Raw genomic sequence first — 57,671 nt, 5'->3', positions numbered from 1 at the left:
ATCCTATGCAGTAGCTAATAGGTTTAATACAGTCTATCCTATGGATATGGAAAATTTAAAAAATAATTTTTCTAGGATTAATACTATTTCTTTAGAACAGATAGGTCTTGTAATATCAAGGGTTAGCGAAGATATTATAGATAGCACAATAGAAAAATCTAAGGGAATGGATCGTGCTAGGCTGCTGACAGAAAGGGTCGCTGCCGACTATAATAGAGATATAGAAAATATAAATGAAGATAGAGGAGGTCAAGATGATTTATATAGACGAGATGATAGGTCAAGAAGTAGAGATGGACGAGTTTTCACAGATGGAAGCGACAGAGGAAATAGCGATGAAGATCGAAGAGAAAACCTTGGACATGATGGAGAAGGATCTGGAATTTATGGAGAGATTTCCGAATCCAACATACGCAGTTCTAAGACTGTCTTACCTGGTAGGGAGCGAGGACATGGAGAACTGGAAGAAACTTCAGGAAATGTACGAGGAGAAAACACTTTTGAACCATCTGAAGGAAATCCAGAATCAGGCAGTGGACTTTATCAAGATAGAGAAAGTCAAAATGATGAAAGCACAAGGATTGACAGAGAAGATGATGAGAGAGAATCCAGAGGAATACCAAGGACAGATGAACAACTTGATGGCAACAGTGAAGAGAATGGCAATCAAGGAATACGTGGAAGCCTAGAAAATGAAATAAGCCAAGAAAAGGAAGCTGATGAAGCTTCTTTTTTTGATGACAAAAACACTGAAAATAGAAAAGATTACTGGATTGTAGAATTTAATGAAAACCACGAATTAGTTCCCGATTATAGTGGGCAGATAGTAACTAAAGATTTAATTAATGTCCTAAGACAAAAGGATATTGATGTTAAAGACCATAATCAAACTCTTGGAGAAAATGAATTTGGAGAAATGACTGATGATTATATCGGATATTTCAAATTCTATTTTGACCACTATGTAGATGGCGAAGTTGTCGAGCATTATAGGATTGACCTTGGTGATGGTGAAGAAGTAAATGAGCGTGAATTTTCATATTTAGAAGAGCAAGTTGCACTAAGTGAGGAAAAATTTTCACAAGAAGAAGTTAAGGAAAAGATAGAGCCTAAATTTAAGATAGGCGATCAGGTTAGATATAAGGATAAGGACTTTACCATTACAGATTTTGATGAACTAAGTGGAGGACTTAAAACTGTAACCATTAGAGATAATATGGAATATATGGGAGGTATGATTAGGGGTTCGGAAGTAATTCCATATAGAAATGATTCATACCTTGAAGAAATCTTTGAAAATCTAAGTCAAACACCAGAAAAACTAGCAGTAAAAGTTGGAAAAGAATTTATTCTAGAAGATGAGAATATCTTTGATGGAATTAACTTAATTGAAACAGGAACTAAAGTAGAAGTTAATGGAGAAGAAATTCCCTTATATAAGGGTGAAACATTTGAAGAAAGTAGCAAGATTGATGACCTTTTAGATAGTGGAAATTATGAGATATACAAATTATCTGAGCATGAAAATCAAATTGAAAGACAAGTAGAGCAAGAAAGCTTTATAGATAACCACAATTTTGAAATTGACCAAGTGATGGATAGGTATAATGTCCCAAGAGAAGCAGCCGAAAATTTATTGAGGGGAAAAGAAGATTTAAAGAATCTAGGCTATGAACCTAATAAGGAAAGACTAAGTTTTGCTAGAAATTATGATTTAAAAAATCATATCTACTCAGAATACCTAACACCATCAGAAAAGTTAGATAAAAATATCAAAGCTATTAAAATGCTAAAAAGACTTGAAAATGAAAATAGGAGTCCAAGAGAGTATGAACAAGCCTATCTTGCTGATTATCTAGGTTGGGGTGGTCTTTCCGATGTCTTTGATGAAGAAAAAGGAGGACAATGGTTTGAAGCAAGAAATATTTTAAAAGAAAATCTAACAAATGAAGAGTATTTAAATGCTAAAGAGTCTACTTTAACATCGTTTTATACACCTAGAGAGGTAATGGATGGAATATATAAGACTCTAACAGATATGGGTTTTAAGATTGGGAATATCCTTGAGCCATCTGCAGGAGTCGGTAATTTTATTGGTAATATGCCAAGTGAAATACGAAATTCTAAAGTCTATGGAGTAGAAAAAGATAGTCTAAGCGGAAGAATAGCAAGAGAGCTTTATCCTGAAGCTAATATTCAAATTAAAGGTTTTGAAGAAACAAACTTCTCAAATAATTTCTTTGACTTGGTAATAGGAAATGTTCCCTTTGGAGATTTTAAAGTTAATGATCGTGAATATAACAGAAATAACTTTCTGATTCACGATTATTTTTTTGCAAAGTCAATAGATAAGGTTAGAAATGGAGGAATTATTGCCTTCATAACATCATCTGGAACTATGGATAAAAAAGATGAATCTGTTAGAAAATATATTAATGCAAGATGTGAGTTTTTAGGAGCTATGAGGCTTCCTAATACAACATTTAAAGGACTTGCTGGTACAGAAGTTACTTCAGATATTATTTTTCTAAAAAAGAGAGATTCAGTTATAGAAAGAGATGACGATTGGATTCATCTAGCAACCGATAAAAAGGGTTTGACCTATAATAAATACTTTGTAGATAATCCTCAGATGGTATTAGGGGATATGAAAGAAGTATCTGGAAGATTTGGAAATACTATCACTTGTGATGAAAAAGAAAATGAGAAGTTAAAAGATCTTATGGAAATTGCAAGTAAGGAAATATCTTCAAATTCAAAATATGAAGAGGTCGAGCTATTGGAAGATGAAGAATTAAGTCTTCCAGCAACAGACGATGTTAAGAATTTTTCCTATACCATTGTTGACGAAGAAGTCTACCTAAGAGAAAACTCAGTCTTAATCAAACAGAATATATCAGATAAAAACAAAGAAAAGATAAAAGATTATCTTGATGTAATGAATGCATTAAAAGATGTAATAGAAAAACAAAAGGACGATTTTTCAGACGAGGAAATAAAAGAGTCACAAGCAAAGTTAAATGAAGTCTATGATAATTTTTCAAAGAAACATGGCTTTATTAACTCCTTATCAAATACTAGAGCTTTAAAGGAAGACTCAAACTTTCCTTTGGTTTCCTCAATAGAAATACTTGATGATGAGGATAATTTCAAAGCTAAGAGTGATATATTCTCAAAAAGAACAATCACAAAGGCAAAGGTAGTAGATCATGTAGATACTTCCCTTGAAGCCTTAGTCTTATCAGTTTCACAAAAGGGATATGTAGATTTTGAATACATGGAATCTATAACAAGTAAAGATAGGGACACCTTAATTGGTGAACTTGAGGGCGAGATATTTTTAGATATTAAGGACACAGACCTAATAAATAACAGAATGCCCTTTGAAAACTTTGACAATGACGATCCATTTCATTTTTCATATGTATCGGCTGATGAATATTTAAGTGGAAATATTAGAGAAAAGATTGGTTATCTCAATTCATATATCGGAGAAATTGAAAATGTAATAGATTTAGCACCTTCTGAAAAGAAAGATACACTATTAAACGAGTTAGGCAAACTCAAATATCAAAGAGAAAAATTACAAGAAGTTATGCCTGAAGAACTTACTGCTTCTGATATAAATGTAAGGTTAGGAGCAACTTGGATACCTCAAAAAGATATAGAAGACTTTACTTTTAATCTTTTAAAAACACCTGGTTATGATAGGTGGAATATAAATGTTAGGTTCTCACCACATACGAGTGAATGGAATATTGAAGGTAAAAGTGTTGACTCAACAAATGACCTTGCTAATATGACTTATGGTACAAGTAGAGTGAATGCCTATAAGCTAATTGAAAATGCCCTTAATCTAAAAGATACAAAGGTATTTGACCAAGTATTAAATGATGATGGTTCTAAGACTTCTGTATTAAACAAAAAAGAAACTATGCTTGCAAGTCAAAAGCAAGAACTAATTAAAGAAGAATTTAAGAATTGGATATTTGAAGATCCTGATAGAAGATATAGGCTAGAGAAGATTTATAATGAAATATTTAATTCAATTAGAAATAGAGAATTTGATGGCTCTAACTTAACTTTTGATGGAATGAATACTGAAATCAGACTACGAGAACATCAAAAAAATGCCATAGCAAGGACTCTATATGGAGGAAATACACTACTTGCCCATGTAGTAGGAGCAGGAAAAACTTTTGAAATGGTAGCTTCTGCTATGGAATCTAAGAAGTTAGGACTTGCAAGTAAGTCATTATTTGTAGTTCCTAACCATTTAACCACTCAAATTGGTAGAGAGTTTATGCAATTATATCCGTCAGCAAACATTATGGTGGCCGATAAAAAAGACTTCCAACCTAAAAATAGGAAAAGATTTATTGGTAGGATTGCAACGGGAGAATATGATGCTGTCATCATAGGACACTCTCAATTTGAAAAAATACCAATGTCCAAGGAATATCAGGTAAGGCATATACAAGATCAAATAGATGATATAGTTTCCTTTATTGACGAGAATAAAAGAAATAGAGGAGAAAATTTCACAGTAAAACAACTAGAAAAGACAAAGAAGAAACTCTTGGTAAGACTGGAAAAGCTAAACGATGACTTTAAAAAAGATGATGTAATAACCTTTGAAGAATTAGGAGTAGATAAGTTATTTATAGACGAAGCTCATAATTACAAAAACTTATTCTTGCATACCAAGATGAGAAATGTTGCGGGTATCGGTCAGAGTGAAGCCTTTAAGTCTTCAGATATGTATATGAAATGTAGGTATATGGATGAAATGACAGATGGAAAAGGAGTTGTATTTGCTACTGGTACACCAATATCAAATTCAATGACAGAGCTTTATACCATGCAAAGATACCTTCAGTATGACGATTTAAAGGCAAGAGGATTAGAACATTTTGACGCTTGGGCTTCTACTTTTGGAGAAACAGAAAATACTTTTGAATTATCTCCAGAAGGCACTGGATATAGACAAAAGACAAGATTTTCAAAGTTTTATAATTTGCCAGAGTTGATGAGCATGTTTAAAGAAGTAGCAGATATAAAGACTTCAGATATGTTGAATTTGCCAGTACCAGAAGCAAATTTTGAAGTTATTAAAACAAAACCTACTGAGGAACAAAAAGAAATATTAGAAGCTATTTCAGAAAGAGCTGACGCAGTTAGAAATAACCAAGTCGAGCCAACAGAAGATAATATGCTAAAGATTACAAATGATGGTAAAAAACTTGCCCTTGACCAAAGATTAATAAATCCACTACTTCCCGATGATCCTAATTCAAAGGTTAATGTATGCGTTAAAAATATATTTTCGATCTGGGATAAGACAAAAGAAAATTCATCAACACAATTAGTATTTTCAGATATGTCCACACCAAAAGGAGATGGAGAATTTAATATCTATGATGATATTAGAAATAAGCTAGTGAATATGGGAATACCTAAAGAAGAAATAGCCTTTATCCACGAAGCAGATACAGACAAACAAAAAGATGAATTGTTCTCTAAGGTAAGAAGAGGAGAAGTAAGAGTATTATTAGGCTCTACTCAAAAAATGGGAGCAGGTACAAATGTACAGAACAAATTAATAGCCTTACACGATTTAGACGTCCCATGGAGACCGTCTGACCTAGAGCAAAGAAGTGGTAGAATTGTTCGTCAAGGTAATGAAAATGATAAGGTAAATATCTTTAGATATGTCACAGAAAATACCTTTGATGCTTATTTATGGCAGACAATAGAGAATAAGCAGAAATTCATTTCTCAAATTATGACTTCAAAAACTCCAGTAAGAGTTGCAGAAGATGTTGATGAAGCAAGTCTATCATATTCAGAAATTAAAGCTTTAGCTACTGGCAATCCTCTAATTAAAGAAAAAATGGATTTAGATAACGAAGTTACAAAACTAAAAATGTTGGAAGCAAACTATAAGTCTAATAAATACAAGCTTGAAGATAAGGTAAATAAAATCTATCCTCAAAGTATTTTAAAAACTGAAATGGAAATAAAAGCAGTTAAAGAAGACATTGCAAGTGTTGAAAAATTAGGAGAAGGAGATAGCAAATTCACTTCAATCAGTCTTGGTGCAATTAAAATTTTAGATAAGAAAGAAGCTGGAGAGAAGCTATTAGAAGAAATAAAAAAGGTAAAGATAAATGATAGCAAGGTCATTGGTAAATATAGAAATTTAGACTTACAAGTTTCATATAACTTTATGACTAATACTCACACTTTTAAACTCCTAGGAAAAGCAGAATACTTCGGAGAGTTTTCAAACTCTACTGATGGCAATATAACAAGGCTTGATAATGCCATTGAAAAAATGTCTTCAAGACTTGAAAGATTAAATCAAAACCTTGAAAACTATAAAGAATCTTTAGAAAATGCCAAGGTAGAATTAACTAAACCATTTGAAAAAGCAGATGAGTTAAGGGATAAGACACTAAGACTAGCTGAGATTAATAAACTTTTAGATATGGGAGAAGTGGAAGAGTTAGAGAACCAATCACCATTATTAGAAGATTTAAAGAGGGCGATAGTTGATTATTCTAACTACGAGTTTTCAGAATCTCATAGCTATGAAGAATTTGACAAACTATACCCTGATTTAAGCCATATAGGACTTGCCTATACAGAAACACCTGATGGTAAGCATTCTATTCAATATGAGGTAAATTTGGAAGAAAAAACATGGACTCAGTATGTAGATAATGTAGCTATTAGAACAGAATCTTTTGTAGATAAAGATATATCTAATTCACAAGCTCTTAAAGACATGACTGAAGCCATAAAGATGTCAAGTTTTGATGATCTGGTATCAGTAGATGAAGAAGATTTAAAACAAGCACTAGGATTAGAAATAGATGATGATGGAAACTTCTATGATCCACTAGCAAAAGATCTAGACAATGACGGAATACCAGATAGGTATGACAATGATTTTAAAGATAGTGATTACTTTGAATCAACTTATGATGTAGAGGATAATCTACACGCAAGAGAAGAGAAACCATCAATATTGGGACAAATATCCAAATTTAAATCAGAAGAAGAAAAAGATAAGAATCAAGAAAAAAGTGAAAAAGGACAAGAACGATAGAGGAGGGCTAATAGCTCTCCTTATTTAGTACAAGGAGGAAATTATGGAATACAAAGATATTAGAGAAAATTTAGAAGAAATGATGAATGATAACTACAAGGATTTTATAAAAGCACTTGTGAGCATAGAAAAAGGTGTCAATGATGAAAAGGCACTTGAAGAAGTCTATGTTTTATATATGAACAATGACACAACAGGTCTACTAAGTGATGACTTTGACTATATGATTGATGATATGAAAGAACAAGGAAAGCTCATTGAAAATACCAATGAACTTGAAGAAAAAGACGACCTTATAAATCTCGTGGGTAATATAGCTGGAAAAGTAGAAAATCTTGAACGAGAAAATGCTAATGGAGAAAAATTCAAAGTAAGTAACTTTTCTCTTGTTTCAAAAGATGACGATGGAAATAAAGTTTATACCAATTGTTCAGCATATGGAGATAAGACAAAAGATTTAGAGAACTTAAAACAAGGAGATTTTGTTAAAATATTTGGTCAAGTAAAAACAAGCATTGACAACAACGGAAAGGAACATAAGAATGTCCGTATTTTGTTTTATAAGCTTTTAAAAGCAAAAGAACAAATGAAAGGACAAGAAAAAAAGAAAGAGTCTGTGCTTGGAGAAATCAAAAAATATCAGACTGAAGATAAGGGAAAGCCTAAAGAAAAGAAAGAAACATCAAAAGAAGCTGAAAGATAAACTTATGGTCGGTGTGGTCTTAGTACTGCACCGACTCTTTTTTTGTTTGGAGGAAAAAAGAGGAGAGAACACTATCTCTCCATATCCTTGCCCATATAAATTCCTAGTTTTTTCGTATCCTGTAAAGATCGTCCATTGTTTTTTTGAGGAAGAATACTCTCGCATAAGGGTATTCTTTTTTTGTTCAGTTTATTAAATCTGTATAAAGACAAAATGTAAAAAATGGTTGTAAACAATCTTTTAAAAATCAAATAAAAATTGAATATAATCAATAAAAGTGATATAATTACTCCGAAAATCGTTACAAAGAAAAGAGGATTAGTATGGCATTGAATTATAAACCATTATGGATACTATTGGCGAAGAAAAGTTTGAAGAAAACAGATGTAATAGTTATGGCAGGGATTACCACTAATGTTATGGCACAGATGGGAAAAAATAAGCCTATAACACTTAAAAACTTAGAAAAAATATGTAAGTCTTTAGATTGTACACCGAATGATGTATTTTCCTTTGATGATAATTATATTGAATAAGAAGTATGGAGTTATGAGATATGAGAGAGATAATAATTATAGATGATGATATTGCATTATGTAATTTAATTAAAAAGTGTTTAAGTACTGATGGATATTCTGTTGATATTGCCAATAATGGATTAGACGGATATAAGAAAATACGAAATGCAAATAATTTGTGTCTGATTTTATTAGATATTATGCTTCCTGATTTTGATGGGTTTCAAGTTCTGGAGATGATAAGGGAAGAATGCACTATTCCGGTTTTAATGCTGACTGCGAAGTCTGATGATGATTCAAAAATTTATGGACTTAAACAAGGTGCTGATGACTATTTGACAAAGCCATTTAATATAAATGAACTTAAGGCAAGAGTTGAAGCTATGGTTCGTAGATATATAGATTTCAATCAGAAAAGCACAGACCAGTCTGATATACTCACAATAGATGGTATGCAAATAGATAAGGAAAATAGAATTGTAAAAATAAGTGATAATAACATAGAATTAACAAATAAAGAATTTGATTTATTGTATTTTCTTGCGTCTAATAAAGGGAGGATTTTTACAAAAAAACAAATATATACGAATGTTTGGGAAGAAGATTATCTTTTTGATGATAGTAATATCATGTCTTTTATCAGTAAGCTTCGAAAAAAAATAGAGCCTAACCCTGAAGAACCAACTTATATTTTGACAGTTAGGGGCGTGGGTTATCGTTTTAGTAAGGGGGTATGATATATGGATGTAAAAATCATCATAATCTTATTATTGATATTTGTAATTTTTTGTTTGTTAAAAAAAATTACCAACATAAAAAAAGAAATAAACAGTATTCAGGAAGTACTCGTTGATATAAAAAATGGTGATTACAATCGCAGAATTTTAATTAAGAAAAATGAAACTACAGAAAAGATCTGTCATGATATAAATGAGATAACTCTACAAAGTCAGAACAAGCTAATAGAACAAAAGCAGTCAGAACAGGCGTATAAATCGCTTATGACAAGTTTGTCTCATGATGTGAAAACTCCTTTAGCATCTATGGTCGGGTATTTGGAAGCAGTGCAAGAGGGAATTGTTACGGGAGATGAGAAGGAAGATTATATAAAAATTTCTTTAAGTAAGGCACATTACTTGAAGGATTTTGTAGAAAAACTCTTTGATTGGGTAAAGTTGGATTCAGGAGAATGGAAGTTTTCTTTTGTAGATAAAGACCTGAATGAATTAACAAGAAATGTGATAAGCGACTGGATTCCTATTTTTGAAGAAAAACATATAAGTTATGAAATTGAAATTCCGGAACAGGAATTCTATATAAAGATAGATGAAAATGCCTATTTTAGGAGCTTAAACAATATTATAAACAATATTATTATTCACAGTAATTGTGATAGAGTACACTTGAAATTAGAAGAATCGGATACAAAAGCTACTTTGATGATTTTAGATAATGGAAATGGTATAAGTGAAAAGGACTTACCATATATATTTGATAGGATGTATCAGGCAGATAGTTCAAGATTAACAAAAGGATCGGGACTTGGCTTATCAATTGCTAAAGAATTGTTAAGAGTGAATAATGCCAAAATAAGGGTAAGTAGTATACCTAACATAAAAACTGTCTTTACTGTGGAGTTTGCAATGTAAGTAGATGATTTAGAAAGCCCCTTTTGGGGCTTTTTTTATTGAAACAAGATAAAAACAAGGGTGTCGCAAGATTATGGCAAGGTTAATCATTTATAATATTTATTGTAAGGAGGTGCGATATGTTCTTGATAAAAGCTGAAATAAAAAAATGGAAGAGAAGTAAAATTTTGATAGGTATTATTATACTAACTGTTATCTTGAATTTGTTTGCAATTGAAAGAGCATTTTCAATTTCAAGAGAAAGTCCTATCATGGATAGTTTTGGAGACTTATATTGTTTAGCGTTTAAGAATATAACTTTTGTGTTCTTGCCAATCGTAATTGGAATGATTTCTACAATGTTATTTTTTGACGAAAGGAAGAATGACACTTTAAAGAATGTACTAATAACTTCGGTTAGTAGATTTGAAGTATTTTTTGCGAAATTTATTTTGATAGAATTACTGACTATATTTTTGATGGTATTAACATATATGTCATCAGTTTTGGGTGCAGTATTAAGTGCCGGATTCGTAGATTTTAATTTAATTACATTAAAAGAGGCAGCAATATTATATATGCTTGCAGCTTTATTAATTCCGATTGCAATGCTTCCGGTAATTTATATTGCTACTTTTTCTAAGAGTTATGTTTTACCTATTTCTATGTGCTTGCTTTATTTAGGAATTGGGATATTTGGAGCTTCGATATTAGTTCATATACATCCGCTTGCAAGTTTATTAGGGGTTTATCAAAATGTATCATCGGCTGCCAAAGAAATGGTAGAAAACAGTATAGGTGGATATTCGTTAAATGCATCGCAGTTTAGTTGTTTGTTACATATTTTAACAATTGGAACACTATTTTTTGTGTTCTCTATAAAATCTATGAAAAGACAAAATTATTAAGGAGAAAAAAGAAAATGAAAAACTATATTATTGAAACAAAGAATTTAACAAAAGTGTATGGAGAACAAAAGGCTGTAAATTCGGTAAATTTACACATTGAAAAAGGTTCTATATACGGGCTATTAGGACGAAATGGAGCAGGAAAGACCACTATTATGAAGATGATACTGGGACTTACTGATATTACGAATGGTGAAGTAAGTGTTTTTAACCAAAATATAAAAGGTAATGAGAAAAAGATTTATCCAAGAATTGGTGCGATTATTGAAACACCTGGATTTTATCCTAATCTTACAGGGACGGAGAATTTGGAAATATTTGCACTGCTTAGAGGAACGGCTTTCCCTGATGCGGTAAAAAATGCTTTAGAAGTAGTTGGCTTACCACATAAAGATAAGAAACTATTCGGAAATTACTCTTTAGGAATGAAGCAGAGACTTGGGATTGCTAATGCAATTTTACATGATCCAGAGGTTTTAATTTTAGATGAACCGACAAATGGCTTAGATCCCATTGGAATAGCGGAAGTTAGAAATTTTATAAAAGATTTAAGTATAAAAAAAGGAAAGACAATTTTAATCTCCAGTCATATTTTATCTGAAATAACACTTCTCGCTGATACAGTTGGCATTATAGATAAAGGGGTTCTTTTAGAAGAAAGCAGCATGGAAGAATTAAATAAAAAAAATAGAAAGTATATTATGTTGGAAGTGTCTGATGTATCAAAGACGACTATTGTGTTGGAAAAAGAGTTCGGAATAACCAACTATTCTGTTGAAGATAATAATCATGTAAAGATATATAGTCACGGATTAGATATGGCAAAAATTAATAAGTCATTAGTTATGAATGGAATATCGGTGGCTTCATCACAAACCTGTAATGATTCTTTGGAAGATTACTTCAAGAAGATAACCGGAGGAGAGGGAATTGCTTAATTTAGTTAAAGTAGAGTTTCTTAAATTGAAAAGGAAAAAGATTGTTTGGATGATGTTTCTGGCAACACTCTTAATGCCATTGCTTGCCACTATATACTTTGGGAATATAGACCTTTCAGACAATGCAATGAAATATTTCAAATGGACAATCTTTAGTTATAATTTATGGCTGATTTTACCAATTATATTAGGAATATTTTCCACAATGATTGTGTCTATGGAGTATGAAAATGACACTTTTAAAGCATTATGGATTGTTCCGATACAAAAGACGAAGCTTTTAATTAGCAAATTTATAATTGTGTTTTTATATACTTTAGTCTTTATGGGTTTATCAATTCTCTTTACACTTCTTTTTGGAAGAATTATTCATTATATAGAGATGGATCATTTTTTGTTGATTTTTCTCATTAGAAAGTGTTTTGAGATTAGTGGACTTTTATCAGTTTCCATGCTGCCTATTTTATCTATCGCATTTTTAACAAAAAAATACATTTTACCGATTTGCATTACGATTGTTTATGCCTTTTCGGGATTTGTAATTTTAATGGTTAATATGTATATACACCCATTATCAAGCTCTACAGCAATTGTTTTGAGGGATGTCCCGGGAATAATATTAAATCAGGATATAAATATATTTTATTCTCTTCTTTGTATAGGGATATGGGTCGTCGGATTTACAATAGTTACAAAATTATTATTGAAAAGGAGAGGATGGTAAATGAAGACACTTTTATTAGCTGAATATAAAAAACTTCACAGATCAAAATTGATATTTTTGCTTGTATTTGCACTCATAATGACTTTGGGAGTTGTTTTTCTTCAAGGACAATTTACATTTAGTGGGGAAAAGTATATAGACACATTTGGATGGTATATTTTACAGGTGCATTCTTTGACCACATATTTTGTCTTGCCAAGTTTGATAGCATTGTTTGGAGGATATATTATTTGTCGTGAGGAACAAGAAGATGTACTGAAATCATTAAGGCTAATACCGATAGACGAGAGTAATATGATTACTGCAAAAATGATAATTACTCTATTAGGTAGTATTTTTGTTTATTTAATACTATTTACGGCATCCTTAATTATAGAAGCGGTATTGCATTTACACGCAGTAAATATGAGTGAAGTAGTTCACTATTTTGTTGTATATGTATTAACTGGAATAAGCGTTTTTATGGTAATATCTCCAATTATTGCACTTATTGGACTTGTTAAAAGGAGCTACTGGATAGCTCTGATTATCGCTGAGATATACTCTTTTGTGGGAATATTTTTTGCCTCAAAGGAAATTTTAAGAGCCATTTATCCAATATCATCTGTGTTTATTTTGTCAGGAGCGTATGAAACATCCATGTTGGAATTTGCGATTAGTGTACTTGTAAATTTTGGTTGTTGCTTTATTTCATATAAAATATTAAAGGGCATGAAAGTTGGCAAAAAGAAAAGAATTAGCAAAAGAATATAGTTGGAAAAATAAGTTGAAAGTAATTTTAAAAAGAGGAGAGGACACTATCTCTCCATCTCCTTATCCATATAAATTCCGTAATTTTTTCGTATCTTATAAAACTCATCCATAGTGGATTTTGAGGAAGAATACTCTTGCATAAGGGTGTTCTTTTTTTCTTGTAATTTATCGAGGTTTGATAGTATTTCTTTTGTGTTTGGCAGTTTTTTATAGTTTTCTAAAATTTCTTTAGCAGCTATTTTGTAGACGGAAAGTTCGCTATAATATTCTTCTGCAAATTGTTTGTCCTCAGGATTTTTCTTGTGGTATTTATATATTTCACGATACTTATTTATAGTATTTATATTTTCCATATCTTGGGATAAACTCTTCATTTCAGTTTCAATTTTCTTTATTTTATCTAACAAGTCTTGTCTATCATCAGCAGATTTTTTGATCAGGTCATCGAGTTGGGTAATTGATTTAATGCCTTGTTCTCTTAATTTAATTATTGAATCAGCCATTGTTTTGATATTGTGTTTTCTTGCCCAAACTTCATAGCCTTTACAAGATTGTGCTTTTTCATTAGTAGATATATCAATAACATTTCCTACACGTTTTTTAATAGGATTAGCTTTGTTTTTAATAGCTAAATCTATTCTTTCTTTGATTTTCTCTTCAGTATAATCTTCTCCGATAGTCTTCGTTCTTGTAAATCTTTGCTTATCTTTATGACAAAAAGCAATGTGTTTACCAAACTTAATTTCATAATCAAGAGCTTTCATATTTTCTAAAAACTCTTCCCACGTTTTAGACTTATTAATCATTCTGTCTATATCAAATTGCAGTTTAGACTTCCAAGAATTTCCTCCTTATTTAATACAAGGAGGAAATTATGGAATACAAAGATATTAGAGAAAACTTAGAAGAAATGATGAATAATAATTACAAGGATTTTATAAAAGCACTTGTGAGTATAGAAAAAAGCGTTAATGATGAAAAGGCACTTGAAGAAGTCTATGTTTTATTTATGATCAAAGACACAACAGGTCTATTAAATGATGACTTTGACTATATGATTGATGATATGAAAGAACAAGGTAAGATTGTTGAAAATGTAAGTGATTTTGAAGAAAAAGATGATCTTATAAATCTCGTTGGCAATATAGCTGGAAAAGTAGAAAATCTTGAAAGAGAAAATGCTAATGGAGAAAAGTTCAAGGTAAGCAACTTTTCAATTGTTTCAAAAGATGACGATGGGAATAAAGTTTATAACAATTGTTCAGCCTATGGAGATAAGACAAAAGATTTAGAGAACTTAAAACAAGGAGATTTTGTTAAAATATTTGGTCAAGTAAAAACAAGCATTGACAACAACGGAAAGGAACATAAGAATGTCCGTATTTTGTCTTCTAAGCTCTTAAAAGCAAAAGAACAAGTAAAGAGTCAAGATAAGGATAAAAAGTCCATATTAGGTCAAATAAAAAGCTTTAAGACAGATGACAAAACTAAGTCAACTAAGAAAGAGCATAGCAAAGGTAAAGAGAGGTAAATATCGGCAGTCTTCAATCTGGACGATATGAACAATACTTATACAAATTGTTCAGCCTATGGAGATATGACGGGGACTTAGAAATCGTTCTTATTCCAGAACTCTTAGAACAAATATTTTGATGGAAAAATCGGATTTTAACAAAGTTCTAAATGAGTCTTAAAATTCTGCCTCAAATAATTGAATTATGGGGGCTAAACATAAAGACGGAATAAGTCCCTAAAAAGCAAGACTAACTGAAAGACCAACTACTACACCATTGTTTCTATTAAGAGCATTGGAACTTGGTCTTTCTGGTTCTGATTTATCCCTACTAACAATTTGATTTGTAAATGATATGTTTACAGAAAAGAATAATAACGACTATAAATACAAGGAAGTAGCTACACAAGAAGACTTCGATAAATTTTAAATCATTACGAATGATATTGACAAACCAAAATTATTGTTTTACAATAATAAATAAAGATAATTATCGTTTTACAATAATTCGATGGGGAGGATTATAATGAGAAAAAAATTTTTAATAATGGTTATTTTTCTTGTTTTTTCTATAGTTTTAACTTCTTGTAGTCCAAATACTACAACAGAACAAACAAGTAGTAAAAAAGAAGAAAAGATTGAAATATTTGATTCTAACAATAAAAAAATTGTTGAAACAGAAGAACAAGAAGTTCTAGATTACTTTGGTAATTTGATAGGAATGAGTGTAGGAAATATTAATGATAAAAACTTCGACGATTATTTTAAAGAAATACCAGATGATGCAATAGAGTCTTACCACTTCTTATTAACCAGCAAGAGAGAGGATAAAAAAGCTACAAAGATAGATTTCTATATTTATGAAAATTATCCATATATTACAATGGAGGGAATGCCCTTGATGCCATCTGCATTAACCTGGGAACTTTCTAAAGAAGATTTAAATTATTTGAAGGATAGAGTACAAGAATGGAAAGATGTAGATGATAATAGATAAACAAAAGTGTTGAGGAGAAGTTATGAAGAGTTTTATTTTTAAAATAGCGATTATATTATCTAAGGTTTTAAGATATATCTCATATTTAGGAGCAGGTTTTACCTTGCTTGGAAGTGTATTAACTCTGATTTTTAAAGATGATGTAATACAAGTAGTTGAATCTTATCAATTTAATCTACAAGAAGTTTCACTTCCTTTTATTATTTATTCATGCTTGAGTGCCCTTATGATATTAATTGTTGCTGGTTTCTCATTGGATAAATTTGAGAAGATTTTAGTGAATTTAGAGAAGAAAGATTATTTTTCAGACTTAAATTCAAAATATTCGAAAAACATTTTAATAGCTATTCTAATTTTGACAACTTGTCAAATTATTTCTAAGCTAGTTTTCAATTATTTTAAAGTTGACAATGTTAGCGGTGTTTTTAATTTAACTATTAAGGACTATTTAACGAATATAATTTTTATGGTTATAGCATTTTCATCAATGATCATATTTGATACAGGAAAATCCTTAAAAGAAGATTCGGAAAGTATAATTTGAAAATGAAAGATCAAATAATTATAAATCTAGATCAAGCGTTAAAAAAGAAAAATATGACATCGAAAGAGCTTGCAGCAAGGATAGGGATAACCGAAGCAAATTTATCAATATTAAAAACTGGAAAAGCCAAAGGCATAAGGTTTAACACTTTAGCGAGCATCTGTAAGGAGCTTGATTGTCAACCAGGTGATTTACTTGAGTATGATAATGAAAAAGAGTAATAATGAAATTAACAAGCAAAAGAACAAGTAAAGAGTCAAGATAAAGATAAAATTTCCATATTAGGGCAAATAAAAAGCTTTAAGATAGATGACAAAACTAAGTCAAATAAGAAAGACCATAGCAAAGGTGCAGAGAGATAAATATCGGCAGTCTTAAGACTGCCTTTATTTTTTTGTCATATTTATATTGTGATGTTATAAAATTACGGTAGGTATGATACACAAAAGTTAGCTGTAATTATATCTTAATACGTCTATAATAGTATTAAAAGCTGAAGTTAAAATAGAAACACAAAAATATTACAATATATTGAAATTTGTAATTGATACCAGAATCTTATGTATAATTTTAATAGAGCTTTTTTCGGAAGTAAGAAAATCAAATTTTATATAGATAAAGATTATCGGATTTAAAATTTAAAAGGAGGGCAGGATGAAAAAACAAAATTTCATTTTAATTACACATATATTATTGCAATTTATTTTGTTCATCCCCTTAGCATCATTCATAAGATATCAGTATTCATTAGATATGGGAATTGTAATAGTATTTTTACTAAGTGTTATAAACTTTTTAGATTATATTATATGCGTGTTAAATACTGAAAAAAATTATATACTAATGCATAGCTTAGTTGTTGAATTATTTATTATTTTCATTTTTTTACAAGATGGAATATTAAGAAATCTTTCGATAGGAAAGTATATCGAACTATTACTCTATAGCTTGATACTATTTGCAAGTTTCAATCTTTTAAACTCGTTGAGTAGGATTAAGCTCATTCCATTAATTACAACAATGGGGATTACCATATCAATAATAATGATGAAATTCAATACTTATTTAGCATCTTCAATATTTGATTATGTTGTGATTATTTTATTATTGACTCCAATCATATTTTATTCAAATGATAAAAACATTCGAAAATATGAAAGTAAGACAATTATAATATTGCAAACTTTATTTATAATAGCTTTTTTCCTATACAAGAAGTATGAAGCTGAGGGTCTTGTTTCTATAAGTGAGTATCAACTGTTTACATGTATCTTCATTGAATCTATATTGCTGTATAGGATTAGTAAGACAAAAATCAAAAGCGGTTTATTATTTTTATCCCGTTCTTTGAAAAAAATATTTCCTGAATTTATAATTTTATCTCTGATGCTCTATTTCATATTATTATCTTTTTCAGGAGTGATACTATTTTCTTTAAGCTTTTTTATGTTTTTGGTAGAATTTAGCCTGTTCGAAAAACATAAAAAATCCAATTATATAACTTTTGAGGAGATGTTGGATAACTATTATGTTGAAAAGCATAGAAATTTAGAAATTGAAAAACTGAATACTTTAAAGATACAGACATTTTTACATGATGACATTCTACAGATTATAATAGCTATAAGAAGGTGGATAGAAGATAATCTTTCAGGCTCTGGAAAAAAATACATTATAGAAAACCTGGATAAGTTAAACGATTTGATTCGCCATGAAATAAATTCATTTAATCCAATGCTAAATGATTATAGCTCTCTATATGACGCATATAGCAGACTTATAGTTGATATAGAAAATATGTATTTAGATAATGAAATGCTTATAGAATTTGAATGTGATAGGAATATAGATCTACCCGGTCCATATGCTGAATTGATTTACAAATGTATCAATGAATTATTAATAAATGCACTAAAACATTCAAAAGGATATAGTACAGACGTTGTTCTTATAATTTTAGAAGATAAGATTCATCTTACAATAAAAAATTATGGGGATTATTTAGAAGATGAAGAAAAAATAGTAGAGGGAAATATAGGATTAAATATATTGAGATTGAACTTGCGAGAATATGGCGGAAAATTTGATTTTAATTTTTCCAATAATCAAAATGAACTAGATGAATCATTTGTAGAATTTAAAATAGAAGTTCCAATAGAGAGGAGTGTAGTAAATGAAAATCTTATTAATAGAAGATCATAAAATGGTCGCAACTTCTTTAAAAATGAGCTTAGAAACAGATGAATCTATATCTGTAGATATAGTTAATAATGTTAGGGAGCTTAGTATCAATGAATCCATCTTTAATTATGACTTGTTACTAATAGATATTAATTTAACAGGAATCGAAGGAACGATAAATGGTTTAGATGTGGCTGAAGAATTGATTAATAAGTATGAAGATTTAAAAATTGTAATATTAACAGCGTATAAATTAGACTTTTATATTAAAAGAGCAAAAAGAATTGGATGTAAAGGATTTATTTCTAAAGAAGAAGAGACATCTAAGCTAATAGAAGATATAAAATCTATCGCCTTGAAAGGCAAAGCGATCTTTCCAGAAGATAATCATATGTTAGAACCATTAACAAAAAGTGAAATTCATATAGTTAAACTATATTCAAACGGACTATCAAGGAAAGAGTTAGCTAAAGAACTAAATACGAATGTAAGAAGTCTGGCAGTATCCTTATCACGAATATATCAAAAGTTAGGCGTTAGAAATTACCAAGAAATGATAGATAAAGTGCGTGAATTAGGATATGTTGATTCATTTTAGAGACAAGCATTAGAATTTTAGAATTCTAGTGCTTTTTTATTCACAAAAGTTAGCTGAAATAGAATTCAAAAAAATATAAAATTAAGGAAAGGTGGAAATTAATAACATTTAGGGTTGGTAAAGCAATGAATTTTTCTAGTAAACTGAAAAAATAAATAAAAATAGTTAGGAATATCTAAAGAATAAGAACTTAAGACTTTAGATTTTAATGAAGTTAAGTTTGTGTCAATGCTGTTGATAGTAAACGATTTATAGTATGTATGATTATTTTGATGATACAATTGTGAATCAACAGATAAATAGATTTTCAAATTTAAGGAGGATGTTTAATGACTTTAATTATAGATAAAGTGAAAAAAATATACAAACAAGGAGAAATAGAAGTCAAAGCAGTAAATGATGTAAGTTTTACTGTTAAGGAAGGAGAATTTTTATCTATTATTGGAGACAGTGGTTCGGGGAAGACAACATTGTTAAATCTTATAGGAGGGATTGATCATCAAACAGAGGGGAAAATTATGTTTGATGATGTGGAATTAAATAATCTAAATGAGGAAGAATTAACAGAGTATCGTAGAAAGAATATAGGGTTTATATTCCAAGAATACAATCTAATTCCCATCTTAAATGTTCGAGAAAATATAATTTTACCTTTAAATTTAGATGGCAAAGAAGCCGATAACGACTATTTGGATGAAATTTTAGATTTGTTAGAGATAAAACAAAAAATATCTGCTTTCCCAAATCAATTGTCAGGAGGACAACAACAAAGAGTAGCTATTGCCAGAGCTCTCATTTCTAAACCAAAAGTAATTTTAGCAGACGAACCAACAGGAAATTTGGATCAAAGAAATAGTCAAAATATAATGGAGCTATTTGTTCAGATGAATAAAAAATTTAATCAGACAATTATAATGATTACACATAATTTAGAATTAACAAAGTATTGCGGTAGAGTTATACGCATATTAGATGGTCAAATTGTGGAGGATAAAAAAAATGAAAAATAATATCCTGAAAACATATGTCAAAAGAGATTTGAAAGTTAATAAAATTAAAAGTTTTACAATATTGCTGACTATAATTTTATCTTTTGTCTTTATTAGCATAATGAGTTTGTATTCTATAAGTGCTAAATTAATGTTTCAGGAAAAACTAGAAAATGGACATCAAGCATCATTAATTAAAGTAAATCCTAAACAAGTTGAAGGGATAAAATCAGAGAAGAGCATAAAAAAAGCAGGAATAGGATATATTTTTCCAGAAGTTAGTATAGGTGATATAAATCTAAGAGTTGCATATATGGATTCAGATTTACGTGACTTAGGGAATGTAAATAATATAGAAGGATCTTATCCTCAAAAAGATGATGAGATAATAGTGTCTGAAAGCTACTTAAAACGTATTAACAAAAAAGTTGATATCAAAGAAAGCATAAATCTAAATTTAGGTAATGGTTCAAAAAAATATATAATAAGTGGAATTTTATATAATGAAGGTGTAGAAGGAACATATCCTGTATTTGTATCTAAATCTTATGTTGATAAATTTGGTCAAGTTGATAATTACTTAGTACAACTAAGTATGAAATCACCGAATTCATACTCTGAAGATATGCTAAAAAATGAGATAAATTCAATAGCATATAAGTATAAAGTAGATGAATCTAACATTCATTTTTTTGATATGTACTTTAGTTATATGAAGTTGGTTAATACAGATCAATATATTATGCTTTTAATATTGGCAGTTTTGTTAGGGGTAGTTTCTTATCTCATTATCCATAATATTTTGTATGTTTTTACATTAGAAGATAGGAAAAACATAGCGATTCTGCGATTGATAGGAGCAAGTAGAAAACAGTCAATGATTATTCTAAATAAAAGGATATTATATATTGGTTTAATAGGAATTTGCTTAGGAATTTTAGGGACTTTTAGCATATTTTTTATCAATAACAGAAATGGACTAATATTTTTATTAGAACATAATCCATTATATATAATAGTCACTTTAATACTTAGCAGTTTGTATATTTTTATAGTTCTTAAATCTTCGGCAATATCTATAAGAAAAGATATAAATAGAATTTCTGCCAAAGAACTTTTTATGAGTGGTCAATCTACAAGCCATCTGGTAAAGAGAAAGAAAAATAGTTTTGTTACACCTAAATTTATAGCATGGCTTAATATAAAAAGAGATCCTAGAAAGACAATAACTATGATTCTATCACTAAGTATTGGAGGAGTATTGCTCGTTTTATCTTATGCTTTTTTAAAATCCTTTGATCCAGAACAATTAGCAAGAAAAAGTTATACAAATTATGAAATAAGTATTATGTCAAATGAAGATTCTATTTTAGGCAGTTCTAATGATGAAATTAATGGCGATATGAAAAAAAGAAATCCATTAGATAATAACTTAATTCGTTCATTAGAAGAGATTGATAATGTAGAAAAAATTGAAGTGATAAAAGGTACAAATGCAACTTTCGTAAGTCCAAATGGAAACTCAGAAGATTTGAGTATTGTAGGATATACTAATCAACAAGAAAGCTTTCTTAATAAAAAACTTATAGAAGGAAATACCTCATACTCGAAGTTGACCAAAGAAAAGGGAGTTATTGTTAATCAGCCAAAAGAAATAAAAAAATATTATGGATGGGATGTACAGATAGGTGACGAAGTAAAATTTCAACAAAATGGCAAAGATTTTACGGCTAAAGTAATGGGTATAACCGATACTTTAAGTAGTGGGATATACTTTTATATTCCAGATAATTCATTGAATTATTTTGGAGATACTAATACTAATTTTAATTATGAATTGAGACTTGAATTAAAAGATAAGACATTAAAGGCTCAAAAAAGTACTGTAAATAAAGTAAAACAATTGATTAATATGCATCCATTAAAAATGGAAACTTATTTAAATGCGGTAGATGAATATAAAGTTTCTTTAAAAACTAGTAAAAAGTTTCTTTTATCAATAACTATATTAATTTTAATTATGGGTGTTGGAAACTTAATAAATACTTACTTTACAAATGTGATTAGTAGGAAGAAAGAGATTTCTTTCTTAAATCTTGTAGGTATGAGTAAATCTCAACGAATTAGTATGCTCATGAACGAAAATTGTTACTATATGAAGAGAATTCTTATAATTACTTTAATAGGTGGAATTATTATTTCGTATGGTCTTCACGTTTATACAAATAATGATCCGATTCTTGGTGGATTGCAATATAGATTCCCAATTGCAGAATTTATATTGTATTCTATTATTATGTATTTCATTGGAAGAATTGTTTTGAGGATTGTTGATACCATATTGATTACGAAGAGGAAATAGTATGGGTAAAAATAAAAAATCAAATTACAGTATTTTCTTGATGGAATATGCTCTATCAAGAAAATACTTAATATATTATTATATAACAATATCAATAATTTTTATCATATCTATTATGAAGAGACATCTAAATTAATAGAAGATATAAAATCTATCGCTTTGAAAGGCTAAGTAATCTTCCCAGAAGAAAATTATATGTTAGAATCGTTGACGAAATATGAATTAAAAATAGTGAGATTGTATTCAAATGGCATGTCTAGGAAAGAATTAGCTAAAGAACTTAACACAAATGTTAGAAGTTTGGCGGTATCTTTATCTAGAATATATCAAAAATTAAATGTTAGAAATTATCAAGAAATGATAGATAAGTTCAGAGAACTAGGCTATGTAGATTCATTTTAATAATCAGCATTAGGACTTTAATTCCTAGTGCTTTTTTTATTCACAAAAGTTAGCTGAAAAATCTTATAAAAGATCTTATAATTATGTTAAAAGTAGGATATATAATATCATTATTTAGAATTCCTCATAAAATTATAGAAAGGAATAATCAAATGAGCGAATATATATTAGAAACTAAAAATTTAGTAAAAAATTTTGGAAATTTTACAGCAATAGATAATGTTAATTTAAAAGTAAAAAAACAATCTATTTATGGTTTAATAGGAGATAATGGAGCCGGAAAATCAACTATTATGAAAATGATATCTGGATTATCTAATAAAAGTAGTGGGAATATAGAGTTATTTGGTAACAATGTTAAAAAAAATTCTAGTTATTTTAGTAAAGTAGGCAACTTAATAGAAACACCAGCATTATATATGCAGCTAACAGCTTATGACAATTTGAAATTAAAATGCTTATCTTATGATATAGAAAATGAAATGTATATAAAAGAAATACTTAAAATAGTTGGGTTGGAAAATTGCTATAATAAACAAGTTAAGAGTTTTTCCTTAGGAATGAAACAAAGACTTGGTATTGCAATGGCTCTTATAGGGTCTCCTGAAATTATTATTTTAGACGAGCCAATTAATGGACTTGATCCTCAAGGAATAGTCGATATTAGAAATATGTTAAAAGAAATTAATAAAAAATACGGCATTACCATAATTATATCAAGCCATATATTGGAAGAGTTATCTAAAATCGCAACAGATTTTGGAGTAATTTCAAAAGGGAAGTTACTAGCTGAGTTTACAATAGAAGATTTGCATAAAAAATGTAGATCAAGAATAGAGATAATAACCAGCAAAACGAATGAAGTATCAAAAATTTTAAATAAACATGGATATGAAAATGAGATTATAAATAGTAAAAAAGTTATATTAAACGATTACTTTGATAAAATAAGTTTAATAAACTCTTTGTTAGTAAATTGTGGTATAGAAATAAGTTCAATTTCTGTAAAAGAAATGAGCTTTGAAGATTATTATATGGAGATATTAAGATGAGTAGAGCAATAAAATTAGAGTTATATAGACTACGAAGAAACAAATATCCATGGATAATTTTAATTCTTAGTAGCCTTATGATAATTGGATCTGTATATATGACAAAAGTTGATTATCATTACTATATTAATGATAAAGCAGCACTAGAAAACTTGAAAATAAATTTCACACAGATAAATTGGGGGATTTATGTTGGAAGTGTGATTCCAGATTGGTTAGATTTAGGCTATATACCTATAACTGAATTATTTATGAGAAATATTCAAAGTAAAATTTTATTGATGTTCCAAACAGTTTTTATTGTTATGTATATAGGAGATGAACTTAAATCTAGTTTTCTAAAAAATATTAATCAAGTTTTTCCAAAAAAAATAGAGCTAACTTTAGGAAAAGTAGCAATAATATGTTTATACACATTAGCTATATTTATTACTAGTTTTATTATTATGTCATTATCATTTTACTTTATGGAAGGATATTTGAAATTCACAGAAATAGGAATATTCATAAAATATATACTCACAGAATACTTATTATATATAACCTATAGTATTATAATAATGTTTTTAGCGTATTTGATAAGAAATTCTGCTGTTACACTTATTATTGGTCTCCTTGAGTCAGCTGGAATATTACAAATAATTGATACAATATTTCATCAAATTTCTGGAAATTTATCATTTTCAATTATGAATTATCTTATATCAGGAAACATAGTATTACTATCAATTGATAGCGGTGATTCTATTTATTTAAGAGTGACATTATTATCGATTATTTATTTGATTATTATGATAATATTGAATACCATGATTCTTAGCAAAAGAGATATTTATTAATTTAGAAATGGAGAGTTTTATGGCACATGATACATTAATTAGGATTTGCTCTATTTAATATATGTAGTGCAAAATGGAAATATTGTTGTTTTTCATGTTCTCCTGAATCTCAACAAAGACTTGATATCAATAGAGTGATACAATACATTAAAGAATCAGAAGAAATAAATGAAATAAAAACAATAGCTTTTACGGGAGGAGAAGTTTTTTTAGAATATCCGACATTATTAAAATTAGTTGAAATTTCAACAGAAGTTGGTAAGAATACTAGTATTGCGACAAATGGATTTTGGGCTGTAAACGAAGAAGCAACATACGATAAACTTTATCAGCTTAAGAAAGGCGGATTAAAACATTTAAGTATAAGTCATGATAGATATCACAGTGAGTTTATTAGTACTAATAATATAAAAAACATACTTAAAGTTTCTTTAAATTTAGATATACAAGGAGATAAATATGGAAATATTAAATATAAAAGCAATAAAAAAATATTATGGAACAGTAAATAATCAAGTAAAGGCTTTGGATGGGGTTGATTTAGAAGTTGGGAAAGGCGATTTTTTAATAATCCAAGGAGCATCTGGTAGTGGTAAATCTACGCTCCTAAATATAATAGGAGGGCTGGATAGAGCGACAAGCGGAAGTATAAAAATTAATGGTATAAATTTAGCGGATTTAGACGATAATGGATTGACTGAATTTAGAAGTAAAAATATTGGGTTTATTTTTCAAAGGTTTAATTTGATAAATATATTGAATATAAAAGAAAATATACTTTTTCCACTTAATATTAGTGGACTTGTAGAAGATGAGAAATACCTAAATAAAATAGTTGATACTTTAGGTATCGAAGATATATTACAAAAAATGCCAAATGAACTTTCGGGCGGACAGCAACAAAGAGTTGCTATTGCAAGAGCTTTAATAACAAATCCAAGTATATTATTGGCAGATGAACCTACTGGGAATCTAGACAGCAAAAATAGTAAAAATGTTATTGATTTACTTGTTTCAACTAATAGAAATTTTAACCAAACAATTATTTTAATTACCCATGATCAAAATATAGTTGAGTATTTATTGGAGAATAAATATGCAAGTATAGTGCGTCTTGAAGATGGGAGGTTATCAAAATAATGAATTATATTAGTAGATTGGCAACTAAGTATATAAGAGGAGAAAATAAAAATTTCCTTATAGGTTTAACAATAATCTTTTCCGCATTTATTTTGTCGTTGACACTTTCTTTTTCTGCATCAAATCAAATTGGCATACATAAGACTACAAAATACATGCCTCAAATAACAGTATTAAATAAATCTGATAAAATTAATGATATAAAATCAGATAGAAGCATAGATAAAATTGTTACGTTAAATATTATTGATCAAGTAAAATTTCAAGGATCTCCAACTAATGTAATTTATTTAGACAATAATAATTATTTCGATTCAATAAAAGGTGAATTGCCAATAGATTCACATGAAATTATGATAGAAAAATCTATTTCAGACAAATATGGTTTGAAAATCGGAGATGAAATAAAAGTCGATGATAATTCTGGAGAAAAAACATTTACTATATCATCTATAGCATATAGGGATATGGAAGTGAGTCAGGCTAATTTATACGTATCGGAAAATTATTTTAAGAATTCAAAAGTAAAAGTAAGTTCCTCTATGATATTTTTGAAAGATAAGTCAGAGAAGTTTGCTTATAGTAAAGCTAATGAAATAAGAGATAAGTTTGAAATTCCTAAAGAAAACATTAATATTTATAATGAGTTTTTTACTTATTCCAATAATCAAAAAATTAGTGATGCTAGTATAGAACTTATGCATATTTTGCTATTGCTTTCAATTACAACTTCATTAGTTTTATATTCAATATATTATATATCTATAAATAGAAGCATCAATGAACTTGGTAAATTAAGAGCGCTAGGTTTAAAGCGTAAAGATTTAAAAAAATTAATAATAAGACAGGCTCAGTTTATTGCAATTCCTTCAGGAATAGTGGGCGGATTATTGGGAATTTTGGTAAATATATTGATTAGACCAGGAACTTTTGATTTCAAGATACATGGTTCGATTTTTATTGCAACAGTCATCTTTGTATTCGCAATTGCTTGTATTTCTACATTAAGACCTGCAAATTACGCATCTAAAATTTCTCCAGTTGAAGCAATGAGTTATACTTCTTATACGGATGTTATAGCTCCAAGGCATAGCTCTAAAAAAGTTACTCCTTTATATCTAGGTATGTTAAATGCTAAAAGGAATAAAAAGCGTTCTATATTTACGTTAATATCTTTAGCGTTATGTAGTGTAATATTTATTGCTATGATAGGTGTTTTTTCTTCTATTTCGACTGAAGATATAGCTAAAAATACTAAATTCAAATTAGGTGAATATAATATCACATTTAAATTTATGGAGTATAAACCAGATGATATAAATGCAAGCAATTATAAAAAAGCTTTTACACAAGCCGAAAACAATCCAATTGATGAAAAATTAATATCAAAAATTAAGGAAATAGATGAGATTGATCGTATTAATATTGAAAAAGCTACTACGGTAAATTTTGATATAGAAAAGAATGATATACGCAATCAGGTTACAACTATTGTGGGATATAAAGAAACTGATATTGATAAATTAAAGGCTAAATTAGTATTGGGAGATATAAAAGATAAGAATGATTTGATAGTTAATAATGCTAACAATGTTTTTGAAGATGTGTATAAACTAAGTCCAAAGTTAGGGGACACTATTAGGTTAAAATTTAGAGGGAAAGATGGACATATTGATGAAAAAGATTTTACTATATCCGCTATTGTAAACGATACAAGTTCAGAATATATATTTGGTATTCCAGAAAAAAAATTAGAAGAATTATGCGACTATAACATTAACAATTCTATTTCATTAAAATTAAAGGACTCTATAAATAAGAAAAAAATGAATATTATAGAGGATAAAGTTCGAAACATCTTGTCAGAAAATAAATTACTTGAATTCAATAAAGTTGATGATTATGTAAAAGAGCTTAACAAGCAATACAAAACAATTTTGTTAGCATCACTGATATTTACGTGTGTTTTTTTGATATTTGCTTTGTTTAATGTCATTAATTTATCCATAACCACATTTATTGAAAGAAAAAATCAAATAGGAACTATGATGGCACTAGGAATGAAAAAATCACATTTTATACTATCAAGAATATTTGAAACACAAATAATAATAGTAATATCTAATATTATTTCAATTATACTAGGGGGGATAATAGGGAAAACATTGATAGATATAATCGGAGATATGGTATTGAAGTTCGAATATAATTTTAACTTAATATATGTGTTGGCTTATCTAATATTAATTCATGTATTAGCGGCAATTATTGAGATTGTAATAGCTAAAACTGTAGACAATGAATCATTGATAAAATATATTGAGGAGTAATTATGGACAAAGAAAAATATTCAGAAGAATATAATGAACTAAATATTTTATTCGAGTGGGAAAAGTAATAAATGTAAAAGAGGTAGTTAAGCAGTCCTACCTCTCTACTTCCTTTCCATAATAATTTTCATAGTTTTTCCTATATTGAACAAGGTCAGAAAATTGTTCTTTATTCAAAGAATACTCTTGCATAAGGGTGTTCTTTTTTTCTTGCAATTTATCGAGTTTGGTTAATATTTCTTTTGTATTTGGTAGTTTTTTATAGTTTTCTAAGATTTCTTTTGCGGCTATTTTATAGACAGAAAGTTCGCTATAATATTCTTCAGCAAATTGTTTATCTTCAGGATTTTTCTTGTGGTATTTGTAGATTTCACGATACTTATTTATAGTATTTATATTTTCCATATCTTGGGATAAACTTTTCATTTCAGTTTCAATTTTCTTTATTTTATCCAATAAGTCTTGTCTATCATCAGCAGATTTTTTAATTAGATCATCAAAAGAAGAACAAAAATATCAGGCTAACTAAGATAAAGACATGCTTAACATTCTTTGATTCATTTAGGGGTATCATTATCTGAGTTTTACATAAGATTGAAGTAAAGAGCAATTTCTAAAGTAAAAGAAAAGTTAAAATAGTATTATAGTAATAATTTTTCTTGAACAAGGAATTCAAAGAATAAGTGATGGAGTATTTTCAATGACTAAAAATTATATAGCAAAGATAATAAATAATATTCACAAAAGTTAGCTGAAGTTGAAGTCAAAAGAATATAGAATAAGAATAGAAATGATGAGTTAAAAATCTTGGAGGAATAAAATGGACAAAAAGAACTTATGGCTTATATTAGCAATAATCTCATTTATTACACTTATATTATCAATATACATGTCATATAAAACAGGAAAAACTGAGTATGCATGGATAATCGGTTCTATGCTTTTGGGCATAGGGTGTGGAGGTGAGTATAGTAAGTTGAAAAACAAATAAAAGATTATAACTTACCTGATAACAGGAATAATGTTAAACAACCATGGACTTAGCAAAAGATGACGATGGGAATAAAATTTATACCAACTGTTCAGCTTATGGAGATAAGAAAAAAGATTTAGAGAGTTTAAAACAAAGAGATTATGTTAAAATTTTTTGATTTTATTTAAGATTGTAGTATTTACTCATGCAATTAAATAAGAGCTTAATAAATTAGGGTTACAAGGAGACACGAATATAAATTATAAGAATCCTCGTAGGTATAAAAATGGAGATTGAATATCTTGCTAACTTATTATAATTGAAAAATAAAATAGAAAGTGAAGAAGATTTAATGTTGAAAAAAATAATAGATACTATTTCATCATGTGTGTTGATTTTGAACATAGTTCCTATGAACTCTTTTTCCTATGGAAACTCCGTGCGAAGCAAATCCAGTTAAAAATTATGAAAATTTACGAGTTGTTGAATCAGAAGAATTAAAAAATGAAGTAACAAAAAACTCGAGATGTTAATTGAAGAATATTAACAAGAAACAGCACAAGATTTACAAGATGCTCTAAAATACCTTTCTAAATGCGGGGATATTTACAGGAGAATTGCTTGGAACAACAGAGGGAAAAAGTACACCGTTTGGAGATGCTGTACAAGAGTAACCCATGGACCAGAAGCATGTGAAGCAAGAACCATAAGAGAAGAAAACCTACAAGAGGCAGCCGTAGAAGCCATTAATCAACTTATATCTGAAAGCAGTGAATTAAAAGAAATAATAAAAGAGAATATTGAAAAAGTCATCACAGGTTATGGAAGTAGTGGAATAGAAGAAATAGACCAAGCAATGTTGAAAGTGCAAGAAGAACTTTTAAAAGTAGCTAATGCCAAGAAAGACTACACAGACCTTGCAGACAGAGTAGAAGAGTTAAGAAATGAAAAAGAAAAGATACTCATTGAAATGGCGGAAGAGAAGAATGAACAAAGCAGACTAATGGAATTAGAAGAGTTTTTAGACAATCAAGAATTAGAAATAGAAAGCTATGATGAAGAATTGGTAAGGAAACTAGTGGATAAGATAGTGGTTTATGATGAAATGCTTAAAGTAATATTCAAGTCTGAAATTGAAATTGATATCGACAAATAGCAGATCCGTAATGGGTCTGTTTTTACTTATACTGAAAATGGTGATATTATAAAATAGAGTGTATTTTTGTACTTATAATGTATAATCTAACATAGATTTAATGATTTTTAGGAGATTTTATATGAACAAGATATTACTATTAGAAGATGACAAGAGCCTTATTTATGGGTTGTCATTTTCTTTTGAAAAGCAAGGGTTTGATGCTGATATAGCTAGAACTATAAGCGAAGCTTTAGATTTATGGTCAAAAAACAAATATGAATTATTAATTTTAGATGTATCTCTTCCTGATGGATCAGGGTTTGAATTTTGCAGAAAAGTCAGAGAAAACTCTGATGTACCTATTATTTTTCTAACAGCCTCTGACGAAGAAACAAGTGTAATTATGGGTCTAGATATTGGTGGAGATGACTATATAACTAAGCCATTTAGATTAAGTATTTTAATCTCAAGAATAAATGCACTTCTTAGGAGAACAGAAAAATATAATAACCAAAATATCGAATCAAATGGTATAAAAATTCATTTATCAGAAAGTGTTGCTTATAAAAATGGTCACGCTTTAGATCTAACGAGTGGTGAATATAAACTGCTTTGTTTATTCATGAAAAATCCTGATATTGTCCTATCTAAAGATCAAATTTTAGAGAAATTATGGGATATTAATGATAATTATATAGACAATAATTCCGTAACTGTATATATTCGCAGACTTAGAGTGAAAATTGAAGACAATCCGAGTCAACCTAAAATGATACAAACCATTAGAGGTCTGGGATATAAGTGGAACGTTTCTTGTTGAGGTAAACAATGATGTCAGTATTTTCAGATGAAAACAATAAAAGATATTTCAAACATATCTTTACAATTAATATCTTATTCGCCTTATTAATTCAAATATTTACTTGGAAAGAGTTCAAAACTATTTCTACTCCTTCAATTTTTATAAGTCTTATTTTTATTTTTTTGACACCTGGTATATTTTATCTTTATTTAAAACGCCAAGAAGAAATTATAGAAAATGTAGAAGCACAAATCAATATGTATCTTGAAGGCAATCATAATGTTCAGATTGATTCTGACAAAGAAGGGACAATTTACAGATTATTTAATTCCATAAATCAGATGGCTTCAATATTAAATGCCCGAGCTAAGAATGAAACGAAAGAGAAGAAATTTCTAAGAGATATTATATCTGATATATCTCATCAACTAAAGACACCATTAGCAGCTTTAAACATATATAATGAACTTATTTTTAATGAGGTTGATAAAGATTATCCAATTAAAGATTTATGTGAAGCGTCAGACCATGAGCTTAATCGAATGAATACATTAATACAAAACCTTTTGAAGTTAGCTAAGTTTGATGCAGGTGTGATTGTTCTTGAAAAATTGAATGAAAATGTGTATGCAATGATTAAAGATGTAGAACTCCACTTTACATACCGTGCAAAAAGTGAAAAAAAACATCTACAAGTTTCTGGAGATGAAAAAATAAATTTTATTTGTGATAGAGATTGGCTATTGGAAGCAATAAATAATATTGTCAAAAACGCTTTTGACCATACTAAAAGCGGTGATGTAATTAAAATTGAATGGGAGCAATTCTCGTCGATTTTACAGATAAAAATTACTGATAATGGCTTTGGTATACATGAGGATGATCTTTATCATATTTTCAAGCGTTTCTATAGAAGTAGACATTTAACAGATTCGCAAGGGATAGGCTTAGGACTACCCTTAGCAAAGTCTATCATCGAAGGACATGGAGGCACAATTGAAGTTTCTAGTGAATTAGGTTATGGGACTACTTTTATATTAACTTTTAGAAATCCTACAAAATTGTAGGATTTTAGTAATTTAATTGTAGGAATGGAGTGTTATTCTTTAATAAATAGAATAAGATCGAGGTGTTTTATGAGTTTATTAGAAGTTAAATCTGTTTCTAAAATATATGGAAAAGGCAACAATGCAGTGCATGCTTTAAAAGATATTAAATTTTCTGTAGATAAAGGAGAATATATAGCTATAGTAGGAGAGTCAGGTTCTGGGAAAAGTACCCTACTGAATATAATAGGTGCGCTAGATACTCCTACTGAAGGTAAGGTTATTATTAATAATAAAGATTTGTTTTCAATGAAAGATAGCGAGCTTACAGTATTTCGCCGCAGAAATATAGGTTTTGTTTTTCAGGGATTCAATTTAATTCCAGAGTTAACTGTGGAACAAAACATAATCTTTCCAGTTTTATTGGATTACAAGAAACCAGATAGAAAGTATCTTGAAGAACTATTAAATATATTAGGACTACAAGAGAGAAAGAATCACTTGCCAAGTGAACTTTCTGGTGGTCAGCAACAGAGGGTTGCTATAGGTAGAGCACTTATAACAAGACCTTCTCTAATTCTAGCGGATGAACCAACGGGAAACCTAGATTCTAAAAATAGTTCAGAGGTTATTAGTTTACTAAAAGAATCTTCACAGAAATATGAACAAACTATAATTATGATTACACATAGCCGTTCGATAGCTCAAGCAGCAGATAGAGTTTTAAGAGTTTCAGATGGAATACTAGTTGATCAGGGAAGTGCTACAAATGAAAAGTTATCTTAGTTTAATTCCAATATCAGCTAAAGTTCGTAAAAAACAGAATCATTTAACTATAATGTGCATAGCTATTTCAGTATTTTTGGTAACAGCAATTTTTAGCATGGCTGAAATTGGCTTACGAATGGAAATTGATAGATTGAAGTTAAAGCATACTGGTTTTAACTTCAATGATATATTAAAAAGTAACTTGGGGCAAACTTTAATTCCTATAGCTATGTTATTATTTATTCTGATACTTGTAGCTGGTGCTTTAATGATTTCTGGGAGTATTAATAATAGTGTTGCTCAAAGAACGAAGTTTTTTGGGATGATGCGCTCTCTTGGGATGAGCAAAGGTCAGATTAAAAAGTTTGTAAGGTTAGAGTCACTAAATTGGTGCAAAACAGCTATTCCTATTGGTACGTTAATAGGTGTTGTTTCAACTTGGATTCTTTGTGGTGGACTAAGATATATAGTTGGAGAAGAATTTTCTAATATACCTATTTTTACAATAAGTGTAACTGGTATTCTAGCGGGTGTTCTGGTAGGACTTGCAAGTGTTTTAATTGCCGCACAAAAACCTGCGAAAGAAGCTTCTAAAATTTCACCAATTGCAGCTCTTTCTGGAAATACAAAATCTAATATAGGAAATAAACAATTAGTAAATAATAAGTTCTTTAACATCGAAAAATCACTAGGAATAAATCATGCTATAGAAAATAAAAAGAATTTATTTTTAATGTCAGCTTCCTTTGCATTAAGTATTATTTTGTTTTTAACATTTATAGTTTTCGGACAATTTGTAAATTATATCATGCCACAATCTTCTGCCAGAGCAGATATAGAGATTACAAGTAAGGATATTTTAAATAATATTGATCCAAATTTGTTGAATAAATTAAAAGAAGTAGATGGAGTAAAAAATGTATATGGTAGAAGAAGCGTTTTTGATGTAAATGCAATTTTAGAATCTGAATCTAACATTAGAGAAAAAATAGATATTATCTCATATGATGATTTTGATTTAAAAAGTCTAAAAAAAGATAAAGCCCTAAAGAGAAAAAGTGATTTATCGAAGGTATTTGGCAATAGCCATTATGTTTTAGCTACTTGGGATAGAGATAGCAATAATAAAATTGGAGATAAAATAAAAATTAAAGGAGAAGATTTTGAAATAGCTGGACTATTGAAATACGATCCATTTACTAGCGATGGTGAAACTGGAGGTAAAACTACAATAATAACTTCAAGTGAAACTTTTAAGCAGATAACACATGAAGATGGATATAACTTAGTCATGTTACAGACTAATGAGAAGTTTTCGAAAGAAAGTATAAATGAAATTCAGAAACTTATAGGAAATAAAAACATGATAAGTGATCGTAGAGATAAAAAAACAACAGGAACCTACATGGCATTTATGCTTTTTGTATATGGTTTCATTGCAATTATTGGCCTAGTAAGTTTATTAAATAGCATCAATAGTATATCCATTAGCGTATCTTCGAAAATAAAACAATATGGAATGATGCGTGCAGTGGGTATGGATAAGTTCCAAATTAAGAGAATGATTAATGTAGAATCAGCGACCTATGGTTTATTTGGTTGTTTTGTGGGGATTATTGTTGGTGTTTTGCTGAATAAAATTATATTTACAAAATTGATAGAGGATCATTTTTCTTATGCAATTTGGCAGTTTCCAATTTTGGCGGTAATAATTTCGATAGGATTTATATTGATTTCCGTAATTATTTCAACTTATAAACCTATTAAAAGAATTAATAAGATGTCCATAACTGACAATATAAATGAATTATAAGATATCTTGCTAAAAAACATAAAATGTTGTGGTTGGGTTGATATTTGGAGGAAAGAAAAAAACAAGTTATTTATAGTGTTATATTACCAACACTCTTATTACCTCCTATGTAATGTTTACAGTTCCAGTATCATAACTTGTTCAATTAGAGAATTTAAACAGCTTTTTTGTGGGCTGTTTTTTCTTATTTCAAAAATGATATAATAAATTATGAGATGCGTATTTATTGCTTATTCCAACATTTAAGTCTCATGAGCAGAAAAAAGAAATCGGAAGTCTTTACTCTTGTGGGATGGATGTAGATGAGTTAAAGAACATTTATCAAAAGGAATTTATTGAAGAACAGGTAAAATCCTTTATAATTTCTATTATGGTGAGTTTAGGAGTTATGTTTATAATATTGATAATCGCTTTTGATTTAAGAATGAGTACTTTAATAAAATATTATGACTACAAAAGCTTCCTAGGATTTTCATTAGTCGTCTATGGTATTAATCTAATCATCTATCATTTTTCTTTAAAGAGAATTTTAGACAGGCCGACCATAGATTTAATTCGAACAATATAATTTCAAAGAAAGAGAAGGATTAATGAAAGATAAATTAAGCAAGAAGATATTTCTACTTGGACTCCTAATATTTGTGATTTCCTACCTACTGCCAATAGAAATCTTTGAAAGCTATACAAGCCTAAGACCAACTGGACTCACATCAATATTTGTCTGCCCATTATTGGACTAATAGGTTTAATATTTGGCGTAAAGGAAAAGGATAAATTGTTTATGGCTTTAAATGTCCTTTTGATATTATTACTTCCTATAGCAATGTTTGATAGTCATCTAGTAGGATTTCTTTAAGTAAGATAATAAGTTTAAAGTAAAATTTTGTAAATAATCTTAAAAAAGCTATAGGATTATCCGCTTATACCTTTTTATCTCTCCACTTCTTTTCCATAATAATTTTCATAGTTTTTCCAATACTGAACAAGGTCAGAAAATTGCTCTTTATTCAAAGAATACTCTTGCATAAGGGTGTTCTTTTTTTCTTGCAATTTATCGAGATTTGATAGTATTTCTTTTGTATTTGGAAGCTTTTTATAGTTTTCTATAATTTCTTTAGCAGCTATTTTGTAGACGGAAAGTTCACTATAATATTCTGCTGCAAATTGCTTATCTTCAGGATTTTTCTTGTGGTATTTATAAATCTCATGATATTTATTTATAATATTTACATTTTTTTATATCTTGTGACAGATTTTTTTATTTCGGTTTATACATCAAAAGAAGAACAAAAATATCAGGCTAACTAAGATAAAGACATGCTTAACATTCTTTGATTCATTTAGGGGTATCATTATCTGAGTTTTACATAAGATTGAAGTAAAGAGCAATTTCTAAAGTAAAAGAAAAGTTAAAATAGTATTATAGTAATAATTTTTCTTGAACAAGGAATTCAAAGAATAAGTGATGGAGTATTTTCAATGACTAAAAATTATATAGCAAAGATAATAAATAATATTCACAAAAGTTAGCTGAAGTTGAAGTCAAAAGAATATAGAATAAGAATAGAAATGATGAGTTAAAAATCTTGGAGGAATAAAATGGACAAAAAGAACTTATGGCTTATATTAGCAATAATCTCATTTATTACACTTATATTATCAATATACATGTCATATAAAACAGGAAAAACAGAGTATGCATGGATAATCGGTTCTATGTTTTTGGGCATAGGGTGTGGAGGTGAGTATAGCAAGTTGAAAAACAAATAAAAGATTATAACTTACCTGATAACAGGAATAATGTTAAACAACCATGGACTTAGAAAAAGATGACGATGGGAATAAAATTTATACCAATTTTTCAGCTTATGGAAATAAGAAAAAAGATTTAGAGAGTTTAAAACAAAGAGATTTTGTTAAAATTTTTTGATTTTATTTAAGTTTGCAGTATTTACTCATGCAATTAAATAAGAGCTTAATAAATTAGGGTTACAAGGAGACACGAATATAAATTATAAGAATCCTCGTAGGTATAAAAATGGAGATTGAATATCTTACTAACTTATTATAATTGAAAAATAAAATAGAAAGTGAAGAATATTTAATGTTGAAAAAAATAATAGATACTTTTTCATCATGTGTGTTGATTTTGAACATAGTTTCTATGAACTCTTTTTTCCTATGTAAACTCAGTGCGAAGCAAATCCAGTTAAAAAATATGAAAATTTACGAGTTGTTGAATCAGAAGAATAGAAAAATAAAGTAACAAAAAACTCGAGGTGTTGTTTAGTAAAGAGAATATTAAATCTCAAAATAGAGGTTTAAATTTACCATGTTTTGTAGCAGTATCTGGTGCTGGAGTAACTGTCTCTGGATTAATAGACAAAGTTTTCGGAATGCCTTGTACTCTAATTCCTCATGCTTGCATAGTATGTTTAGGTGGATTATTGTAATCGGTGGTGGTAGTATAGTTGTTGATGTTTGGAGGTGTTAGGAATAGTATGTTTAAACAGGTTCTAGATATAATATTATTATACTTACTGATATATTTGTTTGGATCATACATTATTTTTCTTGTAAAATCTGTGATTTACGGAAAAGAAAAAGTTTATGGATGTGCAAAGCCTACACTAATGGAAAAGATAAAAAAAATATTTTTTTAATAAATCTTTTAACTTGTAAATTGTTATAGAATTATTGTAAGTATATAATGATAAAAAAGCAGTAAACTGATAAAAATGTCTACTGCTTTTTCTTTGTCAAAACGAGAAAATGATAATAATAATATTAATGTGAAAAGTAAAAAACAAACAAGAAAGATAGGGAGATCAATTAGCTCTTCTAATTTTAATTTAAGTAGGAAATTATGGAACAAAAAGAAATGAGAAGAAATATAGAAATAATTTCAAAAGAAAAATACAAGCACCTTATAAAATCCTTAATAGGAATTGAAAAAGGAATAGACAATTAAAAAACTCTTGATGAGATTTATGACAGATATATGGACAATTATACTATTTCATTATTAAGCGAAGATTTTGACTATATGATTGATTACATGAAAGAACAAGGTAAGATTGTTGAAAATGTCAGTGATATTGAAGAAAAAGACGATCTTATAAATCTCGTGGGTAATATAGTAGGTCAAGTAGAAAATCATGAAAGAGAAAATGCTAATGGAGAAAAGTTTAAAGTAAGTAATTATTCTTTTGTTTCAAAAAAATGACGATGGAAATAAAATTTATACCAATTGTTCAGCCTATGGAGATAATACAACAGATTTAGAGAAGTTAAAACAAAGAGATTTTGTAAAAATATTTGGTCAAGTAAAAACAAGCATTTACAACAACGGAAAGGAACATAAAAATGTCCGTATTTTGTCTTCTAAGCTCTTAAAAGCAAAAGAACAAGAAAGCGTCAAGATAAAGATAAAAAGTCCATATTATGGAAAATAAAAGCTTTAAGACAGATGACAAAGCTAAGTCAAATAAGAAAGAACATAGCAAAGGAACAGAGAGATAAATATCGGCAGTCTTAGGACTGCCTTTATTTTTTATATGTATATAGGTTGTATAATGACGTAATATGTGGAAACTATAATATTGACGAATAAATAAGATAATAGATTATAAAAGTATTGGAATCAATGTTTTATGGGGGTTACAAGAACTCTTATAAGTATTTTTTTATTTAAGAAATATATTAAATGAATTTCAACAATAAATACTTAAGAAAAGTTTACTTGTAGTTGATAAAAATAGGATAAGTTAATTAATAGTTTCTTGAAGGTTGATTAAGTAAAATGATATGATATATACAAATAAAGGGGGTTAAAAATGCCAGATATTATTAGAGAATACTTGCCAATACTTATACCTATTATTATTTTAGAAATTGCACTTATGATTTATTCTTTAAGTCATGTTTTAAAACACGATAGATATAAATTTGGAAGCAGAACTATGTGGATTTTAATAGTTGTTTTTATTCAAATTATTGGACCTATCTTATACTTAACAATAGGTAGGGAGGACGAATAATGGAAGCGCTAAAAATTGACAATCTTCATAAATCTTTTGGTAAAAATACGATTATTAATGGGTTATCCATGTCCATTCCTGAAAACACAATCTTTGGGTTTTTAGGCAAAAATGGTGCTGGAAAAACAACGACAATGAAAATGATTTTAGGATTTTTGAAAATTGATGAAGGCTCCATTGAAGTCTTTGGAGAAGAAGTAAGCTTTGGTCAGTCAAAAACCAATCGATTTATCGGGTATCTTCCAGATGTCCCTGAATTTTATGGTTATATGACTGCTAAAGAATATCTCAATTTATGTGGGTCTATAACTAGTCTTAACAAAAATGAAATGAAAAATAAGAGCGAAGAACTTTTAGAATTGGTGGGATTAAGAAATGTCAATAAAAGGATTAGTGGCTATTCTAGAGGTATGAAGCAGCGCTTGGGTATTGCCCAAGCGTTGTTAAATAGTCCCAAATTATTAATATGTGATGAACCAACTTCCGCCCTTGATCCACTTGGAAGAAAAGAGATATTAGACATTATATTAAAAATAAAAGACTCTACAACCGTTATTTTTTCCACACATATTTTATCGGACGTTGAAGCAATCTGTGATCATGTTGTGGTGCTTGATAAAGGAAAAAATGTACTGGAAGGTTCAATAGATGAACTAAAAAATATAAAGAGGAAAAACACAATTAAAATCAGATTTAAGTCGAATGAAGAACTAAAGGTATTTAAGTCACTAGATAAATTTTCAAATCTGGTAATGAATGAAAAAGGAGATACTCTGTACTTAACAGATGAAGACAATCAACTAAAAGATATTGATATTTTATATGAGCTATATAAGTTAAACATATTTCCTCTAGAAATAAAAATAGAAGAACCGACTTTAGAAAATATTTTTATGGAGGTGACGAAAGCATGAGGATATTTTTATCTCTATTAAAGAAAGAAGCTATTGAAGGTGCAAGGACTAAAAAAATGATTTCTACCTTTATCCTTTTCTTGTTCATCGGGTTAATAAGTCCTTTGACAGCAAAATTAACTCCCATGCTACTTCAATCCATAGCTACAGGAAATATAGATATTAACGTAGCACCACCATCAGAAATTGACTCTTGGACACAATTCTTTAAAAACATTAGTCAAATAGGTATGTTTGGATTAGCCATTATATTAAGTACTCAAATGGCAAATGAATTCCAAAAGGGAACCTTGATTAATTTGTTATCTAAGGGACTGCCAAGGTATCAAGTTGTGCTATCGAAGATTTTTTACAATTTCATTTTGTGGTTTTTGGCTTACTATTCCTCATTTATACTCACTTATTTTTACACAAAGTACTTTTTCGGGATTTCATTTCCTATTAGAAATATACTTATGGCAGCCTTACTTCCTTTTATATTTGGATTATTTTTAATATCCTTAGAGATATTAGCTGGTGTAATTTCAGGAAATGTTATAGGCACATTAATATTAACGACCGTTGGGATTGTGATTCAACTTATATTGTCCATTAGAGATGAAATTGTTAAATACATGCCTATCGCATTAATAGGAAAGCCTGTGAACCTTATTAAAGGAATTGGATATGATGACTACTATGTACCGATTATAACAGGCAGTATTTTGCTTATATTGTGCATTGTAATTTCGATTGCTGTAATAAACAAAAAACAAATCAGTTAGGAGGTAAAATAGAATGCTAAAAATTGGAGAAAATATTCTTCAGAAACGAAAAGAAAGAGGCATAACACAGGAAGAATTAGCAGAATTCATGATGGTAACAAAGGCGTCCGTATCAAAATGGGAGACAGGTCAAAGCCATCCAGATATTTTACTTCTACCAAAACTTGCCACTTTCTTTAATATAAGTGTGGATGAATTAATAGGATATGATCCAGATTTATCTTCAGCTCAAATACAAAAATTTTATATAGACTTAGAGAATCGTGTCCCTGATGCAGGTATGGATAGTATCGTAGAAGATATAAAAATTAAAATTAAACAATACTATTCTTGCTTTGATCTTCTATACTATATGTCTTTGTTTATTTTGAACCATTGTGATTTAGCAACTGACACTACAAAGAAAGAGGAATATCTCGAATACGCAAATAATATATTAAAGAGAGTGTGTGAGGATTCGAAAGATTCTATACTTAAAGATAAATCACTGAGCTTGAGGGCAGCCTGCTTAATTAGTTTAGGAAAATCAGAAGAAGCATTAAATATTTTGCCATCTTCGGACATGCTATCTATATCAAAAGATTGTTTAGTGGCTTCAGCTTATTTAAAAACGAAGAAGGAAAATGAAGTAGATCAAAAACTTCAAGTAATGATTTATAAGAACATAATTGATTTAATCACCCTTCTTATGATGAAGAGTAGTTTGCATGATGAGGATTGGGTCGAAACCTTGGAAAAAGTGGAGGATTTAATAGAAACTTTTAATCTTACTGAAATAAATGTTTCTATAGTTTTAAATTTTTATTTATCCTTGGCAACGCACTATATTGAAGATAATAATCTCAAACTTGCTAGTCAATATGTAGAAAAATTACTCAACCTAATAATAGAGAGCAAGGAAAAATCTTTTAAGATAAGAGGCGATGAGTATTTTAACCAAATAGATGATTGGCTTGATGAAAATTTATTGTTATCAACAAATCCAAACAGAAGTGACGATATGATTGTTAACTTTTATATAGATGCAATAGAGAATAATGAGAGTTTTAAAAGAATTATTTCTGAAAGAAAGGTAAAGTTCTTAGTTGATAAGGTTAGAGAAATATATTCTCTATAATTAAATAACACCATCAGATAAAAGGTTGTAATTTTATAAGGTTATAATCTTTTATTTTTTTATTTGGTTTAACGCGGTAAATCATATAATTGAAAGGAATCTGTGTTATATGCTATAATTAGGTAGTTAATCTATACATTTAGAAAGGTAAAATATAGGATTAAAATATATGTAAGTAACTACCATCCAATATTAGAATCAACTAATTTAGAGCTTGTCTGCGATTTGGCAGAGTATATAGATTATGGTACTACAGATTCAGATATTATAGAGATTCAAAATTTGGTTTTTTCAAGAACTATAGCTATATTTCTTCTAGATAATTGTAGTAGTTTATTTATTAGAAATGATATAGGAGAAATAATTGATATAGATGAGGAAGAGTTAAGAACAAATATAGACAAAGAAAAATATTCAGAAGAATATAAGGAACTTACTATTTTATTCGAGTGGGAAAAGTAAATGAGGTAGTTAAGCAGTCCTACCTCTCCACTTCCTTCCAATAGTAATTTTCATAGTTTTTCCTATACTGAACAAGGTCAGAAAATTGTTCTTTATTCAAAGAATACTCTTGCATAAGGGTGTTCTTTTTTTCTTGCAGTTTATCGAGGTTTGATAGTATTTCTTTTGTGTTGGGCAGCTTTTTATAGTTCTCCAGTATTTCTTTAGCGGCTATTTTGTAGACGGAAAGTTCGCTATAATATTCTTCAGCGAATTGCTTGTCTTCAGGATTTTTTTTGTGGTATTTATAGATTTCACGATACTTATTTATAGTATTTATATTTTCCATATCCTGGGATAAACTCTTCATTTCAGTTTCAATTTTCTTTATTTTATCTAACAAGTCTTGTCTATCATCAGCAGATTTTTTGATAAGATCATCGAGTTGAGTAATTGAATTAATTCCTTGTTCTCTAAGTTTAATTATTGAATCAGCCATTGTTTTGATATTGTGTTTTCTTGCCCAAACTTCATAACCTTTTGAGGATTGAGCTTTTTTATTAGTAGATATATCAATGACGTTTTCTACACGTTTTTTAATAGGATTAGCTTTATTTTTAATTGCTAAATCTATTCTTTCTTTGATTCTTTCCTCAGCATAATCTTCTCCGATAGTCTTTGATCTTGTAAATCTTTGCTTAACTTTATGACGAAAAGCAATGTGTTTACCAAACTTAATTTCATAATCAAGAGACCTCATATTTTCTAAAAACTCTTCCCACGATTTAGACTTATTAATCATTCTATCTATATCAAATTGTAGTTTAGACTTCCAAGAATTTCCTTTCTTGTTTTGGTCATATTCGTTCCAAGATTTACCAGCAGTTTTATATTTTCTTTTGTAAGCTTCATAGTATTTATCAATGACTGAAAGCTTATTTTCTTTACATAATTCGTCACTTTGATACCTGATTTTATGGTAAGTTTTTTTGTTAGATTGATAGCATTTACCCGTCTTGTAACTAACATTATTAAAAATAATATGGTTATGGATATGCCCTCTATCTATATGAGTTGCAAGAACAAATTCATAATCTTCTTTTAAAATTTTCTTGCATAATTCTATTCCAATTTCGTGAGCTTTTATAGGATTAACCTCTCCTGGTAGAAAAGATTGAATTAAATGCCTAGCCAAAACTGTACCTTTAGTATCATTGTCTTCTCGTGTTTTCATAAACTGAATATGGGCAGTAGATGGATGACATTTGAATGAAGATACTAAGAATTTTTCATCAGTTTTTTCACTCTTAGTAATATAATCTATTGCCAAATTTAGAGTTGATTTTATAGGATGTATTTTTGTAATTGCCATACTAATCACCAGAACTTTCTTTTGATTTATTAAGAAGTACAATCGTCGGGAAAATTAGAGTGTACCAGCTGTACAGAGGGAAGAAGACCATTATTGGGACATAGAAGCCACCTTTATACGCTGGTTGTTCTAATTAGGACACTTCTTGTTTATTAAACACTCTAATTTTGATTATAGAATTTATTATAAAAGTATCAAATAGGAATCCAACCTTCCTATATATAATCAGGCGATATTTGTCTAATAATTTTATTAACTTCTTTTAATTGAATTCAAATTATATAAGCCGAAGCTAGCAAATATAATAAGTATTACACCTAAAATTATTGATTTATAATCAATCACCTTGAGTAAACCTAATACTATTAAAAGCACAGAGAAAAATAAAAGATAGTAATATGGAGCTTTTCTCCTATTAATATCTAAATTTTTACTGTCCCTATCAGAAAAAATTGGTATTTCCTTACTTCCGTCTGTTTCAATTATCAAAATTTCTTTGTTAATCATACCCGGAGAAGTCGCTATCATACTTTTAGGAGAGTTGTAGGGTCTCAATTTTATATTTCCAAAACTAAGTTTTCCTATGTTAAGTGGAGCTGTAAAAACTTTTAAATCCATACCATTTAAAAATTCTGTGTATTTTTTTCTTTCCTTGTTATTCATATATCCTATATACTCTACAGCGTACCTATGGTCCGAGTTAGTTTTTTCAAATTCATGTATAATTGATCCGCTTTTTACAAGTCGATATCCCTCATTGGCTATATGATTTAAATATTTTTCTCTGCCTTCTATAGGATTTAGAAAAATTTTTATTTTATTCATAGTCTTCCTCCTTTTTAAATTTCTTTTCTCCTTTTAAAACCAAATTTTTCATTCTATTAATTTCTAATGAAACTAATTCTCTTCCAATATCTGTGGCTATATAAACTTTTTTGCCACTATCATCTTTATCAACTAATTCAATCCATCCTTTCTTATTAAGATTATTAATGGCTCCGTATAAGGTTCCTGGACCCAAAATAATCCTTCCATTAGTTATTTCTTCAACTTCTTGTGAAACTTTGTAACCATAATTCTCTTCCAGCATTGTTAACAAGACTAAAAACATTGTTTCGGTTAAAGGAATGTGTTTCTGTAAATCATTTCCCATTGATAACACCTCCGTATTTGATTATCTAAATTATATCACTAAACATACTACGCGTCAAGTAGTATGTTGGACATAGTTGTAGTATGAAAATACCGTAATTATCAAGTGTTATCATCTATAATTGTATGATGTCAGATATGTTGATTGAGTTAATTTTATATATTTTTAAACAAATTGGAAATATTATTTAATTTTGCTCTTTTTATTTTAGTATTATTTGAGTAAAAGCAGCTATTTTGAATTCTATTTATATTTTATAACCTGAAAATTTATTAAATAAGATTTGTTTGTATAGGCTTATTCAGATAGACAAATTGAATTAAATGTCTAGCCAAAACTGTACCCTTAGTATCATTATCTTCTTGAGTTTTCAAAAATTGAATATGGGCAGTAGCTGGATGACATTTAAATGAAGATACTAAAATTTTTTCATCAGTTTTTTCGCTCTTAGTAATGTAATCTATTGCCAAATTTAGAGTTGATTTTATAGGATGTATTTTTGTAATTGCCACACTAATCACCAGAACTTTCTTTTGATTTATTAAGAAGTAGGGAATGGATCTGCCATATTTCTCTTGATAATTTTTCTATCTGATTATTCATAGATTCAATTTCATTTTTGTAAATAACACCAGTTGTATTAGTAGCTTTTGCAATCTGGTTTATATTATTTGTTGCATTTGAAAGTAGCCATTGTAGGTTTCTAAATGGTTCTAAATCTACTACATAAATTTCTTTTTCTAATACGCACTTTCTAAGAAAGTGGGACATTGTTTTACAATTTGCAAGCTTCATTTTATTTTCAAAAACTTCCTTTTCTTCCTTAGTTAATTTTATTTCTATTCTTTCATTTCTAAATCTATTTGCCATTTTATTCTCCTTTATAAAATATATTTCGGGGTCTTAGGGTTCTCCCTAACAAGGTAAAAATTAAAAAAATGGAGCATTCCATAAAGGTTTGCTCCATTAATTTTTTCGTAAGTGTCCGTACACTTACTGTGCTTGCTACAAAAGTCAAGCAAGCATTAAGCATTTTTCTAAAATTGTAAATATATTATACCATAAAATTCAAGAGAAATGAGAAAACTCAATTGACAAAATGTCAGTTGTGTGATATCCTTTAAATAGGAGGTATAAAATGAGAGATGTAAAAGAACCTGAAATACGACGTGCAGAGATTATGGATGCTGCAATGATACTCTTTATGGAGAAAGGATATACTAATACAACAACTCAGGATATAGTTGATAAAGTAAATATATCAAGAGGGTTGTTATATTATCACTTTAAGAATAAAGAGGATATCTTATATTGTCTTGTAGAACAATATTCAGATAGACTACTGAAAGATATTTATATTATTGCTTATGATGAAGATAAAACTGCCATAGAAAAAATCAGATCATTTATAGATGTTACAATTATATCTTCAGAAAATATTTCAGCAGAGGGTACAGTGCTACAAAAAACAATTGACCTTAAAGAAAATCAATATATGATAGATAAGTTATCCCATAAGCTTGTTGAAAAACTGACAATATATTTTGAAAAGATTATAAATCAAGGAATAATGGAAAGAGTTTTTTCTGTAAAATATCCATTAGAAACAGCAGAGTTGCTTATGACAGCTTATGTTTTTGTTTCAAATAACATAAGTATAAGATATTTAAAGGAAGAACCTGTTGATAACTACTTAAATGCATTTAAGATAATGCTTGAACAAAGCTTAAATACGAAAAAGCTCTTTAGTAATTAAAAAAGAATAGAATGTTTGCAAGGAGAATAATTTGCCGATAGCTACTGATACACAAGTTATCGGTTTTATTTCAAGGAATAACTGACAAATTGTCAATGGAGGTGGAAATTATGTTAGAGATAAAGAATTTTAGTAAATTCTATGGGAACAAAAAGGCTGTTGAAAACTTATCCATTTCAGTACAGTCTGGAGATATTTATGGATTCATTGGTGCAAATGGAGCCGGAAAAACTACAACGATAAAAGCGGTAGTTGGAATTCATGATTTTGAGAATGGAAGTATAACGATTGACGGGCATTCTATTAAAGAAGAGCCTGTTATTTGTAAGAAAATAATGGCATACATTCCGGATAATCCGGATTTATATGAACATCTGACAGGATTTCAGTACATCAATTTTATTGCTGATTTATTTGAAGTTTCTACTGAAATACGCAGAGAAAGAATTCAGAGATACGGCGATTTGTTTGAAATGACGAAACATCTTTCGGGAATGATATCTTCGTATTCACATGGCATGAAGCAAAGAACGGCGATTATTTCTGCACTGGTGCATTCTCCAAAGTTACTAATTTTAGATGAACCTTTTGTTGGACTTGATCCGAAAGCAACTTTTCTACTAAAGAAAATAATGCACGAATGCGTATCAGATGGAGGAGCTATTTTCTTTTCAACACATGTATTGGATGTTGCAGAAAAATTATGTAATAAAATTGCAATTATAAAAAATGGAAAGTTAATTGCGAGCGGAAATACAGAAGAAGTCAAAGGCAATAAATCTTTGGAAACTTTTTTCATGGAGGTGCAGGATAATGAGCAAAATTTGGATACTAATTAGAGCACAATTGATAAATTTCTTTCCGATCAACGAAATGAAAGAGCCGGGAAATAAAAAACAAAGTTCAATTGTTATTGCAAGTTTTGGAATAATAACTCTTGCTATATTTTTCTTTGTTTATAATATCATAACAGCCAAAACATTGGTACAACTGGGACAGCAGGAGTTGATACCGGCATATATGGTATCGGTATCAAGCTTTGCAATATTATTTTTGACAATATTTTATTCGAATGGGATTTTATTTGGCAGTCGTGATATGGAAAATCTTTTGTCATTGCCTGTAAAAAGTTCGGATATTATAAGCAGCAAGTTTATGTTTATGTATTTATTGAATTTTTTAATAGGATTGATGTTTATGCTTCCGGGAGGAATTGTTTGGGTGTTAAACGGAAGTTTAAATGTATTACAGATTATATTGTATTTTACTTCCATAATTTTTGTTCCGTTGATACCTATGTGTATAGCAGCATGTATGGGAATCGTTATTGTTGTTGCTTCATCTTTCTTTAAGAGAAAAAATGTTATTGCTTTAATTTTTTCATTTGCAATGATAGGGATAATTGGATATATTGCAGTGGCAGCTATGAAATCAGGTAATGAAAATGGTATTGGGATTATGCTTTCTAAGCAAATTACCGGATTGTACCCACTATCTAAGCTATTTATGGAATACTATAATTTTCCACTGTACATTGGAGTAGGATTATTTATTGTTCTTTCAATAGTATTTTTTTATATATTTGCCAAAATGGTTTCATTGAAGTATGGATTGCTTAATACTCTTGCTAAAACAACATCAAGATATTCTGATAACAAAAAATCTTATAATAGAAAATCAGTATTTTTTGCCCTATGTAAAAAAGAAATGGGACTGTTTCTAAACTCATATATGGCAGTGTTGAATGCAGGTCTTGGTGTAATACTTTTATGTGTTTTTAGTATATTTCTTCTTTTTAATTCTTTACAACAAATAGGGGAATATTCGGGAATCGAAAATATTAATGAATATCTTTCGAATTTTGCTCCAATGTGTATTGCTTCAATGTTTTTGCTTAGTTGTCCGGCAGCATTTTCCATATCTTTAGAAGGTAAAAATGTTTGGATTTTGCAAAGTTCTCCTATTAGGGTAAAAACGATTTTAAATTCTAAGATTGCAGTAAATCTTACGCTTCATTTAATTGGATATATTGTTTCTGTGTTTATATTTTTGCTAAAGCTTGATATGGACATTCTTCAAACCATCAGCTTAATAATTGTTCCTATTTGTTATTCCGTTTTTATAACAGTGATTGGAATTTCTTTGAATAAAAAATTTCCCAACTTTGAATGGGAAAGTGAGATGATGATAGTAAAACAGAGTATGCCTGTTATTGTATCTGCAATTATTGGAATGGCTGCATTAGTTATACCAATTCTTTTCCATTGGTTTTTGCATTTTTCTATAGTACCTACATTATTGGGAGTAGCACTTATTTTGCTCGTTATTGCGGGTGGCGTTTATATAAAAACTTGTAGATTAAATTTTTAGTTTAAGGAGGAGATGTTCTATGAAAAAAATTATTAAAAGATATAATGGTGTTTATTTCAATATTAAGTTTATTTGCAATATTTCAGGAATAAAAGATGATAGATTTAGTTAGAATATTTGATTCCCTATCAAATCCCATTAGAATGGATATTTTATTAATTATTTCTAATAAAAATTTAACTGCTGGAGAAATAGCAAGTCATTTTAAATTAGAAAAAGCAACTATATCTTATCATCTATCTTTATTAAAAAAGAGTAAATTAATTACCGACAGTAGATATAAAAATTATATCTATTATTCAATTAATAGGGATACATTTGTAGAAGTTATAAGGTGGTTAGATAAATTTTAGGAAAATAGAAAGCTATTGACAAATAGAAAGGAGATTTGCCATGAAAAAAAGATTTTTGAAAGATGTATTAGTGCTGATAGGAATGATGTTTGTAATATTTATTATTTGCATATTTCTCCCAGAGAAAATTCCTATTCATTTCAATGCAAAAGGAATCCCCGATATGTTTGCTAATAAATATTATCTTCTGTTTACTACGGTTATTCCGTATTCTGCTTATTGGAAATTCGTACGAGGAAGAAAAAATAAAAATAAATGAATGTATATCTATATTTGCAAATTGCTTCAGCGTTAAGAGTGTCTATTTTAAGAGGCGATTATGTTCCGGGACAACAGATGCCACCTATAAGGGCTTTAGTACAGAGGGAGGGATGTAATCCTGCAACAGTTCAAAAAGCTTTAAAAGTTCTTGAGAAACAGGGACTAATTGTTAGTCGTGGAAGTAAAGGATATTTTGTTATTGAAAGTGAGAAGAAAATAATTGAGTTAAGAAATCAGCATTTGAACAGGCTAACAAAAATATTGTTTGAAAAACTATATGTCTTAGGATTTTCTGATTCTGAGATTATCAAACTATTTGATAGAATAGAAACTAAAAAAAATGAATAAAAATCAATTATGTATAAAGAAGATAAAAATACTGACTATTTAGATTATTGATAAAATGGAGGAAACAAATATGAAAGAATCTAAACATCTAATGTTAGAAATACCAAAGAAACAAAACATTCCTCTTTTTTATAATCTTTATAGCAGATTATTGTTTCATATGCAAACTGAAACAATCAAGTGCAGTTAGTAAAATACTTTTAATTTTCTGTTTTAGAGGACTTCGTATGCCTAAGTGTAGAAGTCCTCCTTTTTTTTGCCTGAAAAACAGTCAGTCAAAAGAAACGGAGGACTTCAAAATGAAAAAAGAATATTATCTATATGTAGGCGGACAAAAGGTCAAAGTCAGTGAGGATATTTACAAAGTCTACTGGCGGGAAAGAGAACATGAAAAGTATTTAGAGCAGGTGGACAGAAAAAACCACTTGCTCTTTTTTTCGTCTCTAAATCACGATGGGAATTGTGTAGATAATCTAGAAGATAAAAATGTTGATGTGGAAAAAGTTGTAGCTACACAAATGATGATTGAAGCACTAAGAAATGCAATGTCAAAGTTAAATAAGGATGAACGAGAAATAATTGAAAGATTATATTTCAATGATGAAACACTTCGTGCAGTAGCAAAGACTCAAAATATATCACATCCTGCTTTAATAAAAAGACGAGATAAGATTTTAGAAAAACTAAAGAAATTTATAGAAGAAATATAAATTCTGGTTACCAAAGAGGGCAAATTTTCCTTTATAAAGTGAGGGGAGTTTTGTCCTCTTTCTATTTTAAAAGAAATTTAAACAATACTTGAACCATAACAATTAAATAGACCAAGACAAGACGTTAATCATTTTTGGAGCGTAATAACCTATCCGCCAAGATCTTTCTGCTGAATAATTCGGCAAAACAAGTACTGCTAAGCCAAAAGCAAGGGAAGAAGAAAGGGAGCGATAAGTAAGAGTTTGAATATAGGGAGGGATACCCTATTCGCTATGAAGAAAATGAGGATAATGATACTTCTAAGGTTGAAGCCGGCTCATCCTGAACAGAGGCGGAGGTGAGATTCCTATGTTGCTAATCCAAGGCACTTGTCAATGTCAAAAAACTTTAAAAATATTAAAATAAATATTTTAAATATATTATTTGGAGGATTTATGATTAACGAAAATATAAAAGGTGTTCGTGTTTCTGAGAAAGCATTTCTAACATTAAAAGAAGCATCTGAATATTTTAATATTGGTCAAGATAAAGTTAGACAATTAACCGATGAAAATGATTGCGATTTTGTATTATTTAATGGTAGTAAGCGTCTTATTAAGAAAAAGTTAATGGAAGAATATTTAAATAGACAGTTCTCTATTTAATCTAAAACTATATATAAAACACGCTTAATGCGGTATAATAATTATAGCGTGTCTTTTATCAAAAAAGGAGAATTTTTATGGTAAAAAGACGCAAAGATAGTAAAGGGGTTGTTTTAAAGGACGGTGAATATCAAAGATCAAATGGCACTTATGAATTTAAGTGGCAAGACAAAATAGGTCGTAGAAAATCTATCTATGCGAAAACTCTAAAAGAATTAAGAGAAAAGGAATTAGAGATTTTACGCAATACTATAGATGGAATCAACAACGAAGGAAGTAGCTTATCTGTAAATGATACTTTTAAGCTATGGACAAAGGTAAAAAGAGGTTTAAAAGATAATACCTTTAAAAATTACATCTATATGTATCAACAATTTGTCGAACCGACTTTTGGTCGCATTAAACTATCTGATATAAAAAGATCTGATGTTAGAAGTTTTTATAACAGATTAAAGGAAGATCAGGGATTGATGGTTTCTACCATAGATTGTGTCCATACTGTCTTACATCAGGTTTTAGAATTAGCAGTGGATGACGAATATATAAGGTTTAATCCATCTGACAATGCTTTGAAGGAATTGAAAGTAGCTTATCGAAATGAATCTCCGAAGAAAAAAGCCATGACAATAGAAGAACAGGTGCTATTTGAAGAATATTTATCTAATAGTGACGAATATAAAAAATGGTATCCAATATTCATTGTTATGCTTTGGACAGGAATGAGAGTTGGAGAAGTTACAGGATTGCAATGGGATGATCTAGATTTTGATAATGGTCTTATAAATGTAAATAGGACTTTGGTATATTATAGTAAAGGTAAAGGATTAAACAATAGATATGCTATTAATACACCGAAGACAGCATCGGGTAAGCGAAGTATTCCTATGGTTCAAAAAGTAAAAGATGCTTTTCTTATGGAAAGAGAGTTACAAAAAACTTTTGGAATCGAATGTTGTGATTCAATCGATGGATTTAGAGACTTTGTATTTTTAAATAGATTTGGAAAGGTTCACAATAATGGAACACTTAATAAAGCTTTAAGAAGAATTGTTAGAGATTGCAATTTAAGTATAATGGATAAAAATAAATCGAACTCTAATGATATTCTATTAGTTCCACATTTAAGCAATCACATTTTCAGACACACCTTTACTACAAGGCTTAATGAACAAAATATAAATACAAAAGCAATGCAGTCTATTCTAGGTCATTCTGATATTAGTACAACAATGGATATATATGTAGATGCAACAGAAGATTTTAAGATAGAACAGATGGGAGAATTTGAAAAAGCGATGAAATTTATATTTTAGAATTTACGACAGCTTACGACAAATTTACGACAATTTGCTAGAAATCTATAGGCACTTATAGAGAGTTAGCAAATTGTCGTAAATGGAGAAGTACCATAAAATAGACTTTTATAGAGATTTAGACAATTATCTAAGGTAGAGGGGATTTTCCCAACAATGAAGCCAATAGGAAAAGAAGTTGCAGAAATAAATGCAAATAAAGCAGCAGATGAAAAATTAGCAGTAAAACTTGACCTATCAAAGGTAAAAGTTGAACCACTATTTGAAGAATTTGTAGACTTTGACACTTTCTCAAAATCTGATTTTAGAGTTGTAAAAGTTAAGAACTGTGAAGAAGTTCCAAAATCTAATAAACTTCTCAAGTTCACTTTAGATGACGGAACAGAAAAAGAAAGAACAATCCTATCAGGAATTAAAAATTTCTATTCTGCAGAAGAATTAGTGGGAAAAACTCTTGTTGCAATAACAAATCTTCCACCAAGAAAGATGATGGGAATAGAATCCTGTGGCATGCTATTATCAGCAGTTTGCGATTATGACGGCGAAGAATTATTAAATCTTCTTATGTTAGACGACAAAATCCCAGCCGGTGCAAAATTATATTAATAAAAATTTTATTTATAAAAGTAAAAGGAACTGAGAAAAATTTATCTCAGTTCCTATTTTTATGTCTATTTTATTTTTTAAATTGTTTTAAGAGATTTAATATTTTAACCAGTAAAACAATTTTAATCACATGTAAGATGGTGTAGGGAATAAGACCTGTTAGGATTGTCATAGTCGCTTGATATTTTTCCATAAAATTACATCTCCTTAAATAGCTCTTTTAATTTATTTAATATTAAAATTAAAAGGATAATCTCAATTATGTTAAAAAGATAATGAGGCTGGATTATTGTTAGAAATTTTATTATTTGCATTTTCATAATTATGCTCCTCCATTAAAAATCTAAATAAAAAATCTTATCACAATTTTTTTCGTCTCCATTTTTACATCTATGTAAGTTAAAGTACATTTTTACACCTTCTTATTAGCTTTATATTGTAAAAAATTAAAGGGCCTACACATTTATCGATTTAACACATTATATTACAAAAAAGGAAAGTTATAAAATAATTAATAGGAAATTTTTAATCATTTAAGCAAGAATAATTATTTATAAAGACCTTCTAGTAACTTCAACTCTTTTCTTTTTATGGTATAATTTAAGTGTTAAATTTTAAGTATAAATCGAAAAATAAGAGGTGTAATGTGAAAAAAACTATTAGAGATTTTGATTTTAATGATAAAACTGCTCTTGTGAGAGTTGACTTTAATGTTCCTATAAAGGATGGCAAGGTTACTGGCGACGATAGAATAGTAAAAGCTATTCCAACTATTGAATATTTACTTGAAAAGGGTGCAAAAGTTGTCCTCATGAGTCACTTAGGTAGACCTAAGGGAGAATACAAGGAAGAATTTTCTCTTGCTCCTGTTGCCAAGAGGGCGGCTGAACTTTTAAAGAAGGACCTTAAATTTATCCCATCAAAGGAAGTTGTTGACGAAAAAGTTATTGAAGAAGTTAGAAATCTTAAAGGGGGAGAGCTTGCTCTTCTTGAAAATTTAAGATTTGTTAAGGGCGAAGAAAAAAACGACCCTGATTTTGCAAAAAAACTTGCAAGTCTAGGTGATATTTTTGTAAATGATGCCTTTGGAACTGCCCACAGAGCTCACGCTTCAAATGTTGGCGTTACAGAATTTTTGCCTTCTTGTGCAGGTCTTTTAGTTGAAAAGGAAATTAAATATTTTGAAGATGCCCTTAAAAATCCTGAAAAACCCTTTGCTGCAATTCTTGGTGGTTCAAAGGTTTCTGACAAAATTGGCGTAATTGAAAATCTATTAGAAAAAGTTGACACTCTAGTAATTGTTGGTGCCATGGCAAATACTTTCTTAAAGTCCAAGGGTCTTGAAGTTGGTAAATCTCTTGTGGAAGATGACAAATTAGATCTTGCAAGAGAAATTATGGCTAAGGCAATTGAAAATCATGTGGAATTAATTCTTCCAAGAGATGTAATTGTTGCTCCAGAACTTTCTGAAAATGCAAAGGGAACTTTAAAGGACGTTGAAGATGTGGCAGAAGATGACATGATTCTTGATATTGGTCGTGAAAGTTTAAAAGATATTGAAGGTTCTCTTGAAAAAGCTAATACTGTTGTTTTAAATGGTCCTTGTGGAGTTTTTGAAATTGAAGAATTTTCTCATGGAACTATAGAACTTGCAAAAATTTTGGCAGGTCTTGATGCCACTGTAATTGTTGGCGGAGGAGATTCTGTTGCTGCAGTGGAAAAGGCAGGCGTTGCCGATAAATTAACTCACATTTCCACTGGAGGCGGTGCAAGTCTTGAAATGCTTGAAGGCAAAAAACTTCCTGGCATTGAGGCAGTTGAAGAAGCATGAGAAGAAAATATATTTGTGGAAACTGGAAGATGAACAAAACTTCCTCTGAAGCAAGAGATTTTGCAGAAAAAATTAATAAATTTGATTTTAAAAATGTTGATGTTCTTCTTGCTCCAAGTTTTGTTGCTCTTGAAAGTTTTAGAAAAAATCTAAGTGAAAAAATTGAAGTAGCTTCTCAGAACATTTCTCAGTTTGATGACGGTGCCTACACAGGCGAAGTTTCAACTTCCATGTTAAAGGACATTGGAGTTAAAAATGTAATCATTGGACACTCCGAAAGGCGAGAAAAATTTTTTGAGAGTAACGAAATTGTAAATGCAAAGGTAAAAAAAGCTCTTGCAGATGATTTTCATGTAATTCTATGTCTTGGCGAAGCTCTTGAAGTAAAGGCTGAAAACAAGGAAGTAGACTTCGTAAAAGATGAACTTTTAAAATCCCTTGCTGGAATAGAAAATCTTCAAAATATTACAATTGCCTATGAACCAATTTGGGCAATTGGCACTGGCAAAACATGTTCAGCTGAAGATGCAGAAAAGATGTGCAGGGAAATTCGTGACATTATAAACAAAAATTACGGAGAAATTTCTAAGGACATAAGAATTTTATATGGCGGCTCTGTCAAGCCTTCCAATGCCAGAGAAATTTTATCAGAGGAAAATATAGACGGTGTATTAGTTGGTGGAGCAAGCCTTGATGTGGAAGGTTTTATAGAAATTATTAAAGCAGGTGAAAGCCTATGAAACCAACAATGTTAATAATCTTAGATGGCTTTGGCATAAGGGAAAGTCAAGTTGGCAATGCAGTTAAGCTTGCAAAGACGCCAACTCTTGATGAACTCTATAAAAATTCAGCTCATACACAAATTTTTGCCAGCGAAGAATATGTTGGTCTTCCTCATGGACAAATGGGCAACTCTGAAGTTGGTCACTTAAATATTGGTGCAGGCAGAGTAATTTATCAAAATCTTACAAAAATTACTGAAGCCATAAGATCAGGCGATTTTTTTGAAAATCCTGAATTTAAAAAAGCCATAGACAATGCAAAAAAGAATAATTCAAAAATTCATTTAATGGGACTTGTATCCAAGGGTGGAGTTCACTCACATTTTGACCATCTCTTGGCTCTTATAAAGCTAATGGCAGATGAAGGCATGGAAAAAACTTACATCCACGCAATTACAGATGGTCGTGATGTTTCGCCTCATGCTGCAATAGATGACATAAAAGAGCTTAAAGATGAAATAGAAAAAATTGGCAAGGGAAAAATAGCCACAATTTCAGGCAGATATTATGCCATGGATCGTGACAACAGATGGGAAAGAACAAAAAAATATTACGATGATTTGACTAGTGATTCTGATTTTCTTGAAGAAGATATTTTATCTTATATAAAATCTTCCTATGACAAGGACATCACTGATGAATTTTTGCTTCCAGCAAAATTTGTAAAAGATTCTGAAATAGAAGATGGGGACTCAGTAATAATTTTTAACTTTAGACCTGATAGAGTTAGACAAATTACAAGAGCCCTAGTTGATGATGACTTTAAGGGTTTTGAAAGAGAAAAAATAAATACAACTCTCATTACCATGACAGAATATGACAAAAATATAAAAAATAAATTTGTTGCCTTTAAGGATGAAATTCCAAAGGACACTTTGGGAGAAATCTTAGAAAAAAATAAAATCAAGCAACTTAGAATTGCCGAGACAGAAAAATATGCCCATGTCACATTTTTCTTTAATGGCGGACGTGAAAAACCCTTTGAAGGCGAGGATAGAGTTCTAATTCCTTCACCAAAGGTTGCTACTTATGACTTAAAGCCAGAAATGTCAGCCAATGAAGTGACAGATGCTGTAATTGAAAAATTAAGGGAAGACAAGTATGGAGCCATAATTTTAAATTTTGCAAACACAGACATGGTTGGTCACACTGGTGACTTAAATGCCACAATTAAGGCTGTGGAAACAGTTGATAAAAATTTAGGAAGAATTTTAAAGGTTTTAAAGGAAAAAGATGGCGTTGCAATAATTACTGCAGACCATGGAAATTGTGAATACATGATTGATGAGGAAGGCAATGTAGTTACAAGCCACAGCACAAACCCTGTGCCAGTTTTCCTTTTCAATAAAGATGTAAAACTTAGAACTGGCGGTGCCCTTTGTGACTTATCGCCAACAATTTTAAAGATAATGGGCATTGAAAAGCCAAAACTTATGACGGGCGAAAGTTTATTTTAATTTATAAAATATTTAATTAGGAGGAATTATGAGTTTAATTGATTATGTTTACGCGAGAGAAGTCCTTGATTCAAGGGGAAATCCAACAGTTGAAGTAGAAGTTGGAACAATTAATGGTGGCTTTGGCTCTGCCATTGTGCCAAGTGGCGCCTCAACTGGTATTCACGAAGCTGTTGAACTTCGTGATGGAGAAGAAAGATATAATGGCAAGGGCGTAGAAAAGGCAGTAGCAAATGTAAATGAAAGAATTGCCGAAGAATTAATTTGTTTTGATGTTTTTGACCAACTTGGCATTGATAAAATGTTAATAGAACTTGACGGAACAGAAAACAAGGGCGAACTTGGTGCCAATGCAATTCTTGGAGTTTCCATTGCCGTTGCAAGAGCTGCAGCAAATGAAGCAGGGCTTCCACTTTACCAATATCTTGGTGGAGTAAATGCAAAAACTATGCCAATTCCAATGATGAATATAATAAATGGTGGCGAACACGCCGACAACAATGTAGACATCCAAGAATTTATGATTATGCCAATTGGAGCAGAAAACTTTAAGGAAGCACTAAGAATGGGCGCAGAAGTTTATCATGCCCTTAAAAAAGTTTTAAAGGACAAGGGACTTTCAACTGGTGTTGGCGATGAAGGTGGTTTTGCACCAAATCTTGAAT

51 protein-coding genes and 10 pseudogenes (2 of these 61 cut by a window edge) are annotated in these 57,671 nt (G+C 29.4%); 53 read left to right on the top strand and 8 right to left on the bottom strand.

From position 1 onward, the window contains the following. The 9 genes from JOD41_RS02670 to JOD41_RS02630 form a co-directional block, all read left to right on the top strand. A protein-coding gene (locus tag JOD41_RS02670; protein WP_205051477.1) for a helicase-related protein crosses the window boundary here: on the top strand, positions 1–7,114 show its 3' portion. It extends 530 nt beyond the left edge of the window; only the last 7,114 of its 7,644 coding nucleotides appear in the window; its start codon lies beyond the left edge, outside the window; the stop codon is at positions 7,112–7,114. 43 nt (positions 7,115–7,157) lie between these two features. Next, positions 7,158–7,817, top strand: a complete 660-nt coding sequence (locus tag JOD41_RS02665; protein WP_004838414.1) for a hypothetical protein — start codon at positions 7,158–7,160, stop codon at positions 7,815–7,817. Positions 7,818–8,188: 371 nt separating this feature from the next. Beyond that, positions 8,189–8,353, top strand: a complete 165-nt coding sequence (locus JOD41_RS02660; RefSeq protein ID WP_004835609.1) for a helix-turn-helix domain-containing protein — start codon at positions 8,189–8,191, stop codon at positions 8,351–8,353. Between the two features lie 20 nt (positions 8,354–8,373). Further along, complete coding sequence (locus tag JOD41_RS02655) at positions 8,374–9,072, top strand: response regulator transcription factor (RefSeq protein ID WP_004835594.1); 699 nt, start codon at positions 8,374–8,376, stop codon at positions 9,070–9,072. Positions 9,073–9,075: 3 nt separating this feature from the next. Beyond that, positions 9,076–9,984: a sensor histidine kinase gene (locus tag JOD41_RS02650; RefSeq protein WP_004835597.1), complete on the top strand. Its 909-nt coding sequence runs from the start codon at positions 9,076–9,078 to the stop codon at positions 9,982–9,984. Positions 9,985–10,103: 119 nt separating this feature from the next. Continuing rightward, entirely contained in the window at positions 10,104–10,871 is a 768-nt protein-coding gene (locus JOD41_RS02645; RefSeq protein ID WP_019118535.1) for an ABC transporter permease, read from the top strand. A 14-nt stretch (positions 10,872–10,885) separates the two neighbouring features. Then, on the top strand, positions 10,886–11,809 hold the full coding sequence (locus JOD41_RS02640) for an ABC transporter ATP-binding protein (protein ID WP_016648533.1): 924 nt from the start codon (positions 10,886–10,888) through the stop codon (positions 11,807–11,809). Further along, positions 11,802–12,533, top strand: coding sequence for an ABC transporter permease (locus JOD41_RS02635; RefSeq protein WP_205051476.1), 732 nt, complete (start codon positions 11,802–11,804; stop codon positions 12,531–12,533). Before JOD41_RS02640 ends, JOD41_RS02635 begins: the two co-directional genes overlap by 8 nt. Further along, positions 12,534–13,286: an ABC transporter permease gene (locus JOD41_RS02630; RefSeq protein WP_007891103.1), complete on the top strand. Its 753-nt coding sequence runs from the start codon at positions 12,534–12,536 to the stop codon at positions 13,284–13,286. Between the two features lie 44 nt (positions 13,287–13,330). Here JOD41_RS02630 and JOD41_RS02625 read toward each other — a convergent pair. Beyond that, positions 13,331–14,134: pseudogene (locus JOD41_RS02625) on the bottom strand (relaxase/mobilization nuclease domain-containing protein); the annotation flags it as partial. A gap of 26 nt (positions 14,135–14,160) precedes the next feature. Here JOD41_RS02625 and JOD41_RS02620 point away from each other — a divergent pair. The 14 genes and pseudogenes from JOD41_RS02620 (at position 14,161) to JOD41_RS02555 (ending at position 28,233) form a co-directional block, all read left to right on the top strand. Then, positions 14,161–14,817 carry a DNA-binding protein gene (locus tag JOD41_RS02620; RefSeq protein WP_205051475.1) on the top strand — a complete coding sequence of 219 codons (657 nt, stop codon included), beginning with the start codon at positions 14,161–14,163 and terminating at the stop codon, positions 14,815–14,817. 508 nt (positions 14,818–15,325) lie between these two features. Next, entirely contained in the window at positions 15,326–15,796 is a 471-nt protein-coding gene (locus JOD41_RS02615) for a hypothetical protein (protein WP_205051474.1), read from the top strand. A 22-nt stretch (positions 15,797–15,818) separates the two neighbouring features. After that, on the top strand, positions 15,819–16,340 hold the full coding sequence (locus JOD41_RS02610) for a DUF2975 domain-containing protein (protein WP_205051473.1): 522 nt from the start codon (positions 15,819–15,821) through the stop codon (positions 16,338–16,340). A 2-nt stretch (positions 16,341–16,342) separates the two neighbouring features. Next, positions 16,343–16,561 (top strand): helix-turn-helix domain-containing protein, encoded by a 219-nt coding sequence (locus tag JOD41_RS02605; protein WP_205051578.1) that lies wholly within the window; start codon positions 16,343–16,345, stop codon positions 16,559–16,561. 433 nt (positions 16,562–16,994) lie between these two features. After that, positions 16,995–18,542 (top strand): sensor histidine kinase, encoded by a 1,548-nt coding sequence (locus JOD41_RS02600; RefSeq protein WP_205051472.1) that lies wholly within the window; start codon positions 16,995–16,997, stop codon positions 18,540–18,542. Beyond that, positions 18,514–19,119: a response regulator transcription factor gene (locus JOD41_RS02595; RefSeq protein WP_205051471.1), complete on the top strand. Its 606-nt coding sequence runs from the start codon at positions 18,514–18,516 to the stop codon at positions 19,117–19,119. Before JOD41_RS02600 ends, JOD41_RS02595 begins: the two co-directional genes overlap by 29 nt. A 329-nt stretch (positions 19,120–19,448) precedes the next feature. Beyond that, entirely contained in the window at positions 19,449–20,129 is a 681-nt protein-coding gene (locus JOD41_RS02590; RefSeq protein WP_205051470.1) for an ABC transporter ATP-binding protein, read from the top strand. Continuing rightward, complete coding sequence (locus JOD41_RS02585; RefSeq protein ID WP_239540931.1) at positions 20,119–22,470, top strand: ABC transporter permease; 2,352 nt, start codon at positions 20,119–20,121, stop codon at positions 22,468–22,470. Before JOD41_RS02590 ends, JOD41_RS02585 begins: the two co-directional genes overlap by 11 nt. Before the next feature lie 117 nt (positions 22,471–22,587). Then, positions 22,588–22,872 (top strand): annotated as a pseudogene (locus JOD41_RS02580) (helix-turn-helix transcriptional regulator); the annotation flags it as partial. A 152-nt stretch (positions 22,873–23,024) separates the two neighbouring features. Then, a complete protein-coding gene (locus tag JOD41_RS02575) occupies positions 23,025–23,924 on the top strand; it encodes an ABC transporter ATP-binding protein (protein ID WP_239540928.1) in 900 nt (299 codons plus the stop codon). Continuing rightward, complete coding sequence (locus tag JOD41_RS02570) at positions 23,921–24,763, top strand: ABC transporter permease (RefSeq protein WP_205051467.1); 843 nt, start codon at positions 23,921–23,923, stop codon at positions 24,761–24,763. The genes JOD41_RS02575 and JOD41_RS02570 overlap by 4 nt, the downstream gene beginning before the upstream one ends. Positions 24,764–24,822: 59 nt before the next feature. Next, a complete protein-coding gene (locus JOD41_RS02565; RefSeq protein WP_099951140.1) occupies positions 24,823–25,275 on the top strand; it encodes a radical SAM protein in 453 nt (150 codons plus the stop codon). Beyond that, positions 25,223–25,903 (top strand): ABC transporter ATP-binding protein, encoded by a 681-nt coding sequence (locus JOD41_RS02560; RefSeq protein WP_004838483.1) that lies wholly within the window; start codon positions 25,223–25,225, stop codon positions 25,901–25,903. The genes JOD41_RS02565 and JOD41_RS02560 overlap by 53 nt, the downstream gene beginning before the upstream one ends. Beyond that, entirely contained in the window at positions 25,903–28,233 is a 2,331-nt protein-coding gene (locus JOD41_RS02555) for an FtsX-like permease family protein (protein WP_205051466.1), read from the top strand. The genes JOD41_RS02560 and JOD41_RS02555 overlap by 1 nt, the downstream gene beginning before the upstream one ends. A gap of 96 nt (positions 28,234–28,329) precedes the next feature. On the opposite strand, the pseudogene JOD41_RS02550 reads toward JOD41_RS02555, so the two are convergent. Next, positions 28,330–28,740 (bottom strand): annotated as a pseudogene (locus tag JOD41_RS02550) (relaxase); the annotation flags it as partial. A gap of 313 nt (positions 28,741–29,053) precedes the next feature. On the opposite strand from JOD41_RS02550, the gene JOD41_RS02545 reads away from it, so the two are divergent. The 9 genes and pseudogenes from JOD41_RS02545 (at position 29,054) to JOD41_RS02510 (ending at position 35,629) form a co-directional block, all read left to right on the top strand. Next, positions 29,054–29,224, top strand: coding sequence for a hypothetical protein (locus tag JOD41_RS02545; protein WP_205051465.1), 171 nt, complete (start codon positions 29,054–29,056; stop codon positions 29,222–29,224). Between the two features lie 586 nt (positions 29,225–29,810). Continuing rightward, positions 29,811–29,945: pseudogene (locus JOD41_RS09260) on the top strand (recombinase zinc beta ribbon domain-containing protein); the annotation flags it as partial. 117 nt (positions 29,946–30,062) lie between these two features. After that, positions 30,063–30,362, top strand: a complete 300-nt coding sequence (locus JOD41_RS09145) for a hypothetical protein (protein ID WP_239540925.1) — start codon at positions 30,063–30,065, stop codon at positions 30,360–30,362. A 121-nt stretch (positions 30,363–30,483) separates the two neighbouring features. Continuing rightward, on the top strand, positions 30,484–31,164 hold the full coding sequence (locus JOD41_RS02535; protein ID WP_205051464.1) for a response regulator transcription factor: 681 nt from the start codon (positions 30,484–30,486) through the stop codon (positions 31,162–31,164). Positions 31,165–31,172: 8 nt separating this feature from the next. Further along, on the top strand, positions 31,173–32,213 hold the full coding sequence (locus JOD41_RS02530; RefSeq protein ID WP_205051463.1) for a sensor histidine kinase: 1,041 nt from the start codon (positions 31,173–31,175) through the stop codon (positions 32,211–32,213). Between the two features lie 69 nt (positions 32,214–32,282). After that, the gene (locus JOD41_RS02525; RefSeq protein ID WP_148472166.1) at positions 32,283–32,978 is read left to right on the top strand and encodes an ABC transporter ATP-binding protein; all 696 of its coding nucleotides are present in this window, start codon (positions 32,283–32,285) and stop codon (positions 32,976–32,978) included. Beyond that, entirely contained in the window at positions 32,962–34,773 is a 1,812-nt protein-coding gene (locus JOD41_RS02520) for an ABC transporter permease (RefSeq protein ID WP_205051462.1), read from the top strand. The genes JOD41_RS02525 and JOD41_RS02520 overlap by 17 nt, the downstream gene beginning before the upstream one ends. Positions 34,774–35,029: 256 nt before the next feature. Beyond that, positions 35,030–35,341: pseudogene (locus JOD41_RS02515) on the top strand (ABC transporter permease); the annotation flags it as partial. A 22-nt stretch (positions 35,342–35,363) separates the two neighbouring features. Beyond that, positions 35,364–35,629: pseudogene (locus JOD41_RS02510) on the top strand (hypothetical protein). Positions 35,630–35,703: 74 nt separating this feature from the next. Here JOD41_RS02510 and JOD41_RS02505 read toward each other — a convergent pair. Beyond that, a pseudogene (locus JOD41_RS02505) lies at positions 35,704–36,009 on the bottom strand (relaxase/mobilization nuclease domain-containing protein); the annotation flags it as partial. 363 nt (positions 36,010–36,372) lie between these two features. On the opposite strand from JOD41_RS02505, the gene JOD41_RS02500 reads away from it, so the two are divergent. The 7 genes and pseudogenes from JOD41_RS02500 to JOD41_RS02465 all read left to right on the top strand — a co-directional run bounded on the left by JOD41_RS02500 (position 36,373) and on the right by JOD41_RS02465 (position 42,070). Further along, positions 36,373–36,543, top strand: a complete 171-nt coding sequence (locus tag JOD41_RS02500) for a hypothetical protein (RefSeq protein ID WP_205051461.1) — start codon at positions 36,373–36,375, stop codon at positions 36,541–36,543. A gap of 1,096 nt (positions 36,544–37,639) precedes the next feature. Then, a pseudogene (locus JOD41_RS09275) lies at positions 37,640–38,295 on the top strand (DNA-binding protein). Between the two features lie 314 nt (positions 38,296–38,609). Continuing rightward, positions 38,610–38,813, top strand: a complete 204-nt coding sequence (locus tag JOD41_RS02485) for a PLD nuclease N-terminal domain-containing protein (RefSeq protein ID WP_004837780.1) — start codon at positions 38,610–38,612, stop codon at positions 38,811–38,813. Next, positions 38,813–39,727 (top strand): ABC transporter ATP-binding protein, encoded by a 915-nt coding sequence (locus JOD41_RS02480; protein WP_205051459.1) that lies wholly within the window; start codon positions 38,813–38,815, stop codon positions 39,725–39,727. The genes JOD41_RS02485 and JOD41_RS02480 overlap by 1 nt, the downstream gene beginning before the upstream one ends. Further along, a complete protein-coding gene (locus tag JOD41_RS02475) occupies positions 39,724–40,491 on the top strand; it encodes an ABC transporter permease (protein ID WP_205051458.1) in 768 nt (255 codons plus the stop codon). Before JOD41_RS02480 ends, JOD41_RS02475 begins: the two co-directional genes overlap by 4 nt. 13 nt (positions 40,492–40,504) lie before the next feature. Beyond that, on the top strand, positions 40,505–41,608 hold the full coding sequence (locus tag JOD41_RS02470; protein ID WP_205051457.1) for a helix-turn-helix domain-containing protein: 1,104 nt from the start codon (positions 40,505–40,507) through the stop codon (positions 41,606–41,608). A 225-nt stretch (positions 41,609–41,833) separates the two neighbouring features. Then, positions 41,834–42,070 (top strand): hypothetical protein, encoded by a 237-nt coding sequence (locus tag JOD41_RS02465; RefSeq protein ID WP_205051456.1) that lies wholly within the window; start codon positions 41,834–41,836, stop codon positions 42,068–42,070. A gap of 19 nt (positions 42,071–42,089) precedes the next feature. Here JOD41_RS02465 and JOD41_RS02460 read toward each other — a convergent pair whose 3' ends face one another. From JOD41_RS02460 to JOD41_RS02440, 5 genes and pseudogenes are all read right to left on the bottom strand, one after another. Beyond that, on the bottom strand, positions 42,090–43,421 hold the full coding sequence (locus tag JOD41_RS02460) for a relaxase/mobilization nuclease domain-containing protein (protein ID WP_205051575.1): 1,332 nt from the start codon (positions 43,419–43,421) through the stop codon (positions 42,090–42,092). Positions 43,422–43,673: 252 nt separating this feature from the next. Then, positions 43,674–44,246: a DUF2812 domain-containing protein gene (locus JOD41_RS02455; protein WP_205051455.1), complete on the bottom strand. Its 573-nt coding sequence runs from the start codon at positions 44,244–44,246 to the stop codon at positions 43,674–43,676. Then, positions 44,239–44,574, bottom strand: a complete 336-nt coding sequence (locus JOD41_RS02450) for a PadR family transcriptional regulator (RefSeq protein WP_205051454.1) — start codon at positions 44,572–44,574, stop codon at positions 44,239–44,241. The genes JOD41_RS02455 and JOD41_RS02450 overlap by 8 nt, the downstream gene beginning before the upstream one ends. 314 nt (positions 44,575–44,888) lie before the next feature. Further along, positions 44,889–45,086, bottom strand: a pseudogene (locus JOD41_RS02445) (relaxase/mobilization nuclease domain-containing protein); the annotation flags it as partial. 1 nt (position 45,087) lies between these two features. Continuing rightward, positions 45,088–45,444 (bottom strand): plasmid mobilization protein, encoded by a 357-nt coding sequence (locus tag JOD41_RS02440; protein ID WP_205051452.1) that lies wholly within the window; start codon positions 45,442–45,444, stop codon positions 45,088–45,090. Positions 45,445–45,712: 268 nt separating this feature from the next. Here JOD41_RS02440 and JOD41_RS02435 point away from each other — a divergent pair, with 268 nt between their 5' ends. The 14 genes and pseudogenes from JOD41_RS02435 to eno all read left to right on the top strand — a co-directional run. Continuing rightward, positions 45,713–46,330: a TetR/AcrR family transcriptional regulator gene (locus JOD41_RS02435; RefSeq protein WP_002838505.1), complete on the top strand. Its 618-nt coding sequence runs from the start codon at positions 45,713–45,715 to the stop codon at positions 46,328–46,330. A 110-nt stretch (positions 46,331–46,440) separates the two neighbouring features. Further along, entirely contained in the window at positions 46,441–47,169 is a 729-nt protein-coding gene (locus JOD41_RS02430) for an ABC transporter ATP-binding protein (RefSeq protein ID WP_000889773.1), read from the top strand. After that, complete coding sequence (locus tag JOD41_RS02425; RefSeq protein WP_205051451.1) at positions 47,144–48,700, top strand: hypothetical protein; 1,557 nt, start codon at positions 47,144–47,146, stop codon at positions 48,698–48,700. The genes JOD41_RS02430 and JOD41_RS02425 overlap by 26 nt, the downstream gene beginning before the upstream one ends. Before the next feature lie 95 nt (positions 48,701–48,795). Next, positions 48,796–49,053, top strand: a complete 258-nt coding sequence (locus tag JOD41_RS02420; protein WP_023056444.1) for a metalloregulator ArsR/SmtB family transcription factor — start codon at positions 48,796–48,798, stop codon at positions 49,051–49,053. 40 nt (positions 49,054–49,093) lie between these two features. Then, positions 49,094–49,312 (top strand): DUF1648 domain-containing protein, encoded by a 219-nt coding sequence (locus JOD41_RS02415; RefSeq protein ID WP_036739994.1) that lies wholly within the window; start codon positions 49,094–49,096, stop codon positions 49,310–49,312. Continuing rightward, complete coding sequence (locus JOD41_RS02410; RefSeq protein WP_070606326.1) at positions 49,309–49,662, top strand: GntR family transcriptional regulator; 354 nt, start codon at positions 49,309–49,311, stop codon at positions 49,660–49,662. The genes JOD41_RS02415 and JOD41_RS02410 overlap by 4 nt, the downstream gene beginning before the upstream one ends. A gap of 299 nt (positions 49,663–49,961) precedes the next feature. Beyond that, a complete protein-coding gene (locus JOD41_RS02405; RefSeq protein WP_205051450.1) occupies positions 49,962–50,372 on the top strand; it encodes a sigma-70 family RNA polymerase sigma factor in 411 nt (136 codons plus the stop codon). A 435-nt stretch (positions 50,373–50,807) separates the two neighbouring features. Then, positions 50,808–51,017, top strand: a complete 210-nt coding sequence (locus JOD41_RS02400; protein WP_009345237.1) for an excisionase — start codon at positions 50,808–50,810, stop codon at positions 51,015–51,017. A 77-nt stretch (positions 51,018–51,094) separates the two neighbouring features. Further along, positions 51,095–52,330: a tyrosine-type recombinase/integrase gene (locus JOD41_RS02395; RefSeq protein ID WP_205051449.1), complete on the top strand. Its 1,236-nt coding sequence runs from the start codon at positions 51,095–51,097 to the stop codon at positions 52,328–52,330. 144 nt (positions 52,331–52,474) lie between these two features. Next, positions 52,475–52,936 (top strand): annotated as a pseudogene (gene metG / locus JOD41_RS02390) (methionine--tRNA ligase subunit beta); the annotation flags it as partial. Between the two features lie 646 nt (positions 52,937–53,582). Beyond that, the gene (locus JOD41_RS02385; RefSeq protein WP_205051447.1) at positions 53,583–54,767 is read left to right on the top strand and encodes a phosphoglycerate kinase; all 1,185 of its coding nucleotides are present in this window, start codon (positions 53,583–53,585) and stop codon (positions 54,765–54,767) included. After that, positions 54,764–55,507 (top strand): triose-phosphate isomerase, encoded by a 744-nt coding sequence (gene tpiA, locus JOD41_RS02380; RefSeq protein WP_205051446.1) that lies wholly within the window; start codon positions 54,764–54,766, stop codon positions 55,505–55,507. Before JOD41_RS02385 ends, tpiA begins: the two co-directional genes overlap by 4 nt. Then, a complete protein-coding gene (gene gpmI, locus JOD41_RS02375; protein ID WP_205051445.1) occupies positions 55,504–57,006 on the top strand; it encodes a 2,3-bisphosphoglycerate-independent phosphoglycerate mutase in 1,503 nt (500 codons plus the stop codon). Before tpiA ends, gpmI begins: the two co-directional genes overlap by 4 nt. Before the next feature lie 28 nt (positions 57,007–57,034). Beyond that, on the top strand, positions 57,035–57,671 hold the start of the coding sequence (gene eno / locus JOD41_RS02370) for a phosphopyruvate hydratase (protein ID WP_205051444.1). It continues 650 nt past the right edge of the window; the window shows 637 of its 1,287 coding nt (coding positions 1–637); it begins with the start codon at positions 57,035–57,037; its stop codon lies beyond the right edge, outside the window.

It is taken from the genome of Peptoniphilus gorbachii (assembly GCF_016908115.1).
In the GTDB taxonomy this organism is placed as follows: Bacteria; Bacillota; Clostridia; order Tissierellales; family Peptoniphilaceae; genus Peptoniphilus_A; species Peptoniphilus_A gorbachii.
The sequence above is the reverse complement of the archived record's forward strand: the minus strand, read 5'-3'. Positions and strand labels throughout refer to the sequence as shown.

Coding starts and splice junctions, on each gene's coding strand:
- JOD41_RS02470 (WP_205051457.1), top strand. CDS start 40,505: ATGCTAAAAATTGGAGAAAATATTCTTCAGAAACGAAAAGAAAGAGGC.
- JOD41_RS02630 (WP_007891103.1), top strand. CDS start 12,534: ATGAAGACACTTTTATTAGCTGAATATAAAAAACTTCACAGATCAAAA.
- JOD41_RS02665 (WP_004838414.1), top strand. CDS start 7,158: ATGGAATACAAAGATATTAGAGAAAATTTAGAAGAAATGATGAATGAT.
- JOD41_RS02520 (WP_205051462.1), top strand. CDS start 32,962: ATGAAAAGTTATCTTAGTTTAATTCCAATATCAGCTAAAGTTCGTAAA.
- JOD41_RS02620 (WP_205051475.1), top strand. CDS start 14,161: ATGGAATACAAAGATATTAGAGAAAACTTAGAAGAAATGATGAATAAT.
- JOD41_RS02415 (WP_036739994.1), top strand. CDS start 49,094: ATGAAAAAAAGATTTTTGAAAGATGTATTAGTGCTGATAGGAATGATG.
- JOD41_RS02650 (WP_004835597.1), top strand. CDS start 9,076: ATGGATGTAAAAATCATCATAATCTTATTATTGATATTTGTAATTTTT.
- JOD41_RS02405 (WP_205051450.1), top strand. CDS start 49,962: ATGAAAAAAGAATATTATCTATATGTAGGCGGACAAAAGGTCAAAGTC.
- tpiA (WP_205051446.1), top strand. CDS start 54,764: ATGAGAAGAAAATATATTTGTGGAAACTGGAAGATGAACAAAACTTCC.
- JOD41_RS02645 (WP_019118535.1), top strand. CDS start 10,104: ATGTTCTTGATAAAAGCTGAAATAAAAAAATGGAAGAGAAGTAAAATT.
- JOD41_RS02410 (WP_070606326.1), top strand. CDS start 49,309: ATGAATGTATATCTATATTTGCAAATTGCTTCAGCGTTAAGAGTGTCT.
- JOD41_RS02605 (WP_205051578.1), top strand. CDS start 16,343: ATGAAAGATCAAATAATTATAAATCTAGATCAAGCGTTAAAAAAGAAA.
- JOD41_RS02450 (WP_205051454.1), bottom strand. CDS start 44,574: ATGGGAAATGATTTACAGAAACACATTCCTTTAACCGAAACAATGTTT.
- JOD41_RS02530 (WP_205051463.1), top strand. CDS start 31,173: ATGATGTCAGTATTTTCAGATGAAAACAATAAAAGATATTTCAAACAT.
- JOD41_RS02500 (WP_205051461.1), top strand. CDS start 36,373: ATGGACAAAAAGAACTTATGGCTTATATTAGCAATAATCTCATTTATT.
- JOD41_RS02560 (WP_004838483.1), top strand. CDS start 25,223: ATGGAAATATTAAATATAAAAGCAATAAAAAAATATTATGGAACAGTA.
- JOD41_RS02480 (WP_205051459.1), top strand. CDS start 38,813: ATGGAAGCGCTAAAAATTGACAATCTTCATAAATCTTTTGGTAAAAAT.
- JOD41_RS02400 (WP_009345237.1), top strand. CDS start 50,808: ATGATTAACGAAAATATAAAAGGTGTTCGTGTTTCTGAGAAAGCATTT.
- JOD41_RS02585 (WP_239540931.1), top strand. CDS start 20,119: ATGAAAAATAATATCCTGAAAACATATGTCAAAAGAGATTTGAAAGTT.
- JOD41_RS02555 (WP_205051466.1), top strand. CDS start 25,903: ATGAATTATATTAGTAGATTGGCAACTAAGTATATAAGAGGAGAAAAT.
- JOD41_RS02570 (WP_205051467.1), top strand. CDS start 23,921: ATGAGTAGAGCAATAAAATTAGAGTTATATAGACTACGAAGAAACAAA.
- JOD41_RS02595 (WP_205051471.1), top strand. CDS start 18,514: ATGAAAATCTTATTAATAGAAGATCATAAAATGGTCGCAACTTCTTTA.
- JOD41_RS02610 (WP_205051473.1), top strand. CDS start 15,819: ATGAAGAGTTTTATTTTTAAAATAGCGATTATATTATCTAAGGTTTTA.
- gpmI (WP_205051445.1), top strand. CDS start 55,504: ATGAAACCAACAATGTTAATAATCTTAGATGGCTTTGGCATAAGGGAA.
- JOD41_RS02430 (WP_000889773.1), top strand. CDS start 46,441: ATGTTAGAGATAAAGAATTTTAGTAAATTCTATGGGAACAAAAAGGCT.
- JOD41_RS02435 (WP_002838505.1), top strand. CDS start 45,713: ATGAGAGATGTAAAAGAACCTGAAATACGACGTGCAGAGATTATGGAT.
- JOD41_RS02545 (WP_205051465.1), top strand. CDS start 29,054: ATGGACAAAAAGAACTTATGGCTTATATTAGCAATAATCTCATTTATT.
- JOD41_RS02455 (WP_205051455.1), bottom strand. CDS start 44,246: ATGAATAAAATAAAAATTTTTCTAAATCCTATAGAAGGCAGAGAAAAA.
- JOD41_RS02460 (WP_205051575.1), bottom strand. CDS start 43,421: ATGGCAATTACAAAAATACATCCTATAAAATCAACTCTAAATTTGGCA.
- JOD41_RS02575 (WP_239540928.1), top strand. CDS start 23,025: ATGAGCGAATATATATTAGAAACTAAAAATTTAGTAAAAAATTTTGGA.
- JOD41_RS02425 (WP_205051451.1), top strand. CDS start 47,144: ATGAGCAAAATTTGGATACTAATTAGAGCACAATTGATAAATTTCTTT.
- JOD41_RS02655 (WP_004835594.1), top strand. CDS start 8,374: ATGAGAGAGATAATAATTATAGATGATGATATTGCATTATGTAATTTA.
- JOD41_RS02440 (WP_205051452.1), bottom strand. CDS start 45,444: ATGGCAAATAGATTTAGAAATGAAAGAATAGAAATAAAATTAACTAAG.
- JOD41_RS02600 (WP_205051472.1), top strand. CDS start 16,995: ATGAAAAAACAAAATTTCATTTTAATTACACATATATTATTGCAATTT.
- JOD41_RS02395 (WP_205051449.1), top strand. CDS start 51,095: ATGGTAAAAAGACGCAAAGATAGTAAAGGGGTTGTTTTAAAGGACGGT.
- JOD41_RS02535 (WP_205051464.1), top strand. CDS start 30,484: ATGAACAAGATATTACTATTAGAAGATGACAAGAGCCTTATTTATGGG.
- JOD41_RS02590 (WP_205051470.1), top strand. CDS start 19,449: ATGACTTTAATTATAGATAAAGTGAAAAAAATATACAAACAAGGAGAA.
- JOD41_RS02640 (WP_016648533.1), top strand. CDS start 10,886: ATGAAAAACTATATTATTGAAACAAAGAATTTAACAAAAGTGTATGGA.
- JOD41_RS09145 (WP_239540925.1), top strand. CDS start 30,063: ATGTTGAAAGTGCAAGAAGAACTTTTAAAAGTAGCTAATGCCAAGAAA.
- JOD41_RS02420 (WP_023056444.1), top strand. CDS start 48,796: ATGATAGATTTAGTTAGAATATTTGATTCCCTATCAAATCCCATTAGA.
- JOD41_RS02525 (WP_148472166.1), top strand. CDS start 32,283: ATGAGTTTATTAGAAGTTAAATCTGTTTCTAAAATATATGGAAAAGGC.
- JOD41_RS02615 (WP_205051474.1), top strand. CDS start 15,326: ATGAGAAAAAAATTTTTAATAATGGTTATTTTTCTTGTTTTTTCTATA.
- JOD41_RS02475 (WP_205051458.1), top strand. CDS start 39,724: ATGAGGATATTTTTATCTCTATTAAAGAAAGAAGCTATTGAAGGTGCA.
- JOD41_RS02485 (WP_004837780.1), top strand. CDS start 38,610: ATGCCAGATATTATTAGAGAATACTTGCCAATACTTATACCTATTATT.